The following is a 51,957-nucleotide window of genomic DNA, read 5'->3' on the forward strand; positions in this document are numbered from 1 at the left end:
CTCGCGCACTTCCACAAGGTTGAGCGAAGGCGGGCACCACCAGACGCCCTTGTAGCTCTCGCCCGGCTTGAAGCGGGCCTTCTGCTTGCCAAAGCGCTCGGGGCGATCGATCAGCCGTTCCCAGTAGCCGCCCTTTTCCAGGGGGAAACGAACAGTCGCGCTGCCAGCGTTGACCTCGCGGCTCCAGTAGTTCTCCTGGGTGAACCAGCCTTCAATCAGCTCGATGCGGAAGCCTCGAGCCATTTCCAGATAGGCGCGGGCCGTCGCGGTCGGGTTCTCGGCAGTGGCCGGTGCCTGCTCGCTCCAATCGTTGAACAGGTCGCCGTACAGGTCCTTGACGTGGATGCGGTGGCCACACTTCTCCGGTCGGCCGCAGATCAGCATCCAGGGCGAGTCGTGGAAGGTGTACAGGGTCTTCTTGCCACAGCGAGGCGCAGGGCAGACGCCCTTGCGCATGTAGTTGGTGCCGCGCATGTGCTGGAGTCCGAAGTCGGACTCGATACGGCGGAGCACCTCGCCCCTGAATCTCTCGTGCATCGTCATGGAAGTGCCTTACTGGTTGGCGGCAAGGGCGGCTTTCAGCGCGCCAATGGTGCGTTTGTGTCCGGACAGGGCCGGGTAGTCGTCGAGGATGCGGCGGCTGCGCAGACCGGCCGGAACGGTGCGGTAGCGGTCGTCATACCAGTGCTCGGTAATGGCTCTGTTCAGCTCGGCGCGCAGGCTGGCGAGCCAGGCCTCAGCCACGGGCTTGGGCATGTCCAACTGGATCGCAACGGCGTCTGGCATGGCGGCGTCCTCGAATTGCGGGTGTAACTTCCCCAAACCCACGGCATGGGCTGGGTCAAAGGTTCGGGTTATCGGGCGCCGGCTTGGGCGAGGAAGGCGTCGGAGAGAATCCGGCGCGGAATCAGGGCGCGTTGGCCGCTGTCGGTGTCCACCAGGATCACCAGGTGTTCATCAGGGCCGGCCGCGAGATCCAGGCCGACCCACTCAGCGCCGTTGTGCAACTGGCTGAGGGCCAGATGCACCAAGCGGGACGCCATGAAGGTGGGCACGTCGAGCGCTTCCACCAGGTGGCGGGTGGTGCGCTCGGCCAGTTCCTCTTGGTCAAGGTGCTGGCCCTGGTGGCGCTCCAGGAAGGCCAGAGCAGCGGCCTGCATGGCCACGCGGTACTGCTGCGGGTTTTCCATAACGATCTGGCTCATGCGTAGGCCTCCTCGTGCAGGGTGTCCAACAGGTCGAGTTGATCGGAGGCCTCGCGGTTGTCCCGCAGGGCCTGCATGCGTGCCACGGCTGGGGCCACGGGCAGCACCACACGGGGCTTGTCCAGGCCGGAGGGGCTCAACTGGTAGTCCCAGCTCATGGAGCCGGAGAAGGTGGCTCCGCAGGGGATGTTCAGGCACTGGGCGTACATGGAACGGAACACCGGGGTCTGGCCCTCGCTGTTACGGATACGCATTTTCCCGCCGCAGGCTGGGCAGACGAGCTTGTAGACGCTTCCCTTGCTCATTGCTTGCGCTCCATGTGTAGGGCAATCACCGCGCGTACTTCCTCGGCGATCGCTGCCATGTGTTCGCGGTGCGCCGCGAAGATTTCGTCGGCTTCCACCTGAGATATGCGCTGGTCTGCCAGCGCCTTGGCGATGACTTGGCCGACGCGGCCTTCCTTCACTTCGGTCTTGATCGAGCGGGCGTATAGGTCGACGTTGTCGAGCTCGCCCACTTCCGGCATGGACACAAACACGCCCTGGTACATGCCGCAGATGTAATCGGCGAGGTAGGTGGTGCGCGTGTCCTGCTCGAGCTGGAGCACCTGCTCATCGCTCAGGGGGCGGTGGCCGGCGTTCTCGTAGAGGTGGTTGTCGAACTTCTTCAGGTCCAGGCCCAGGCGGGCTGCGGCGCATTCCCGGCCGCCCGGGTAGGCGGCGATCACGGCGCTGAGGACCTTGCGGCGGGTGTCAAGAATGGGGCGTTTCATCTTCTCGTTCATCCTTGACGGCCAGGGGACTATCGTTGACCACGCCTTCCTTGATGCCGAGCAGGACTGCGGCGCGGTGGGCTTCACCGCGAAGGCATTTCTTCTGGCCGTTGAGCACCGCATAGACGGTGCTGGGGTTCAGGTCGTGCTTCAGGGCGAAGTCCCGAAGGGACATTCCCTGATCCTCGAGGCGCTTGCGGGCAGCCGCGCGGGCTTGCTCGTCGATGCTGGCGTTCGGCATAGTTCAAATTCGTGTGATTTCGTGTGATTGCAGGCACATTCTTTCCCAATGTTTTGGGACTGTCAACGCCTTATGGAGACATTTGTGGGAATTGGGGACCGCCTGAAACAAGAACGTGAACGTCTGGGATCGAACCAGACCGATTTCGCCGCGCAGGCTGGCGTCTCGAAGAACACCCAGTACAACTACGAGAAAGGGGATCGCAGTCCAGATGCCGCGTACCTGGCTGCAATTGCTGATGTAGGGGTGGATATTCTCTACGTGGTGACTGGACAACACGTTCCGCTGCCCGCTGACAGCATCAGCGCAGCAGATTCCCGAATCCTTGAGCAGTACCACTCCTTGAGCGAAAAGGATCAGGAAGCGGTCGCCCACCTAATTTCTGCCCTTGCGGCAACCAGCATGGGACCCACCGCTTAGAAAACCCAAAACCAGAAGGAGTAGTAGGGATGCGTTTCAACAGAGGGAGTGTGTGATGGATGGTGTTGTGGCGTTGCTGGCTTTAGCGGCTGTAGTGGGCGTGTGGTGGTTGCTTGCGAAACGGATGAAAGCCGGTGGCAAGGGGTGGTTTTCCCGACAGCTGGCCGGTAGCACTGCTGGCGTTTTTTCTGGCCTTGTCGTGGTGGCATGCGCGCTTCAGCTGGGCGTGATCAAGTCCGTTGAGGAGACTTCCAGCAAGCCTGCAATTAGCTACACCATTACCCAGGACGAGTTCCGCGAGGGTCGCCCGCGCAAGGTGGAAGCCACCCTGCCACGGCGTTTGACCGATTCAGAGCTAGCCGAAGTGGCCAAGGCTATTCGGGAGGACTCCAAGTTCGATGCCGACAGGACCTTCATCGGTTTCAGAGTCGAGGGCCAGACCGAAAGCACCTACTGGGCCAATGCCAGCTTTGACCCGGACTACGAAAGCACGCTGATCGGCTTGAGTGCGGACGACTACCAGAAGCTATCTGCTGTCGATCTGGCGGGTTACCCGAGCCGAGTCGGCAGTTGGCTGCGTGATGGCGCCCTGGGCCATGTGATGGTGCTCTACACGAAGGACGGGAAGTACTTCATCGACTCCGTGTTTTCCGATGGCGGCAAGAACACCGAAGAGTATCTCGCGCAGAAGCTACCCGATGGAGGACTGCGCCTAGAGCTCCCTGAGAACAATTTCAATGAGCACTACATGATCCTGTCCGACGGTACGCTGCAGGGCTGGGGCGAGAATGGCGTCTACCTGACCTTACCCCCTATGGCCGCGAGCACGAAAGGTGGTGACCAGGTAGGAAATGGCTGACCTCTGCAGCCAGGATGCACAAGAAGCCCGGCCAAGCGCCGGGCTTCTTTTTTGACATGTAAAGTTTTGGACAGTTGGCAAAGCCAGTGCACCCATATACTGTATGGACATACAGTAGTTCGCGTATGGAGTTCGCGCATGTTGTCGCTTCAGCAGGCAGTCAGCTGTACCGCCAAGGATCACCCCCTGCATCCCACCCAGCTCACGCACCAGGAGCTGATTCTGATTCGGTGGTATCGCCAGCTCGATGACAACCGCCAAGAGAACGTGCTGCGATTCGTATCAGCCATGGCGACGCGTACGACGCAACCACCGGCCAACTGATCCAGAATCAAAAAAGGCGCCTTGAGGCGCCTTTTTCATGGACGGAGTGGTCTACGCGCCGTCGTGGCTTTGCCGGGTGGTGTGGTTCAGTCAAAAGATCAAACGACCACCCACAACCCGACAGGCGAGAAACATGGAAACACTACTTGCTCTTACCAAAGGCATAACCTAGAGCCAAGGTTATTATAGGAACAAATATTGACCAAACTGTCTTCATATCATCAACAAAATCTCCACAAGAACGCAAACTTAGAAGAAATACACAACCGCTCACAACTGCGGCAATGATAAAGCTCCAAGTAATTGTCATCCAAACTATGGAATTCTTTGCATTTTCCCCAGTGCCAATGTTCTCGGTAATTTTCCCGGGTATACCTGACCTTGGCTGAGGCGCCTGCTTCCCAACCTCACCAGAATCAATCCTTCCAGCAACTGGCTCAGCCATTCTCGTTGGCCCCCAAGAGGAATGAATAACTCATTACTCTCACATCGCCCTGCCCACCCAAGGTCTCAACATAAAAAGAAAACAGAACAGACCTTCCCTGCGCCTGAGCAATAACAATTGGCTCAACCCTACCTTCGCCAAGGGAGTTCTTAAAATTATAAAGATCGAAATACAAGGTCCTGCCTTCGACCCTCATATCGTAACGAACTGCTCCCAAGTCATTTTTAAACTCCATTTCGATTGGCATACCATCGAACACTATCTTGCATCTTGGCACCCCTAAATGAAGAACCCCAGAGCCAACCACCTCATAACCATCAATAAAGCTTTTTATTTCAAACACAAATACCTCCAACGCTCCATAAAATTTCGCAACGCTATCTAATATAAATCGAATTATCGCGCCAAATCTTCGAACCCTACCCCACTCGATGCCATAGCGCTACTAAGGCATACGAGAATGCCCCATTACGGGACCTTCTGTTTTTCCTGCATCCGCTTCCACTCCCTTTCCGCTGCCCGCTCTGCGTTGGATTTCGACGCATAGAGGTGTACCAGGCGCCGGGGGTTGGTCTGATCGCCCTTGGTGACCTTCTTCTGTTCCCCCGTTTTCTCGTCGCGGTACCAGGCAACGATGCCGGTGTAGTTGCCCTGGCCACCTTCGGCCAGGTCGGCGACTTCCTCGTCCGGCAGCTTGGACTCCAGCTCGAGGCTGGTGGTGAAGGCCTCCGGGCTGAAGCTGTGGCGGATGTTGCCACCCACCCAGATCTGCTCGGTGATCTCCGCCTTGATGCCGGCCAGGGTGTAGGTCTGGTCCGGGATCAGCTCCGGGCGGCCCTTGGCCAGGGTGTAGCTTAGGGTGGCGGTACCGCGCTGCAGGCGGCGCCACTCTGCCCGGGCGGCGCGCAAGGCGCTGGCCTGGTCGGTGTAGCTGTGGCGCAGTTCCTTGAGGTTGTCACCACCGCCGGCAATCGCCTCCTTCTTCTCCGCGCTGTTCACCTCGTAGTAGTACGCCTTCACGCCCGTGTAGCTGTCGCGATCGGCCTGCAGGAAGCGGTGCTGGTCACCGTCCAGGCGGGTCAGGGTCACATGGGGTAGGGCCAGGCCGGTGGCGGTGGTGCTCTTGCCGGCGGGCATGAACAGCAGGTGCCCGGCCTTGATGGTGGCGATGGCGTCGTGCTCCTGGCCCAGGCGGGTGAGCAGGTTGGCGTCCGACTCGTTGGCCTGGTCCAGGTGCCGCACGTCGATGATGCTGAGTGCCGAGCTGACCACGGCGGACAGGCCGTAGGCGGCGGCAATCGCACTCACCACGGCGCCGATGGTGGTGGCGTGCCAGCTGCGCTCGCGCTTGGCCTTGAGCCCGCCGCGCAGGTCGGCGCTGCGGGCACGGATGCTGAGTTGATCGGGTGCGCCGCTGTGCTCGGTTTCGTCCACCGTGAAGCTGCCCTTGTCCACCAGACCGGTATCGCTCCAGCCCAGCCAGAGCCTCAGTACAGCACCACGCGGCGGGATGGCCAGCATCCCGTCGTGGTCGCTGAGTACCACGTCCAACTGGTCCGCTTCCATGCCTCGGTTGTCGGTGAGGTCGAGGCTGACGAGGCGCTGCTCGATCGCCAACGTGATGTCCTGGCCATCCACCACCAGGCGGCAGATAGGGCGGGGGTAGGCGGTAGTTTCGCGGTACAGGCGCTGAGCGCCGTCAATGATGCCACCCACCATCACAACAGCCCCCGCAGGATGTCGCCGGCAGTGCTGGTTGCCGCGCCCAGGATATCCACGCGACCTTCGTCGATCCGCTTGAGGGTGAGGGTGAACTCGATGCGGCGGGCGGCGCCGTCACTGAAGAAGTAGGTGCGCGTTTCGCTCAGGCTCTCGATTACCCAGGCACCGTAGATGCGCCCGGTACCCTCCACCAGGGGCCAGGCCTTTCCGGTGTCGGCCATGTAGGCCAGGGTGTCGAGGCTGATGGCGGCGCCGGCCAGTGCCGGTACCAGCACGCCGGGCAGGGTGATGGTGTCGTCACCCTTACCTAGGAACTGGCGCGCCGGGTTGGTACCGATGCGCGAGGTCGAGCCGTGGCGCCATTCGCGCTGCCGTTGGAACTCCTGGTAGGCGAGCGTCTCCATTCCGAAGACGAACATGCCGAGGGCCATCATCATGGCGGTTACTCCTGGTCGCTGAGCGAACTACGGGCGCGGGCCTGGCTGGCGCGGGATGCTTGGGCCAGTGCTTCGCCGACCTTCTGGCCAACCAACTGGGCAAGCTGCTGCTCGCTCATGCCTGGGGCTGCGTAGACCTGAACGGTGATGGGCGGAAACGCCGGAGCGCTGGCCGGTGCTGCGCGGGCTGCGCCCAGGGGTGCCCGCTTGTCGATATTCAGCGGTTCGACGTTGCTGATCGCCGGGGTGGCGGTGGCCATGCTGGCCGCCGTCAGGCCGATCGAGACGGCGCCGGCCTGTGCGAGGCGCTTGGCCGTGTCGGCCATCTGGCTGAGCGGCCCCTTCTCGCCCCCGGCGAGCCCTTGTTCCAGGCCCTGCATGGTGAAGCCGCCCAATTGAGCGAACACGCGCGACGGGCTGTGGATGCCGAGCTTTTCCTTGAACCAGCCGATGGTGGAGCTGGCTACCTGGTTGATGGCGCCCTTGATCTGGCTAAGGCCTGCCAGCAGACCGTTAACCAGGCCTCGGACGATCATGTTGCCGAACTCAGTGAAGCGCACCGGCAGATCGAGGCCGAGGTAGTTCAACACCTCCGCGAAGGCGCGGTACACCAGGCCGACCGGGTTGAAGTTCATCAGGGTGGTGATGATGCCGCCAAGGCCGCCGTTGAAGCCTGCCTTGATCTCGGCCCACATGCCCTCGAAGTAGGGGCCCAGCTTGTCCCAGTTGGCATAGATCAGGGTGGCCCCGAGCGCGATGCCGGTGATAACTGCCAGGATGGGGTTCGCCAGAGCCAGGGCGCCCAGAAGGCGCAATCCTGTAGCCACCAGGGGCAGCGCTTTTCTTCCGATGTTGAGCAGGACGCCACCCAAGCTGACGCCCCGAATGGTGGTGAGCGCCAGGCCGTAGCGGAACATGGCGAATGGCCCCAGAAATCCAGCCATGGCAAGGGCCACGGCACCGAAGCCGGTCGCCAAGGCGGCAACGCCAGCGACTGTCTTGAGGATCTGTCCAGTAAGTTCTGGGTTGGCTTTCACCCAGGCCGAAATGCGTCCGACGATCGCGCCGAACCCTTCCAGCAGCTCAACGAGTGTGGGCCGGAGGGTTTCGCCCAAGCCGCTGGAGAGATTGAACAGACGGTTCTGCGCCATTTCCAGGCGTGCAGACATCGCATCCGCTCGGATATCGGCCTCGCGTTGCATGGACCCATTGCCGCCGGCCGCGTTGGCCAGCTCCAACTGACGGCGGTATTCCTGGATGTTGTTCGCCAGCTTGGCGGCGTCGTCGCCGTAATCCTTGCCGAACAACTGGGTGGTGACGCTGAGCTGCTGGTCCTGTGGCAGCCTGTTGACGGCTTCCAGCACCTTCTGGATGGTGCCGGTGGCATCTTTGACCATGTCGGACTGTAAGGCCGCCGCGTCCAGGCCTAGAGTCTTCAGGCCGTTCTGAAAGCGCTTGGGCTGATCGGCTGCGATGGAGAGTTCGCGAATCATGGCCTTCGTGGCGGTACCGGCTACCTCCGCTGAGGCCCCCAGACTGAGAAAGGTGGAGCCCAGGGCTGCCGCATCGCGGAAGCTCATGCCCACCGACGCAGTGACGCCGGCCGTGCGCTGCATTACGTCGATGATGTCGGCGCCCTTGGACTGGGCGTTGTCGTCCAGATAGTTGATGGCATCACCAAGCTGACTGATGTTCTTGATCGGCAGCTTGTAGAGGTTGGCGATACGCGCGAGGTTCTCGCCGATCTGGTCGGCCGGCAGCTCGAATGCGGTGGCGGCGTTGGCGGCCACTTCGGCGAACTTCAGCAGGTTGTCCTTGCCCTGGATGCCCATGCGCGCGCCGCCCTCGACCAGGGCGGCGATTTCGGTGGTGGCCATGGGGATGCGCTCGCTCATGGCCTTGATGGCATCGCCCATCTCGTAATAGGTGGCGGTGAGCTTGCCGTTGTCGTCGCGCGCGCCTTCCACCTGCTTGGCCACGCCGAGCATGGCGTCCTCGAAGTCGATGTAGCTCTTGAGGCTACCGATGACAGGCGCGCCCATCGCGGCACCGGTTGCCGCCGAGGCGGCCCCGGCTCCGGCCATGCTGCCGGCGAGCTGCTGGGTGCGGTCGTATTGGGCGCGCACGCGGTTGAGGGCTTCTTGCTTCCGGGTGAGCTCTGCCAGCTTGGCCTGCTGCGCCTGGATGGCCGCGTTGGCCTTTACCATGCCGGCGGCGAGCTGCTGCTCGTGGGTGGCCAGGTTGTCGGTGCTGATGCCGGCGCTTTCCAGCCGGGTACGCAGGTTCGCAAGGCGCTGGCTCTGGTCCTGGTGCCGGCCGTTGAGGGTCTGCACTGCCGCCGTGGTCTTGGCGATGTCGTCCTTGTAGCGTCGCATTTGGCTCTGGGATTGGCGGTAGCCGGTTTCGAGCTGGGTGAGGCGATCGCGGGCCATCAGGTACTGCTGGTTGAGGGCGGCGCTGGGTTCCTTGGCGGAGAGGAGAGCCCTCTGCAGGTTGCTGACGGCGCGGCGGTGGACGTTCACCTCGGCGCCCAGGGCCTGCTGGGTGACCTTGTGAGCTTCCATGGCGCGCTGATAGGCGCCCAGCTTGTCGCGGGCCTGCTGGAGCTCGGTACCGGTGCCCTGCAACTCCTCCTGGTACTTCTTGAAGCCGGTGGCCTGGCGCTGCAGTTGTTCGAGGGACTTCAGGTGCTCGCGGGTTTCCTTGAGCTGGCGACCGAGGCCGCTGCTGCTCTGGGTGATGGCGCGGATGGGCCGCGTGGCGCGGTCAACTGCATCCAGAATGACCTTTAGTTGCAGATCACGCGCCATGTGTTTGCTCCCAGCGAATCCTGGCGTTCTCCCGCCATTCGATCAGATCAGAAAGCGACAGCGGGTCCATATCCGCTGGCGCCCAGTGGAACACCAGGGCGATGTCGCCCATGGCGTCTTCTACGCGACGAGGAAGGCCTCTTTCTCGGCCTTCCTCACCAAAAAACTGGCCACCGCTACGCCGCACTGCATCAGGTCCGCTGGGTCCAGTCGGCCGACTTCGTTGTCGGTGAGGGTGGGGGTGCTGATGCGCGGAATGACCTTGCGCAGGGCCAACACATCCATCTGGGCCAGATCCAGGAGGGTGACGCCGCGCAGCTCGCCGCTCATGGGCTTGCGTAGGGTCACTTCGGTGATGGTGGTGTTGCCGCGCACCAGGGGCACGTCGAGGGTGATGACTTCCTCTCCGGGGTTCTTGGGCTTCTCGTCCAGGGCGATGGCCTGGGTGGTTTCGGTACGTTCCATGGGGTTGCTCCTTTGGGTTGGGGGTGCCGGCGAACGGGCCGGCGGGATGTGTCCGGCGAGCGGCATGGATTACAGGCCGATCGCGGCGCGGTGGGCAGCGAGCAGGTCCTCGCCGTCGACGATGAGGATGAAGTTGAGGAGGTCGATTTCCATGATCACTTCGCCGTCTACGGTGAGCTTGTAGTAGCTGCAGGTGGTGGTGATCTTGTGCTCGGTGTCCTCGCCTGGCTTCGATTCGCCCAGGTCGATTTCTTCGTGCCGGCCGCGCACAACCACCTCCACGGCGCTGGTTTCGGTGGTGTCGTCACGCTGGAAGGAGCCGGCGAAACGCAGCATCACGCCATCGGCACGCACCGCGCCAAACTGGCGCAGGACCAGCAGGTCGATGCCGCCGAGGGTCCACTCGAGCTGGATACCGTCATCGCTGTGGCCGAGGTCGACCTTGACCGGGCCGTCCATGCCGCCGCCGCGCCAGGCCTCGAGCTTACGGCCGAGTTTCGGCAGGGTGACGGAGGCGACGACGCCCACGTAGCTGTTGCCGTCGTTGAACAGGTTCTGGTGTTTGAGCTTCTTGGGCAGGGCCATGGTGGGGCTCTCCTACGGCGCGGCCAGCGGCCGCGCGGGTGAATGGGTCAACCGTTGACGCGGGCGGCGAAGTCGATCAGGTAGCGATCGGTGATGCGCTGCTGGAAGGTGAGGTCCTCGAGCGGCGGCACGGGGGTGTAGTCGTAGTCCAGGAACAACTTGCCCGCCTTGAGGGTGTCCTTGTCGTTGAAGGCCGGGTCGTACCAGCACTCACCTCCGATCAGGTAGCCGCGGCGGGTGAGGTCGCGGAACTTGGCGTTGATGCTCTCGACGATGTCGCGCACCAGGCTGGCGTGCATGGGTTTGTCGACCGCCCAGAAGTGACCTTCGGCCATGGTGTCGGCTAGCACCTGGGCGGTGCGGGTGTAGTTCTCGAAGGCGAAGAGTGGATCTTCCGAGCAGGTGCGGGAGCCCCAGAAGCGGAAGCCGTCGCGACGGACCAGGGTGGTGACCTCGGCCGCGTTGAGCAGGCCGGCGTCGGTGTTGGGGTTTTGCAGGTCCCAGAACACGTCCTTGGACAGACCCGATACGCCATTGACCGGCACGTTGGACAGGGTCTTGTGCCAGCCAACCTGCTCGTCCAGCTTGGCGCGAAGGCCCAGGGCGCGGGCGACGGCAGCCGCCGGGGCGTCGGCGTTGGTGGTGGTGTCCCAGTTCACGAAGTCCGGCCAGATGAGCATGAGCTCGCGGGCGCCGAAGTTCTCGCGGTAGGCGATCGCGTCGCTCACGGTCTCGCACTCCCAGGCGCTGGCATAGGCGAAGCCGCGCAGCTTCTGCGCGATGGTGGCCAGCTCGGTGGAGACGGCCAGGGAATCCAGCCCCGGTACGCCCAGGATGCGCGGGCGCACCCCAAGCTGGGCCTCGGCCGCGAGCAGGGCCTTCATGCCGGTGTATTGGCCGCCGACAGTGACCCCGCCGATGATCTTGGTAGTCTGGTCTGCGGCTTTGGCAGCGGCATCCGCACCTTCGCCATCGGCCACACGCACCACCACGACCACAGGACTGGCCTGGTCGGCGATGGCGTCGAGGCTCTTGGCCAAGGTGCCCAGCTCACCGGCCTTGCCGGAAGCGGTGAGCACGTCGGTGAGCAGGGCGGGCTTGTTCAGAGGGAAAACGGTGGCATCCGCGTCGCTGGCCGTGCAGACCATGCCGACTACACCCGTCGAGATAGTGCGGATGGGGCGGCTGCCCTGGTTGATTTCGACGACTCGGGCGCCGTGATGGTAATCGTTAGGCATGGGAGCTCCTGCAGGGCTGGGTGCCAGATCAGTGAGCCTTGAGGGTGACGCGCGCGCGAGCCCGGCGGTAGCGACGGGCCCTGTAGGAAGGGCCGGTACAGGACGGGCATGAAAAAGCCCCGGCTTGCGGGGCTATTTCATGGGGTCAAAATTGGCAGGGACGGGGTAGCACTGGATGCCATTCGACTTGATGGTGTTCCAGGTCGGATGGAGGGGTTCGTAGGTCTGTGGGTGTGCCTTGATCCAGCCGTCCAGCCATTCGACCCGCCGGGTTAGTTCTTCCACCTGGACTCGCAGCCGGCTTCGATCGTCGTTGACGCGCTGCTGCTGCTCCACCAGGTGACGGATGTTCTGCTTTGCCTTGCGAAGCTGGTTGGCGCATTCCTGGTATTCGCTCTCCAGCAGCAGAACCTGCTGCCGGAGCATCTCTTCGTCGGTCGGAACGCCCAGGCAACCGAAATCGTCCGCGTCTTCCAGGTCGTGCATGGAAAACCTCAAAACAACTGTATATGCAGACAGTATATTCTGAGTTTACTCCTGCTCAATGGTGTGCGGACGAGCGTGGCTTAAATTCGCCCTGGATCAGCTCATCTGGGCAGCGAGAGCGTTCACTGCTGCAAGAATTTCCGCGCAGCGATCGACAGCGGCTTGCCCCTCGAGTCGATTCAGCTCGTACTTGCGCATGCGCAGGCAGCCCAGTTGCTGCTGTGCAGCACGCAGCCCGTCTGCTTGGGCCAGTATCAGGTCAGTGGCTTCGCGATAGATGGCGGCGGCCGCTTCCAGATTGGACGGGTCGAACACATAGGCAGCATCGGCGAATGCCTTCACCCACACGGCCGGAACGCCCTGATAGCCACCATTCTTGTAGGTGCGAGCAGAAGCCTCGCGCTCCAGGTACTCGTTCTCAAAGCGTGTCCAGTTGGCCGTCACTTCAGCAACACGGTTATCAATGAGCGCGCGCAAATCTGCGATTCCCGGGAGTGGGGCATCGCGCAGCACTGGGCGGCCTTCGGCGTCGCTGGCCAAGACCTTGCCGTTGCTCATTCCCTCCAGCAGCGCACGGTACTCGGCAGCCGGTACCTGGACGGCGTCCTCGGGAATCTTGGTGCTGGGGTTGGGGACCTCGATCAGCGTGGGCGTGGCCAGCCAGTCGGGAGCCTGGACGGTGACGGGCTCTTCCGTCGTGTTGGTGTAGATCGTGCCGTCCTGGAGCTCAATCGAATCGCCGGGCTCTACCTCGACGGGGACGTTTGGCCGTACCCAGTCGGGGTGGACGGCCGAGACGCTGCGTGCCCCGTGTACCTCTTCGCAGAAGAAGGCCACGAGCGACGCACTGAAGAACATGGTTTGAATTTGCTGCATAGGTTTCCCCTTACAGCAGGGCGCCAGGCAAGGGCGCCCTGCATGGTGTTAGTTGCCCACTGCCCAGTATTGGTAGGAGTTGCCGACGGCGCTGCCCCGCCAGATGAAGGCGCCCAGGCCGCTTCTGTCTGCACCGGCATAGCCCACGGAGCCGGTGCCGGGGGTATAGCCTTGCGTGACCAAAACCCTGCGGAAGTAGTTCGGAAACGCGATGGGCAACGACTGCGTAAGGTCGCCCGAGGTGGCTGGAGCAGTGAGCCCCCACTGAACAATCAGCCCGGACGGCAACTGCTGCCAGCCGACCTCCCCGAGCGAGGCGCCGAAGTTACCGCCCATCCCCAGAACGCCTGTACCCATCACGAACCACTGGCCGGCAGCCACGCAGATCAGCGTGACCGACTCACCCTGGCGCAGGGTGAAGCTGGTGTACGTCATCCCGTTGGTGTTGAACGTGTCTGCCCCTGAGCGCGCGACGGTGACGTTCACACCCAGATTCATGAGGGTGATTTCGGTGCCGACGTCGGCGCTTGCCGAGGCCAGGCAGGTGATCGTTTGCCCAGCGGTGCTGCCGTAGAAATAGACCATGGCGTTGGCGTGGGCCGTCGTCAGGGTCGTGCTCACGTTGAACGATGTAACCGACCCATGATTGCGCCCGTTTTTACGCACGAAGTCGGTGGTGGCGATCTTGGTGCTCTTGTCGTTCAGGGCGGGGGTTGGCGCAGTCGGCGTCCCGGTAAGGGCAGGGCTTGCCAGGTTGGCCTTGAGTGCCGGGTTGAAGTTGCGGCTGGTGAACAACTCATCCCAGCCCGACCAGGCCGCGTCATGCTTGGCCCGCACGAAGGTCCGCGCCTGGTTGCCGCCGACGCTGTAGGCCTGGGAGGCGATTTGGGTGATGCGCCCGGCCTGTCCGAAGGTAATGACGTTGTAGTGCACCGCGGTTGCACCAGCCACGCTAGTTACGGGCCAGTTCAACGCTGCCGCCTCGCTCTCGGTGCCGTTGACGGTACACATCGAGCCGATCGCCGCGTCGTCCAGATTCAGGGTGTTGGCGTACGCCCTTGCCCCGCCGACACCGAAGAGGGCCATCACCTGCCGAACCCAACTGCTGTTGACCACCTGGGTGGTGCTGTCAGAGAGGACCTGAGTAGGTACCGCTGGCGTGCCGGTGAACACTGGCGAAGCCAGCGGGGCCTTGGCCGCCAGCGCATTGGTCATAGTGGTGGCGAAGTTGGCGTCGTTGCCCAGGGCGGTCGCCAGTTCCTTGAGGGTGTTCAGCGCAGCCGGCGAGGAATCGACCAGGGCGGCAATTGCTGCCTGGACAAAGGCCGTGGTGGCCAACTGGGCGGTATTCGTGCCCACCGGGGCAGTCGGTGCGGCAGGAGTCCCCGTGAAGGTGGGGCTCTCGCCGAAGGCCAGCGAGTACCAGTCGCCCAGTTTCGAGGCGTTGATATGGCGAACGAAGATCGCGGGCGAGTCGGCAATGGCCGAGCCCGAGACCGTCATGGCGATCTGGCGGACGATTCCGCCGCCATAGCGGATGACAAGCACCGTCCCGTTCCAGTTGGCTGTCGTGAACGGCGGCGGCACGGTACCGGTATCGATGCCCTGCTGGAAGCGGTAGAAGCCCGAAACCATCTCGGTGTTGTCGAGATCGCCGATGTTGGGTGGGGTTGCACCGCCCAAGCCAAACAATCGAATGACCGCCTGCACAAATGCCGTGGTGGCGATCTGCGTGGTGCTGGTGGTGCTCGCCGCAGTCGGAGCGGCCGGTGTCCCGCTGAACGTGGGTGAGGCCAGCGGAGCCTTGCCGGCCAGAGCGTTGGTCATCGTGGTGGCGAAGCTTGGGTCGTTCCCCAGGGCGGCAGCCAGTTCATTGAGAGTGTCCAGCGCCCCTGGCGAGGACGCCACCAAAGCCGCGATCGCTGCCTGAACGAAGGCGGTAGTGGCCAACTGGGTGGTGTTGTTGCCGGCCGCCGCTGTCGGCGCCGTGGGCGTCCCGGTAAAGGCCGGAGTGGCCAGTGGCGCGGCGGCCAGGGCGGCTCGAGCACTGGCCTGGTCTGCGGCGGGCAGGAGGTTCGAGCGGATAAAGGCAGACAACGGCGCCATCGCGAATTGGTCAGGTCCGGTGGCATAGATGATCTGGTTTGCCGCAGCCGCGAGCCCGGCCAGCGCTGACAGCGTGGCGTCCAGTGGCTGCTTGTCCAGGCCGAGTTGTTCCAGTTGCGCCTTGAGCCACCCGGTGCGATTGGCGAGTTGCTTGGCCTGTCGGTTGGAGATGCCATCAGAACCGCCGACCACCGGGTCGGTGAGCTCGATCTGATAGACGCCAGGCTCCCAGCTGGGAGATTCAGTCAAGTTGGTCATTATGCGACCCCGTGCGTGTAGGTGTTGTCGTGTCGGATAGCCCCGTTGTAGGCGTTCAGGGCCTGCTTGAAGTTGAGCTCGAGGAGATGGCAGCGGGCTGGCGCCACGGCGGCGAGAATGCGGCGCACGTCCGCGGCCATCTGCTGAGAAATCGGGCGGTTGATGAACACGCTGTACTTGGCCCAGTGCTCGGACTGGCCGTAAAAGGCGGCGCCGTTGTGCTGTTTCGTCCCGTTGTAGAGACCGCCGGCAGCACCCTCCACTAGGGTGAAACCGACATCGCCGAATAGCGCTTCCAGCGCTCGACGAACAGCGCCACGCGTACCTTTGCGACGATGCACGCTGATGCTTTCGGCGATCACCCGACGCTTCACGTCTTCACCCCAAGCCGGGTTCCACTCATCAACGGACAGCTCCCAGGCCAGGAACGGCAACAGCGGGGCGGGGCAGGTGGCCGGATTGCGAATATGGCGGGTGTCCACCGGGAGGCTGCTGAGGTGCTCCTGGGCAGCGGCAATGGCGCGCTCGAGGGCGGTGGCATTGGGTGGCAGCAGGTCAGACATCGTTGCCTCCCGCGATCACGGTGACTGACGTGCAGTAGGCGGCGTGGGTGTCGGCGACAACCAGGTCGGCGGCCGGGGCCGTCAGGGTGACGTTCTGCACGCCGGGCTGGTGGAGCGCAGCAAACAGGCCGGAGCGGGTGATGTTGTGTCCCAGGCGGTGGTGCTCTTCCACATAGCGCCGCACGGCCGCTTCAGCGGCATCGCGTACGAGGGCCATATCCGGGCCGCTGTAGAAGGTCAGGGTGGCGCTGACGGCGTAGTTGGTGATCTGCGCCGCGACGACTTCGACGGTGTCGCAGAGCGGGCGCACGTCTTCATCGTTAAGCGCGGCGACAACGGTGGCAATCAAGCCACCGGAAGGTGTGCCGTTTCCCTCGGTACCGAGCACGATGACGCGAACGAGGCCCGGTGCCGGCGTCGGGAGGGGCACCGCCACATCCTTCACCAGGGGCGAGGCTGACAGGGTGTGGAAGATGTAGCTGCCGGTGGGGCCGGCGGTGCTGACGCCTTCCAGGGCGAGCTGGATGCGTTGGCGGAAGCGATCGTCGGACTCATACACGGCAGCTACTGGCGGGATGGCGCTGGGGTTGCCGGGCGTGACAACCAGGCGCGGTACCTCGAACAGGGCGCCCAAGTGGTCCAGGTCCGGGCCGGCAGCGAAGGCCAGCAGCACAGCGCGGCAGCTGTCGTTGATGCGCTGGCGGAGGATGACTTCGCGGTAGGCGCTTTCCTGGGCGATCTTGTTCAGCGGGTCCGACTCCAGCTCCATGCGCGCGGCGATTTCGGCCTGCTCATCGGCTGGCCAGAGGCTGACCAGGTAGGCCTTGCGCTCAGTAAGGATTTGCTCGAAATCGACGGTTTCGATGACGCCAGGCGCCGGCAGGCGCGACAGGTCGATAGGGCTGGACAGGGTCGTCATGCCGAAGCTCCGAAACGAAGGGGAACCTGCAGGTTGAGCTGCTCGTTGGTGTCGACGCGGGTGCCCTCCAGGGCCAGGGTGACGCTGCCGGGGTTGTTACCCCGGAAGAACTGCACGCGGGTGAGGCGCACGCGCGGCTCCCAGCGCATGAGGGCGATGGCGGTGGCGGCGTAGAGGCGCACGACGGTGTCACCGTTGGTGGGCTGGTCGATCAGGTCCGGGACCTGGCTGCCGTACTCCCGGCGCATGACACGCGAGCCGATCGGGGTGGTGAGGATGTCCGCTACGGACTGCCGGATGTGCTCGAGCAGGCCAATGCCGAGGCCGGTTTCGCGGTTCATACCGGCTCTCCCGTCTGCCCACCGCCGGGCTGGATGCCGGGGTGGCGGTGGTGAATGAGGCTGATGCCGCCGGCTACCACGTCCTCGGTCACCGTCACTTGTCCGGTGATGGCCACGTCGCCCTGAATCTGTACGCCGCCGGGCGCGATGAGGTTCGCGGTACCGCCGTCCGGCAGGGTGGCGCTAAGGGTGTGGCTGGCGTGGTCGTAGTCGATCACGGCGCCGTCCGGGTAGGTGCGACGGCATAGTGTGTCGCTGTTGGACGGGGCCGGATTGGCATCGGAGTAGATGCCGACCAGGACGAAGCCGAGGGCCGGGTTGCCGCTTGGGCTGAACACCGTGCATTGCTCGCCTTCGGTGGGCGGGTCCCAGTCCTTGGTTGCTCCCGCGCGGCTGACGAACCAGGGCAGCCAGCCGGTGAGCAGGCCGCCGGTTTTTACCCGGCAACGGGCGCGGTCCAGATCCACCTGGGCAATGGTGCCGGAGCGGATCAGGTTTTCGAGGCGGCGGGTGAGGTCGGCGATAGTCATAGCGCCGATGCTGAAGCGCGCGCGCGCGTGGCGCACTGCGCGGGTCCTGTAGAAAGGGTTGCTACAGGACGCCGTCAGCCGGCGAGGTGGTCGAGGAGGTGGTCGCGGATCAGCTCGAGGTCGTCGTCGCTGAAGCCGAGCAGTTCGCGGGCGTCGTACTGGACGTCGGGGGTGTCGCGGCCGGGGCGATCGCGCAGGCCGTACTGGTGAATGCGGGCCAGGCGGGCGGCGCGGCCGAGGAAACCGATGGCAATACCGTCGGGATCGTTCTGCAGCTTGAGGTGTTTGGCCTGGCGCAGCTTGGCGAACATCTGCCGCCTGATCCGGCCTTCCTTGTCGCGCAGCTTGCGGGGCTTTCGTGGGGCAAAGGCGGAACCGTCCGGGTTGCGCTGGGCGGCGATGCGCTGCTGCTGACTGCGGCGGAGCTCGCGGGAGATTTCCCCGGTGAGCTTGCGTCGTTCGGCGGCGGAGAGCTTGGCCAGCAGCGCGCCTGCCCAATCCTCCAGCGCCTGTAGTTCGTCAGCCACGGCGCACCGGGTGCGGCATGGCGATGTCCACGCCTTCCTGGTCAACGCTTTCCCATTCGGCCAGCACTTGGTCGTCCGCCATGAGCTTCCAGGTGCCGGCGGGGAGGAACGGCTCGAGCTGGGGCTCGTCCGGGTGGGTGACGAGCAGGGTGCCGTTGTCCTGCCGCTTGACGATGACCGCCTCGGTGATGGGCAACTTGATGGACAGGTCCACCTTGTTGCTGTCGAGGATGTCCGCTTCGAAGGTGATGGCGCCCTTTCGGTCGGGGTTGTCCACCAGGTCGCGCTGGTGGGTCATGACCCAGGCCAGCAGTGGGATGGCCACGGCGTCCGGGTGGCCCGGGAACTCCAGCAGGATCACGTTGAGGGTGTAGCCGTACTCGAAGGACAGGGAGTTGGTCCCCGTCCGGCGCATGGTGCCCGCGTCCAGAAACACCTTCAGACAGTCGGGGTGGTGCCGCAGCTCGCGCACGGACGCCATCAGGTGGTTCTTCAGGGACTCGGCCTTGTTCACGGGTGGAACTCCCAGTGGTTCTCGCCGCCGGCTGCGATGTAGGCGCCTTTGAGGTTTTCGACGACCTCCGGCAGGCCTTCACGCAGCGCCTGGACGTGGAGGTTGGCGGGCATGGGCAGCACCAAGGCCGCGAGCAGGTTGTCGAGCCGGTCGATTTCTTCAGCGATGGCGTCCATGGGGTCGGTCATTGTTTCAGGTCCTTCTGGTTGTGCTCGTAGATGGTGTCGACCTTGGCCGCGCACTCGGCCCAGGCGCCGAGCAGATAGTCGCTGTCGTCGCTGAGGGCGCCGTTACTGGCCGGCGCCGCCGGTTCCAGTTGGCAGCGGGTGACGATCGGACAGCCAGCGACGGTAGCCGTCGGCTCCGGTGATGGCGGGGCGTTGGTGCAGCCGGCGAGCAGCAGCAGGCAAAGGCTGGTCAGCCCAGCCCTGATGGATCGGGTCTTCACGGCGTTGCTCCTTCTTTTTGAGCCTGTCCTCGGCCTGGGCGAGGCGCAGGCCGTCCAGAGTTTCCTGCAGGCTCTGCTGGCCCAGGCGCTGGGTATGCAGCTCACCGCCGAGGCGGATGATGGTGGCGGACTGGCGGGTGCTTCGTTCCTGGACCACCTGCAGGCGTTGCTCTGCCAGGGCGGTGCGGCCTTGCTCGGCCTGGCTACGCTGGTACTGACCCCACAGGAGCAGGGCCAGGGCGCCCAGCAGGGTTAGACCGTAGACGGCCTGGCGCAGGGAGCTCATGCGCGGTACCAGCCGGCGGCGTTCATGTCGGCGGTGCTGAGGCGCTTGAGGTCGCCGCTGATCACCACGCACTTCACGCCCGGCTTGGCCATGTGCAGGGCCTCGGCGAGGTCGCGCGCGTCCTGGTGGTCGGTACCGGCCGGAACGATGAACACGTCGCCGTCCTGGGGGCTGAGCTTGCGGAGCTGGTCGATGTCGATCATGCGGCCTCCTGGGCGCAACCGCAGGCGGCATGCCGCTCATAGGCACGCTCGAGCTTGGTGTCGTAGAGGTTCCGGGCGTAGGCCGGGCCGTTGTAGAGCTTGGCGAACTGGGCCCACTTCTTGCCCTTCAAGGCCTTGAGTAGGGCCGGGTCGGCCTCGATGAAGCGGATGAAGGCCTCGAAGTGTTCGCCTTCGTCCTTGGCCATACGGGTGGTGAAGTCCTCGAGGCTGGCGTAGCCCAGCCGTTCCCAGTGGTAGCCCATCACCTGGAAGGCACCCCAGCTTGCCGACTCTGGCGCGCAGAGGGCGTCCAGCAGGCGGGCCTGTGCCAGGCGCTGATGCTCGGCAGTGCCGCCGGCATAACCGCCCGGGCGTGGGTTCACCAGGTTGGGATATACGCGGGCGAGTTCGTCGGCGTGGGCCTTGAGCGCGATGACGTCGTCGCCTTCGTTACGCGGCAGGGCCAGGCGCTCATGCATGACGTGGCGCTCGAAGAGAATCTTGGGTTTGCCGTTGGCGAGGAAGCCTTCGCCCTGGCTTTCCACCTCGTTGACGGCATAGGCGATGGCCAGCTCTACGCCCAGGCGCTTGGCGGCTTTCACCAGGGCGGTGTTGGTGAGCAGGCGCGAGCAGTCGGCGCCGGCCAGGGCCTGCATGGTTTTGGGCCCGGCGATGCCATCAGCGACCAGGCCCACCTTGAGCTGATAGGCACGGACGGCAGCCTCGGTGGCGTCGCCGAAGTGGCCATCCGCGAACAGGCTGGCGCCGGCCTGATTGAGTTGCTTCTGCAGTTGCAGGACGGCCTGGCTGCGGTCGCCGTGGCGAAGAGTCTGATTCATAGCTGATCTACCTTGCGGTCGAAGGTGCGGCGGGCTTTGGCGCGGACCCACTCGATACCGAGCAGGGCGATCACGCCTCCGAGGAACGGGGCCGCCGTTGCGGGGATGCCGATTAGCGGCAAACCGTAGGTGCCGGCGGTGGTCACCAGGCCGCAAAGCGGAGCCTCCAGACCCAGCTGTCGCAGGGTGCCGCCGCCGTACATGATCCGTAGTACGGCAATGGCGGCCGACAGGAGGCCGGCGTACAGCGCGGGCCAGTTGTGTTCGAGCCAGGCCGAGAGCCAGACCCAGCTTTCCGGTCTATCAGGCATGCGATCCATTCCTTGGGTCCTGTTGAAGGGAGTGGGCGAGCTGGACGAACGGCAGGCGGTTGATGCGGTGCACCACCTCACCGAGCAGCACGGGGCTGAACCGTTGACCGATGCCGTGGAAGCCCAGGGCGGCGGCGCAAAACTCGCTGCAGAACATGCGGAGTTCGCTATGCAGGCCGCTGGAGAGCAGTTGACTGAGGAAGATCCCGGCCCAGTCGTAGCCCTTTCCCTGGTGGTTTTCGAATACGTCCTCGATGACCCTGGGGTTGGCCCAGGGCACCGGGATCAGCTCCCAGTTTTCGGGCTTCTGCTTGATGCGCTTGGCGCGCACACCACCATCCATGGCACTGGCAGAGAGCCAGCGGCCATCCGGCATGACGATTTCGCAGTGGCTGTAGATGGAGCCCGTCCAGAGCCGGATCAGACGGTTGAACAGTTGGCCCCTGCCCTTGTACAGGGCGAGGAAGATGGGGCCGCGGCTGCCCTGATCAGGTGCGGCTGGCGGGGCAGCGGCCTGGAGGTCCTCGGAGGTGGGCAGGTCTTGCTTCAGTCCCATAGGTTCACCACTTGGCGCTGTTCGGCTTGGGGGGCGGCATCTGGCAGCACGATGGTGGTGCCGTGGGGAATCACGGCGCCCAGTTCGGCCAGGCCGGGGTTGGCTTCGAGGACGGCCTCAGTCACGCCAGCAGTGCGCCCGTAGTGCCGCCAGCAGATGGCGTCGACGGTGTCGCCCTGGGTGGCGATGGTGGTGGCCATCACAGCAGCTCCACGGTCGTGCGGCTGACGGCTAGCAGGTCGCGGATGGCAAAGCGGGCATCGCGGCGCAGGTCGTCGACGGTGGGGGCGAGCTGCTCGGCATGCATGGCGCCGTGGCGGGAGGTGTCGGTGTTGGGGAAGCGTTCGGCTACCTCGGCACCCGCGCTGCAGTAGATGGCCCGGCGATAGATGATGACGAGCTCGCTCTCGCCGTTGATCTCGTCGGCCGGGACGTCAGCCAGCTTGGTTTGGCCTTCGGCTTGCCGGGCCAGCTTGTAGGAGCGGAGCTCACGATTGACGTTGACCATGGCGGCGACGACGGCCTCGGTGAGGCGTTCGGGGGTGATGCCGGGCTCCAGACGCATGGCGGCGCGGACGGCCTCGCCCTCGATGTCGGGCCAGAATCCATCGTTGGTCAGGGTGACGGGCACAACAGTGCCGCTCGCGACGAATCCGCTCATGGTCGGGCCTTGTATAAGTCGGCGGTGGTCGGGGCTTCACAGCCAGGGAAAGGAGGAACCCTGCTGATCCGCCCCGAGCCGCCGGGGTTGCGGGGGACCGCTCGGTTAGCTGGCGGGGCCAGCGTGTTTCTTGAGGAGGCGCTCGGCGCGCTCCAGGTCTTTCTTGCCGCCGCAGCTGGGGTGCAGGGTGATCGCCTGCTTGAGTAGGTCGATCCCGGCTTGCAGCTGTCCCGGTTGGCCGGGAATCTCGTCGGTGATGCCGTGCAGGGTGGCTTTGCCCAGGGCGAGCATGAGCTTGGCGCGGGCCTCGTCCGGCATGTCCTGCTCGTCGGTGAGCAGCGCGGCGCGGGTGAGGATCTCGACCGGGAAGGTGCCACCGGCTTTCTGGGCCTTGAGCGCGGCTTCCGCCACGTCCTCTGCTACCAGACAGCCCGTGGTGCGCTTGAACCGGTCGTTCATCTTCAGACCGTGCTGAAGGACGTACTCCGCGATGTCCAGGCCGCCAGTGAAGTCACCGGCATCGAAGCGCCAGACCATCACGGTGGTGAGCACGTCGTCCTGGGCGCCCTTGCCCGCCTCGATCACGCCAGCCACATAGGGGACGTACTCCGGCAGCAGCTTTTCCTTGAGCACGGCCTTGCCCTGGGTGGACTGCACCTGTTTCAGGCGCAGTCCGTCCTGGTGGAGCTTGGCGAGCATCAGCTCGTAGCTGGTGGCGCCTTCCATGGACTGTGCAGGGGCGGCTGCGGCCGCCTCCTGAGCTGCGCGCTTACGCAACTGGTTCTGTTGGGCAAGGGACAGGGCCATGGCTTACACCCGCTCGATGTTTTCGACCAGGGCCACCAGGCCGAAGTCCTCGATGACGTAGGCATCGTTGGAGGACTGGTAGTCGGCGATGCGGTCGTACTCCGGCTCGTCCTTCAGGTGGCGACGGCGGGCACCTTCCTGCCAGTAGATGGACAGGTTGCTCAGGGTGGTGACCAGCACGGTTCCATCCGGGAAGTAGGGCACGTCGACGATTGGCAGACCGCCCAGGCGTGCACGGTTGACGACTTCCTGGGCCGCGTTTTCCTCTTGGTTGGAGGCGGCGCCTTTCTCGACAGCGGCGAGCAGCTTTTCGTGCAGCAGGTCGCGGGAAACGATGACGACCAGGTCTGGGTGGCTGCGGTGCCACGGGTCCAGCATCTGGACGGCGTCGAATACCAGGCCGTCGAGGGTCTTGTAGTCGCCGGTCGCGCCGACGGTGACCTTGCCGGCGGTACCGCCTTCGTCAAGTACTCGGTCTGGGGCCCCGTCGCGGACCTTCTGCAGCCAGCCGATGTTCACGTCCTGGCGCAGCGGGTTGGTGGCCGGGTTCGAGGCGGCAGCCGCTGCCACGCCGTGCCAGCCGATCATGATGCGGTCCAGGCCCTGGCGCTGGGCGATCGAGCCGGTGAGGCGCACTTGGAAGTCCGGGAACTTGGCCCAGGCATCGAGCAGTGCGTAGGGGAAAGCACTGTCGAAGTTGGTTTGCTTGCAGGTGTAGCTGTCCTTGCTCAGGGACTGGCGTTCACCCGGGTTGCGGCGGTTGCCGGCGGCGGTGTTGGTGCGGCTGGCGATCGGGCCGTTGACGCCCAGCAGCAGGGCTTCGCCGGTCTGATCGTTCACACCAATGACGTTGATGCGGCCGAGCAGGGTGGTGGCTTCCTGGATGGCGGTTTCCAGCTTCTGCTGGACGCTGGGCTCGACGCTGAACTTGACGGCGGCGCTCTCGACGCCGTTGAGCTTGGCCACATGAGCCATGTAGCCGTTGTAGGCGATTCGGGTTTCTTTACGCATGGTGTGCTCCGAGTGGGCGACGGTAGGGGTCAGAACGCGGCCAGGTTTTTGCCATCACCACCGGTCGACAGCGGGCGCTTCTGCTGGCTGTGGTCCTCGGTCTGGCCCAGGCTCTTGACCAGGTCGTTGAGCTCGGTTTCGAGCTTGGTGAACTTGGCTTCCAGTGCCTGGCGGGCTTTCTGTTCGGTGGTGAAGGCCTCGCCCTGTTCCTTGGCATGGGTGGCGAGTTCCTCAATAGCGCTGGCCAGCTCGGAGAATTGGGCGGCGTCCTTGCCCTCTTTGTCCTTGCTCTTGCCGATGAGGTCGGAGACACGCTTGAACAGGCCAGTGACCTTGCTCTCACTGTCGGTGACCTCGTCGAATTCCAGGGTGGTTTCTAAGGCCTCGGTGAACATCGACGTTTCCGAGTAGTGGCGATCCTTGAACGGGCTGGAGTCCGGCTTCTGTGCGGAAAATGCCAGGACCTCGGTACCCAGGCTTGCCGGTGAGTCGGTCACAGCCAGGCCGACGAGGTAGGCCTCGCCAGTGTCGGAGAAGCTGTCGTCGATCTCGATGGAGGTGTAGATCTTTTGCTTCGCCTTGTTCATGGCGACCAGGTCGGCAGTCGGCTCGATCTGGGCGAACAGGGCCAGCTTCTTCTGGCCGTTGATTTCGACCTCTTCAGCCTTAACCGCAGTGACGTCGCCATAAGCCTTGAACGGACTGTCGGGCAGTACGCTACGGAAGTGCTCGAGCCAGATGCGGGCGCCATAGGTGGTCTGGTTAAAGTTCTTAGCGGCCTGCTCCAGCCAGGAGCGTTCGATCTTGCGCTTGTCGGTGGTGGCGCCTTCAACGGCTACCCGGAACCACTTGGAACGGAATTTCTTCATGGGGGGCTGTCCTCAATGCATGTCGGCGGTCGCCGTTGCGTTGAGGGCATGGTCGGCAGCTGGCGTTGCTGCGGCAACGCGCTGTGCCTGTAGGAGGGGCTGCTACAGGGTGCGGGGGTAGGGGCTCGCGCGCGCGACCGGCAGCATCGGCGCCATGAACGATATCGTCCAGCTGCCCACCGACCCCCGCCGACACGCCAAACACCTGTATTGGATGGGTTGGCGCGTCACCGATATCGCCGACTTCCTGGGCGAGAAGGAAAAGACCCTGCACAGCTGGAAGGCCCGCGATGAGTGGGACCGGGCCAGCGCCCTAGAACGGATTGAGGCGGCGACCGAGGCGCGGCTCGTCCAGTTGATCCTGAAGGACCCGAAGACAGGGGCCGACTACAAGGAAATCGACCTGCTGCACCGGCAGATGGAGCGGCAGGCCAGAATCAAGCGCTACCAGGAAGGTGGTACCGAGACTGACCTCAATCCGAACCTGGCCGCGCGCAATGCCGAACCGAAGCGTAAGCCCAAGCGCAACGAGATCACAGAGGACATGGTCGAGAAGCTCACCGAGGCGTTTCTCGACGAGTGTTTTGACTACCAGAAGGACTGGTACCGCGCCGGCAACCAGCGCACCCGGGCGATTCTCAAGAGCCGGCAGATCGGCGCCACCTTCTACTTCGCCCGCGAGGCACTGATCGACGCCCTGACCACGGGGCGCAACCAGATCTTCCTGTCGGCCTCGAAGAACCAGGCGCACATTTTCAAGGCGTACATTCAGGCCTTCGCCCGCGACGTGGTGGGTGTAGAGCTCACGGGCGACCCGATCCAGTTGCCCAACGGCGCCGAGCTGCACTTCCTGGGCACTAACGCGCGCACCGCCCAGGGCTACCACGGCAACTTCTACTTCGACGAATTCTTCTGGACCTACAAGTTCAACGAGCTGAACAAGGTCGCGTCCGGCATGGCGATGCAGAAGCAATACCGCCGGACCTACTTCTCGACGCCCAGCTCGATGGCCCATGAGGCCTACACCTTCTGGACGGGCGAGCGCTTCAACAAGGGCAAACCCACGGCCAAGCGCATCGAGATCGACGTCAGCCACGACGCCCTGCAGATGGGGCGCCTGTGTGAGGACCGGATCTGGCGGCAGATCGTCACAATCCTGGATGCCGAGGGCCGAGGCTGCGATCTGTTCGACCTGGACGAGCTGCGCCTCGAGTACGACGCCGAGGCCTTCCAGAACCTGCTGATGTGCCAGTTCGTCGACGACGGGGCGAGCATCTTCCCGCTGGCGATGCTGCAGCCCTGCATGGTGGACAGCTGGGAACTGTGGGGCGAGGACTACAAGCCCTTCGCGCTGAGGCCGTTTGGCGATCGCCAGGTGTGGCTGGGCTATGACCCAGCCGAGAGCGGCGACAGCGCCGGCCTGGTTGTCCTGGCGCCGCCGATGGTGCCGGGTGGGCAGTTCCGGGTCTTGGAGCGGTTTCAGTTCCGGGGCATGGACTTCACTGCCCAGGCCGAAACCATCAAGAAGGTGACCCAGCGCTACTGGGTCACCTATATCGGCATCGACGTCACCGGCATCGGCTCTGCCGTGGCCCAGCTGGTGAAGCAGTTCTTCCCGAACTTGACCACCTTCAGCTACTCGCCGGAGGTAAAGACCCGACTGGTGATGAAGGCCTGGGACGTGATCCGCAACGGGCGCCTGGAGTTCGACGCCGGGCACGTCGATATCGCGCAGTCGCTGATGGCCATCCGCAAGACCGTCACCCCCGGCGGCCGGCAGTTCACTTACACCGCCGGCCGCACCGATTCCACCGGCCATGCCGACCTGGCCTGGGCCCTATTCCACGCACTGCACAACGAGCCGCTGGAGGGCCAAACCGTGGCCAACACCGGCTTCATGGAGATTTACACATGAGCAAGGGCAATCAACGCAATCGCGCCGCTGTTCAGCACAGTAATCAGTCCGCCGCGCTCGAGGGCGAGGTGCTGGCCAAGTCGGCAGCCGGCGCCGAGGCCTTCACCTTCGGCGATCCGGTGCCCGTGCTCGATGGTCGCGAAATCCTGGACTACGTGGAGTGTTGGGCCAATGGCCGCTGGTACGAACCGCCGCTCTCCCTAGACGGACTGGCCAAGGCCACGCGGGCCAGCGTCTACCTGCAGTCCGGGCTCAACTTCAAACGCAACATGCTGGCGAAGACCTTCATCCCGCATCGGCTGCTATCGCGCCAGGCCTTCGAGCAATTCGCCCTGGACTGGCTGACCTTCGGCAACACGTACCTGGAGAAGCGCGACAACATGCTTCGCCAGGCCCTGGGGCTAAAGCCGACCCTGGCCAAGTACATGCGGCGAGGTGTTGAGCCGGAGACCTATTTCCAGGTGCGGGGCTGGAAGGACGAGCACGAGTTCAAGGCGAGAAGCATCTGCCACCTGCGTGAGGCGGATATCAACCAGGAGGTCTACGGCTTGCCGGAATGGCTGTCAGCGCTGCAGAGCGCGCTATTGAACGAGAGCGCCACCCTGTTCCGGCGCAAGTATTACCAGAACGGCAGCCATGCCGGCTTCATCCTGTACATGACCGACGCCGTGCAGAACGAGGACTTCGTCAACGACCTACGTGACGCCATGAAGAACAGCAAGGGGCCCGGCAACTTCCGCAACCTGTTCATGTACGCCCCAGGGGGCAAGAAGGAAGGCCTGCAACTGATCCCCATCAGCGAGGTGGCGGCCAAGGACGACTTCGGCGCCATCAAGAACATCAGCCGCGACGACCTGCTCGCGTCCCTCCGCATCCCGCCCCAGCTCATGGGCATCGTGCCGCAGAACGCGGGCGGCTTCGGCTCCCTCCGCGAGGCGGCCGAGATCTGGACGCTCAACGAGCTGGAACCGATCCAGGCCAGGCTGGCCCAGGTGAACGAGTGGTTGGGGGAGGAGGTGGTGCGCTTCCAACCATTCGAGCTGGGAGCAGCAAAGGAATAAGTCCCCGCGCAGGGGATTGAACGAGGCGTCGGGCAGGTGTTGGAGCACTTGCCCGACGTCGAAACACTCGAGCTAGCCGAGTGATCCAACCAAGGCCTCGCCCCTCTGCGCAGGGGGGGCGGAGCCTAAGCGAAACCGAGAATTCAGACAAGGATCACTTATGTCGCAACCTATTTTCCCGTGGATGGGCGGTAAGCGCCGCATGGCAAAACACATTCTTCCGGAGTTCCCGGACCACGAGTGCTACGTCGAGCCGTTCTGTGGCGGCGCCGCGTTGTTCTTCATGAAGGAGCCCAGCCGTGTGGAAGTCATCAACGACTTCAACGGGGAGGTGGTGAATCTCTACCGGGTGGTCGCCCATCACCTTGAGGAACTAGTGCGCCAGTTCCGCTGGTCCCTGGTAAGCCGCAAGATGTTTGAATGGGCCAACCAGCAGGTCCCGGAGACCCTGACCGACATTCAGCGCGCGGCCAGGTTCTTCTACCTGCAGCAGCTCTGCTTTGGCGCCAAACCAACCGGTCGGACCTACGGTACCGCCACTACTGCGCCGCCAAAGCTGAATCTGCTGCGTATCGAGGAAAAACTCAGCGAGGCGCACCTTCGCCTGGCGCGGACCAACATCGAGCACTTGGACTGGAAGGAGTGCATCCGCCGGTACGACCGAGAGCACACGCTGTTCTACCTTGACCCCCCATATTGGGAGACGGCGGGATACGAGACGGGTGTTTTCCCGTTTGAGGAATACCAGGCTATGGCCCAACTGGCGGAGTCGATCAAGGGGCGGATGGTCATCTCGATCAACGACCACCCGCAGATCCGGGAGGTGTTCGCCCGTCTGCGCCTCAAAGAGGTGCCGTTCCGCCACATGGTGGGCGGGGGCGAAGGTAAGCAGACGAATGAGCTGATCTATTTCAACTGGTGAAGCAAAAGAAAAGCCGCCTGGTGGCGGCTTTTCTAGTTCTATTCGTTCTTTCTATTTTCAGATTGGCGGTTTAGTAACCACCCGCCGACCAATCCAACTACAGCCCCGGATACTGCAAATGCAGGAACGGCAGGTGCAGCGATCGCTGCTGCAAGTCCGAGGGCCGCTGACCCCCCTATCGACGACGCCACTGTGCCGGTTATTTTTGCTGCCTTGGCTTTAGCTTGCTTCTTCTTCAGCCTATTACGGCGTGCCATACGGTAACGTACGTACCCCAAGCCTTTGCGATTCAAAAGCTTCTGAACTATCGCGTCCTTCTCGTCTTTCGTGAGGGTCTTTTCTTTCGCCTGCAATACGTCATCCACCAGCATCTCAATGACGTCAGCTGAAATCGCCAATTGTTCGTCGCTGGTGTTGACGGTTGTTTTCTCAGTCATAGAACCCTCCACTAGTGAACGAGCTGTTGGGTACGGAATCCGGCCAACAGAACCAACACTGTGATCAATGTAGCACTCCATCTCATGCGCTGTCCGGGCTGCCAATTGCTATCCGCTGCCTTGGCAAAAATTGCAGCGATCAGCATGAAGAAGCATGCCAAGGCGATGAGAGCGCAGAAGTAGGGAATGTAGCCCGTTTTGGGGGCCGTCCATCCTTTAAAAGCTGCCTGGATTGCAAGCACCGACGCGCCGTACAACCAACCCATCGAGTCAATGGCCTCATGCCATTTGAAATTGAATGAGCTGGTCTGCGCCACCACGATGCCGGCAAGAATTGACCAGTACAAAAGCGCGGTCCCAATGAGGGGTAGTAGTCCCTCGAAAAGCAGCCATTTTACTGAGGCGTCCATCACTCACTCCAAGTTCTGCCGTGGCGAAGTTTATGCGTCGGCATCTGCTCGTCAACTCTCTTTCAACCTGGCGCGCGCAGTCGTCCCCCCGCCACGCCTGCGGGCTAAATGTGTCGATTTCACTGCGCCCCTGCAGGGGCCTCCGCGCGGCCCAGGCAGGGCGCTGGCTGGGTGAATACGGTGGAGGGTAATCCCTGCGAATCCCTGCGAAGGTGGGGTCATCTGGGGGCCACTTAGGGTCCACTCCATGCCGGGGTATGGGGGGGCATCGCCAAAAGAGTAATTTCCGCAACCTGCCGCGACGCCTCGCCTGGAGGCCGCGTCGTTCGGGGTTTTACGGGTTACAAAATGGAGTAACAAGGGAGTAACTAGAAATGTAATTTTTCTATAAATGCTTGATTTATAAGGCTTTCGCCAAATCGAAAAATCACATGAAGAAGGAGTAACCAGATTACTTCTATGTTACTTGGAAATTACTTTTTTGCTTGGCTGAAAAAGCTTGGATTTTCAATAGGTTGGAGAGTTTTTGCCGCAGAGGTTACAAAAATTACTCTTTTTGCGGCCCCCCCCAGTACCTGAAAACCGAGGCTCCTATACAGGGGCGCACGCTCGCGCGTTCCATCCCAGGAACCACGCAAGGCAGCAGCTTGCTACTCCCGACCCTGCTCTACACGAGCAGGCAACACGAACAGAAACTGGGCTAGGGCCTGGGCAAAGGCAATTGCCTTTCGGGCGTCGGCCTCATTCGGCAGAGCAGCCTCTTCGTCCGCGTGACGCTGGTCGTTTGCTTCGAGTCGCACCTCATGGGCCCATAGAGCCATCTCAGCCGTGATGAGGTGTTCAGCGGCTGCCGTTTCGATCCGCCTGTAGAGGGAACCATCCCGAAGACCCTTTTCTTTCAGCATCGAATCAACGGCCGAGGCGGTAAGCATGACGGCACCCGCAGGCGCATGAATGCTCACTATGGCTTGTTGGAGAAACGATCTGGCGCGCTCAGGGACGGCATCATCTACTGCTTGTGGCTTGGGCCAGCACTCCTTGATGGCGCGGAGTTCACCGCGTGCATCGTAAAAGGCAACTGTCATGACAACGCCCCCGCAGGTGGCGCATGCATACATTTGCCATTGTCGCGGCCAATCCCCATTACTGTTTGCCGTGCGGAAGTTCACCTGAGAGGTCAGGTTCGGTCTGGCGACCTGGCAGTGAGGGCAGCGATCAAGAGGAAGGTTAGTTCCCTGCATCATGGGGGCGATTGCTCCAACGCACGTCAACTGGGGTCATTGCTAGGAGATTGGCGCGCTTATCCTGGTAGACCTCTGACGTTTGCCCTCTCATCGAGGTTCAAACGGCCCCCAAAACGGCCCCCAACTCTTTTCGGTTGGACCGGTGGGCGGCAGGAAGGCCCGTGGATTCTGGAGCGGGCGAAGGGAATCGAACCCTCGTCATGAGCTTGGGAAGCTCAGGTAATGCCATTATACGACGCCCGCGAAGGGTGCTCTTTTTACCAGAAGAGGCGGGCGAGGTGAAGCCCGGTGCAGCCACAAGTTACTGAAAGATACTTGCACCTGCCCGGGCGGCCGCGCGTTCAAACGGCAACTGCCTGGTAGTCGGCGACCTGCGGGCGAGCCATGCCCTTGGTGGCCGGAGTCTTGAGGAAGCCCAGCATGGCTTGCTGGGTCTGCAGCCAGGCGGCCTTGGTTTCGACGTCGACGAAGTGGCCGGCGTTGTCGATGACCTCGAACTGGCAATCACGCACGTGCTTGGCGAAGTGGCGGGCGTCCTCGGCCGAGGTGTATTCGTCGCGGTCGCCGTTGATGAACAGCAGCGGGATGTCGACGTTGGCCAGGCAATCCACGTAGCAGCGCGAATCCATGTTCAGGACCTGGCACACGTGGTGGTGCATCTGCAGGTACTCGTGATCGTCGAGGCTGCTGCAGTGCTTGTGGTTGAAGCGCTGGTACAGGCTCGGCAGGTGTTTGCCGATGGTGTTGTTCACCAGGTGGCCGACGTTGTCGCGGTCGATGGCCGAGAGGTAGTCCATGCCGCGGGTGAGGTAGTCCATCATCGGCGCGTTGAGGATGGGTGAGAAGGAGGTGACGACGGCCTTCTTGATTCGCGCCGGGCATTGGGCCAGGGCGAGCAGGGCGGAGACGCTGCCCCAGGAGAAGGACATCAGGTAGTCCACCCGGAAGTGCTCGATCAGGTGGAGGAGGATGTCGGCCTCGGTCTCCTTGCCGATGAAGCGGGTGTTGTCGTTATGCGGCTTGGACTGGCCGGCATAGGGCTCGTCGAAGAGCACCACGTTGAAGTGCGGTTGCAGGTATTTCACCGTCTGCGCGAACGAGGCGGTCGTCGACAAGGAGCCGTTGACCAGGATGATGGTCTCCTTGGCTTCTGGGTTGCCGTAGAACTCCGTGTGAACCTTGTACTGGCTGTGAATCTCGACGATGGCAGTTTCCGGCCTCATGTCGTTTCCTCCTGGCGCAGATGGGTCGTGCGAGCCCTCTCAACGGCTTGGCTCGCGCTTAAGTCTTGGCAGTAGGAAAACGCCTTTCGATGACAATCGGATGTCAGGCGTAAATTTTTAAAATTCTTTATTTATCAAACGGATAGGTCGAAAAAAGACGGCGGGCTCCAGCGCTTTCAAGGGCGCCAGAGGAGTCTTCTAACCAGGCAGGGAACCTACGAGTGCAGAGCACAGGGTACCGCAGGGAACGCTTAGATGGTCGACGTGACTCTTTGGTCACGCTTAGACCTTGTGTCCGATTTAAGCAGGGCATCATGTCACTCGCAAGCTCATTGAAAGGAAAAATTCTTGCAGTTCGTCGGGTTATTCGATCCCGATGTGACTCGCAGATGATCTAGCTAAAAGCAGGCCACTTCTGCGTCGGTGAGTGACCGGTAGTCGCCTGGCTGCATCTGAGGGTCCAGTTTCAGCGGGCCGATGCTTTCGCGGTGCAGGCGCACGACGCGGTTCTGGAAGTGGCCGAACATGCGCTTGACCTGGTGGTAGCGGCCCTCGTGGAGGGTCAGGCGGGCGGCGCGGGTGTCGAGGATGTCCAGCTGGGCGGGGAGGGTGGTCAGGTCCTCGAAGGCGAAATAGAGCCCTCGGGCGAAGGTGTCGATGTATTCGGTGCCGATGGGCTGCTCGGTTTCCACGTAGTAGACCTTGGGCTGCTTGCTGCCGGGCAGCGTCAGGCGGCGCGACCAGTGCCCGTCGTTGGTGATCAGCAGCAGGCCGGTGGTGGTGAGGTCGAGGCGCCCGCCTAGATGCAGCTCGTGCTTGTCAGGCTCGTCGAGCAGGTCGAGCACAGTGGGATGCTCCGGGTGCTCAGTGGCGCTGACGTGGCCGGAAGGCTTGTAGAGCATGTAGTAGCGCGCTGGCTTGCCGGCCTGGAGCAGCCGCTCGTCCAGCTCTACGCGGTTGAACTCGCGGACCTCGAAGCGGCCATCGACGACCGTTTGTCCATCCACCTTTACCCGACCAGCGGCTAGCAGCAGACGCGCGTCGAGGCGGCTGAACTCAGCAAGGTTGCTCAAAAATCGATCAAGGCGCATCAGCTTGGTGCATCGAGTGGCAGCGACTGTGCGCAACGGGGGCAGAGGCAGGCGCGGTCGATGTCCTGCGGCGGGATGCGCTCAAGCGCGGTGGGGTCGAACTTTGCCGTGAAGCACCAGCAGTCCTGACCGGCACGCGCAGGATCGGCCTGGGTGCACTGATTGCTCTGGCCGCAGAGTGGGCAGCGGGTCGGGTCGGACGGGGCGCTCATGAAGGGAGTTCACGGTGGAAAGGGCGCAAGGGTGCAGCCTTGTGGGCTGGGCTGCAAGTGCGTGCCGATGGGCGCCGTTTCCCGATGGTCGCGCAGCGGCGGACGTTGCCGTCTGGCACGGATGGCCTAGGCTCGAATATGCAAGGTGAAGATGTCTGAAAGCGACATGGCCGGATTCACAAATGTCTGAAGGCCTTTGAGAAGCTGACGCATAATCGCGGTCTATCGATTCTGTCGCCCACAATTTAGAGCAGAGCTGCCTCGTGTCCACCAACATTAGTGTCGTCAATAAAGCCAAGGCCTGGTCCGCTCACGGTGTCACGGCCACCGGCGTCGTGCTGGCCCTGATGGCCATCCTCGCCTTGTTCGACAATCAGCCCCGTGACTGCCTCCTGTGGCTGGGGGCTGCGTTGCTGGTAGATGGCCTCGATGGCACCCTCGCCCGACGCGTGCAGACCAGCACCATGCTGCCGAACTTCGATGGTTCGACCCTGGACCTGGTGATCGACTACCTCACCTACGTGTTCATCCCCGCGATCTTCATCTATCGCTACATCGACCTGCCCGAGCATACGGCGCTGGTGGCGGTGAGCCTGATCCTGGTGTCGTCGCTGTTCTGCTTCTGCAACCTGAACATGAAGAGCAGCGACAACTATTTCGTCGGCTTCCCCGCAGCCTGGAACGTGGTGGCGCTGTACATCTGGATCATCGATCCGCTGCCCGTGGTCAGCCTGTTGCTGATCTGCTTCCTTGCGGCCCTGACGCTGACCAAATTGAAGTTCCTGCACCCGTTCCGCGTGCGCAAGCTGATGCCGCTCAACATCGTGGTCACCTTCGTGTGGATGATCAGCAGCATGTTCCTGATCCTTCAGCATCCCTTCTACAAGTCGCTGGTTCTGGGCATCTGGTGGCTGTCCTCGGCCTACTTCGTGGGCATCTGCCTGTGGCGCAGCCTGCTGGACTGGACCCACAAGCTGAAGGCTTGATCGCTGGTCCTTGTGGGCGAATTCGTTCGCGGTCACCCAGTGCCGATTTCCTTGTAAGGGCGAATGAATTCGCCCTTACAGTCGCAGCCTTTCCTCGGTCGTTTCAGCGGATTGGCCACCCTGTGATCACGCCAGTTGGCCGTAGGTCGCAAGCCCCGCCGGCATTGGTTTTGAGGTATCCCTTCCCCCACGAGGATGCCTTGATGACTCCACGCCTGGACTATTGCGCCGCCTCTCCCGATAGCCATTCGGGGTCGGTGTTCGCCTACGTGACCGAGGGCGAGGTGATCTCTCAGTTCAAGGGGCAGGCGCCCAAGCGCTACAAAGCTGGGCGTATCTGGCGATTCGGGGAAATGTCCAACACCGATCCCGGAGTCCATCCGGGCTACGCGCTGCCCCTCCCGGATGGATCGGCGCTGGGTATCTCCGAAATGCGGGGCTGGGCCCTTGCTACCAAAGCGGCAGCGTGTAGCTGAGGATCAGGCGGTTCTCGTCGAGGTCGCTGCCGAAGTTGGTGGAGCGCACGGTCGCGTTGCGCCACTTCAGCCCGAGGTTCTTCAGCGGCCCGCTCTGCACCACGTAGGCGATGTCGGTGTCGCGCTCCCATTCCTTGCCGTCCTCGCGGCCGGCTCCCAGCTCGACGTCGTCGCCCGAGAGGTAGCGGGTCATGAAGGTCAGGCCGGGAATTCCGACGGCGGCGAAGTTGTAGTCGTAGCGCGCCTGCCAGGAGCGTTCCTCGCGGTTGGCGAAGTCGCTGATCTGTACGAAGTTCACCAGGTAGGCGTCGCTGCCGTTGACGTAGGCGAAGCCGGTGTCGCCACTCATGCGCTGGTAGCCCAGGCCCAGGGCGTGGCCGCCGATGCCATAGGTGAACATGGCGCCAAAGGCCTTGTTATCCACATTGCTGCTACCTTCGTCGGTGGAGCGGGCGAAGCGCAAGTCACTCTTCAGCGTCTGGCCTTCGCCCAGCGGCAGCAGGTGGTTCAGCGTCAGCATGTGTTGGCGGTAGAAGTCTTCCAGGCGGCCGAAGCCATAGCCGGTGCTGAGGGTGTCGTTCCACTTGTAGCTGAGGTTGGCGAAGTCGAAGGCGTCGCTGGTGGCCTGGCGGGCGCGGACGTTCTTCGCCCCGACGGTGGTGATGCTCATGTCCTCGTAGTCGGAGGAGTCGCGCTGGTTGACCTGGCGCAGGTGCCCGGCATCGAAGGTCAGACCGTCGATCTCCAGGGAGTTGAGCTGGCCGCCTTCGAAGGTTTGCGGCAACAGGCGCGAGTCGTTGGCCAGCAGCACGGGGACTTTGGGCATCAGCGTGCCGAGCTTGAGGGTGCTCTTCGAGGCGCGCAGCTTGGCGGTCAGGCCCAGTTCGCCGTATTCGTCCTGGGCGCGCTTGGGCGCTTCGCGGTCGCGCTTGAGCAGGCCGGAGCCGGCACGGTCGGGGCTGGAGTCCAGTTTCACGCCGAGCAGGCCGATGGTGTCCAGGCCGACGCCGATCTGACCTTCGGTGAAGCCCGATTCATAACGCAGCAGGAAGCCCTGGGCCCATTCCTCGGCCTTGGCCTGGGGCGCGGCGTGTTGGCGGAAGTCGCGGTTGAAGTAGAAGTTGCGCAGCTCCAGGCTGGCCTTGCTGTCCTTGACGAAGTCCGCCAGGGCGGGCGTGGACATGCCGAGGGCGCCGCCGGCCAGCAACAGGCCGGTGGTGAGGGTGTTGCGATGCATGGTGAGTCCTCTTGTTTTTGTTGTCGGGGTACAGGGGGAATAAAAAGGGCGCGGCCCAAAGGAGCCGAGACCGCGCCACGGCTCAACAGGCGGGATCGTTCAGCCAGTTCGAAGCGGGGAGGGCACGGCGGCAGGCCGTGCCCCATCGGTCAATGGCTGCTGGCCGCTGCCGCCCCCAGGCCGGTCTGGGCACGCACGAACTGGTCGTCGTAGGCGGCCCGTTCGCGGTTGGCGCGGGCGCTGCGGTCGAGGTTGGAGACGACGACTATCACCAGGAAGGCCAGCGGCATGGAGAACAGCGCCGGGTGGTCGTAGGGGAAGATCGCCTTGGCGTGACCCAGCACGGTCACCCACACCGCAGGGGAGAGGATCACCAGCACCAGCGCCGAGGCCAGGCCGATGAAACCGCCCCAGAGCGCACCACGGGTAGTCAGGCCCCTCCAGTACATGGCCATGATCAGTACCGGGAAGTTGGCCGAGGCGGCGACGCCGAAGGTCAGGCCCACCAGGAAGGCGATGTTCATCTGCTCGAACAGCAGGCCCAGGCCGATGGCGACCAGGCCGAGGCAAACGGTGGCGATGCGGCTGACACGCATCTCGTCGCGCTCGCTGGCGCGGCCTTTTTTCAGCACGGTGGCGTAGAGGTCGTGGGAGATGGCCGAGGCACCGGCCAGGGCGAGGCCCGCGACCACGGCGAGGATGGTGGCAAAGGCTACGGCGGAGAGGAAACCGAGGAATAGGTTGCCACCCACCGCCTGGGCCAGGTGCATGGCGACCATGTTGCCGCCGCCGACCAGGGTGCCGCCCAGCTTGCCGTCGACGAAGTACTGCGGATCGGTGCCGACGATGACGATGGCGGTGTAGCCGAGCACGCAGACCACCAGGAAGAAGAAGCCGATGAAGCCGGTGGCGAACAGCACCGAACGGCGCGCTTCCCTGGCGTTGGGCACGGTGAAGAAGCGCATCAGGATATGCGGCAGGCCGGCGATGCCGAACACCAGGCCAAGGGACAACGACACGGCGTTGATCGGATCTGCCAGCATGGAGCCGGGGCCCATGATGCCGTTGCCGATGGCGTGAGCTTCCACGGCGCGGCCGGCGAGGTTCTCGAAGCTGAAGCCGAACTCGCTCATGGCCATCAGTACCAGCGTGGTACCGCCGGCCAGCAGCAGGACGGCCTTGACGATCTGTACCCAGGTGGTGGCGATCATGCCGCCGAAAATCACGTAGACCAGCATCAGCAGGCCAACCACCACTACGGCCATCTGGTAGTCGAGGCCGAACAGCAACTTGATCAGTTGGCCGGCGCCGACCATCTGCACGATCAGGTAGCAGCACACCACGGTCAGCGAGCCGATGGCGGCGAAGCTGCGCACGCGGGTCTGGTCCAGGCGGTAGGACACGATATCGGCGAAGGTGTAGCGCCCCAGGTTGCGCAGGCGCTCAGCCATCAGGAAGGTGATGACCGGCCAGCCGACGAAGAAGCCGATGATGTAGACGAAACCGTCGTAGCCCTTGGTGAATACCAGGCTGGTGAGGCCCAGCAGGGTGGCTGCCGACATGTAGTCGCCGGCGATTGCCAGGCCGTTCTGGAAGCCGGAGATACCGCCACCGGCGGTGTAGAAGTCGGCGGTGGAGCGGGTGCGCCGGGCGGCCCACCAGGTGATCGCCAGGGTGCCGAGGACGAACACGAAGAACATGCCGATGGCGTTGAGATTGAGCGCCTGTTTCTCCGCCACCAGGGGCGCGGCGAAGCTGGTCAGGGGCGCCAGGGCGAGCAGACTGAGTAGGGCTTTCATGCCTGGGCCTCCTTGATGATTTCCGCGCTGAGGCTGTCGAAGCGGGTGTTGGCGCTGCGCACGTACCAGGCGGTCAGCAGCCAGGAAAGGACGATGATGGCGGCGCCCACCGGGATGCCGCGGCTGAGGTTGCTGCCGTCGTAGAGCGGCAGGTGCAGCCAGCCGGGCACGAAGGCCACCAGCATGATGAACAGGTAGTAGACCCCCAGCACGATGGCGCTGAGGGACCAGGCGAGTACGGCTCGCTGGCGTGCCAGGTTCTGGAACTTGGGGTTGGACCGGATACGGTCGAAGCTTTGGGTGAGGGCTGGGTTCTGGGTACTCATGACGGCTCCGCTTGTTGTTGTTGTCGATGCCTGTTGCCAGCCGCCACAGCTTTTTCGGGCATGCAGCGGCCTATCCCGGCAGCCATGGGGCTGCCGGCCTGTTTGCTCAGTCCGGCTCTTAGAGGTTCTTCGCCATGTCGCGCAGGACGTATTTCTGGATCTTGCCGGTGGAGGTCTTCGGCAACTGGGTGAAGACCACGGTCTTGGGTACCTTGAAGCCCGCCAGGTGCTCGCGGCAGAAGGCGATGATCTCCGCCTCGCGGGTCTCCTGCTGGTCGGCCTTGAGGGTGATGAAGGCGCAGGGGGTTTCGCCCCACTTCTCGTCCGGGCGCGCCACCACGGCGGCTTCCAGTACCGCCGGGTGGCGATAGAGCACGCCCTCAAGCTCGATGGTAGAGATGTTCTCGCCGCCGGAGATGATGATGTCCTTCAGCCGGTCGCGGATTTCCACGTAGCCGTCCGGGTGCCACACGGCCAGGTCGCCGGTGTGGAACCAGCCGCCCTCGAAGGCTTCGCTGGTGGCACTGGGGTTCTTCAGGTAGCCCTTCATCACGGTGTTGCCGCGCATGAAGATCTCGCCGATGGTCTGGCCGTCCAGGGGGACCGGCTCCAGGGTCTTCGGGTCCGCCACCATGACCCCTTCAAGGGTGGGGTAGCGCACGCCCTGGCGGGATTTGATGCGGGCGCGTTCCTCCAGGGGCAGTTCGTCCCATTCGTCATGCCAGGCGCACACGGTAACCGGGCCATAGACCTCGGTCAGGCCGTAGACATGGGTGACGCGGATGCCCATCTCTTCCACTGCGCCGATCACCTTGGCCGGCGGAGCTGCACCTGCGACCATCGCGTTTACCGGGTGGTCGATGGCGGCCTTGGCTGATTCGGGCATGTTCACCAGGGCGTTGAGCACGATGGGTGCGCCGCACAGGTGGCTGACCTGGTGCTCGCGGATCAGGGTGAGGATCTTCTGCGGGTCCACCCGGCGCAGGAACACATGTACGCCGGCCAGGGCCGTGACCGTCCAGGGATAGCACCAGCCATTGCAGTGGAACATCGGCAGGGTCCAGAGGTAGACCGGGTGGTTACCCATGTTCCAGGTCATCTGGTTGCCCAGGGCGTTCAGGTAGGCACCGCGATGGTGATAGACCACGCCCTTGGGATTGCCCGTGGTGCCGGAGGTGTAGTTCAGGGAAATGGCCTGCCACTCGTCCGCCGGCCACTGCCAGGCGAAGTCCGGGTCGCCTTCGGCCAGCAGCGCTTCATAGTCGAGGTCGCTCGCCGCCTGTCCTTCGCCGTATTCCGGGTCGTCGACGTCGATCACCAGTGGCGGGTGGTCGAGCATGCCGATGGCAGCGTGGATCACCTCATGGAATTCACGGTCGGTGATCAGCACCCTGGCTTCGCCATGCTGCAGCATGAAGGCGATGGCTTCGGCATCGAGGCGCACGTTCAAGGTATTCAGCACCGCGCCGATCATCGGCACGCCGAAGTGCGCCTCCAGCATCTGCGGAATGTTCGGCAACATCACCGCCACCGTGTCGCCCTTACCGATGCCACGACCGGCCAGGGCCGAGGCCAGGCGCCGGCAGCGCGCGTAAGTTTCGGCCCAGTTGCGGCGGATGGAACCGTGGATGACGGCGGGGTAGTGGGGATAAACGGCGGCAGTTCGCTCGATAAAGCTGAGGGGAGAGAGGGCGATGTGGTTGACGGCGGCGGGGGCGAGGCCCTGATCGTAGATCGACATGCTGGATACCCGGCGGCTGATTATTAGCTCTTCTTCACCGGCTCATCGGGGCGTGGCCGGTAGATTTCTGGGGTGATTTATATACCAATACCGGATTCATATGGAAGTAGTTCTAGAGTCGTATAGTAAAACTACTATATTCTGAGGATGTAGGAACGAGCGTGCTCGCGAATGCCCCGGGGCGAGAGGTCAGGCCCTGATTCACATGGGGCGGTCAATTCGCCAGCCAGCTGGCTCCTACAGCGATTTGGCGCACCTCCGCGAACATTTCGGCCCCACGTTAGCCACGCTATCCTTGCCCACCCCCAGCCGCTGGACTCGCCATGACCCAGACTCCGGTTCGACTTCACACCTGGCTGCGCCTGCAGCGCGAGGGCGTTTCCCTGGCCGCCCGCGTCGATGCCCTGTGCCGGGCGCTGCGGGGTTGTCCCGAGGTGCGCCAGGCCTACTACCTGAGCTGGCTGCCCGGTGCGCGTATCTACAGCCATGAAGGCAGCGGCCAGCAGCTACCGCCGGGGCAGGGCGACCCGCTGCAGGCCAGCGACGAAGTCCTTGCCGCACGCCTGGCGGAAGTGGGTCGGCTGGGGGTGGACCAGTTGCGTCAGCTCGACTGTTGGCTGGCCGGGCGCTTGCGTCGCGCCGCCATCAGCCACGGCCAGGCCTTTGACCTCGCGCTGGAAAGCGGGCAACAGGGGCTGCTGCTGGTGGAGGTGCGCGAGGGGGTGAGCCTGGATTGGCTGGGCTGGGTCCATGAACTGCTCACGACCCTGCTCGGCAGCGCCAGTGGCTTGCTACGTGCGTCGCCACTGCTCGGTCATGATCCGCAGCCGAGCCTGCTGGTGGACGCCGAGGCCCGGCCATTGGAGTTGAATGCCGCGCTGCTGGCGATGCTCGGGGAAATGCCCCTGGTCGAGGTGCTGCGCTTCCTGCCGGTGAACCACGCCTCGCTGGTGCGCGCCTGCCTCGCCCAGACACGCGCCATCGAAGGCGTGGAGGCCCAGTGTGGCGAGCGCATGCTGATCTGGACCTATATCCCTGACCCACAGGAACGGCGCGTGCTGGCGCGTTGCCGTGAGGCGACCGCGCAGATTCTCACCGAGCGTGAGGCGGCGCGAGCACGGCGGCTGTACCGGCTGATCACCGAGAACACCACCGACCTGATTTCCCGTCACACACCTGAAGGCCGCTTTCTCGATGCTTCACCGGCCTCCTGGACACTGCTTGGCTACTGGCCGGAAGAGCTGCGCGGGCAACTCGCCCAGTGCCTGTTCCATCCCCAGGAACTCGCCCAACTGGTGCAACGCGCCCGCGACGCACTGGAGCAGGACGGCTACCACACCATGACCTACCGCATCCGCCATCGCGCGGGGCACTACCTTTGGTTCGAAACCGCCAGCCGTGCCATCCGCGAGACGTACACCGGAGCCGTGGTGGAGGTGGTGAGCGTATCCCGCGATATCACTGCGCGGGTGCAGGCCGAGGAGAACAAGCGGCGTTTGGCCGAGGTGGTGGAAGCCAATACCGACCCGGTGCTTTTCGTCGATCCGGACGGGCACATCACCTACCTCAACCCGGCGGCACGTCGTGCCCTTGGCTTGGGAGGCAAGCAGCCCATGCCGGCGCTGGCCGAGGTCATTGCCGCTGACGACTTGGCGCGTCTGCACCGCGAGGGCTGGAGCATCGCCGAGCGCAAGGGCGTGTGGAGCCTCGATTCGCGGCTGCTGCCACCGGGCGGCGGCGCCTCGGTGCCGGTGTCCATGGTGTTGCTGGCCCATTCCAGCGCGGGTGGCGAACGCTACTACTCGCTGGTCGCCCGCGACATGACCGAACGCGAACTGCGCGAGGCCCAGCAGCGCCGACACCAGGACGAACTGGCGCACACCGCGCGCCTGGTGACGTTGGGCGAGCTGGCCTCCGGCATCGCCCACGAGATCAACCAGCCCCTGGCGGCGGTGGTCAACTACGCCAGCGCCAGCCAGCGCTACCTACAGTCGCTGGGCTCCAACCCGAAGGCGGCAGAGCGAGTGGCCCAAGGCCTGGAGCGCATCACGGAACACGCCAACCACGCCTCGGAAGTGATCAAGCGGCTGCGTGCCTTCCTGCGCAAGGGCCAGCGCAAGATGCAGGCGCTGGACCTGGCGGAAGTCGCCCACGAGGCGGTGCGCCTCTGTGCCTGGGAAGCCAGCGCCAGCCAGGTGGCGATCGAGGAGCAATTACCGGACAATCTGCCGCCGGTCTACGCCGACCGCGTGCTGTTGGAGCAGGTGCTGCTCAATCTGCTGCGCAACGCCATCGACGCCAACCGCGAAGCCCATCCGGGCCAGGGTTCGGTGATTCGCCTGGCCGCGCACGCGGGCAACGGCCACCTGGCCATCGAGGTTCGTGACCAGGGGCCCGGCCTCGATGACGAGGCGCTGTCGCGTATCTTCACCCCGTTTTACACCAGCAAGCCGGACGGTCTGGGCCTGGGGTTGTCGATGAGTCGCAGCATCATCGAAGGGTTCGGGGGTTCACTCGACGGGATGCCAGGCGAGGAGGGCGGGTTACTGATGCGCTGCCGCCTGCCCCTGCAATAACAAGAACAGGAAAGGAGAGGGATTGATGTCCAACGCTGGCGAACAGGTGGTCTACGTGGTGGATGACGACCAGGGCATGCTCGACTCCACCGTCTGGTTGCTGGAGTCGGTAGGCCTCAAGGCGCTGCCGTTCACCAGCGGCCGGGCTTTCCTCGATGCCTGCGATGCCAGCCTGGACGCCTGTGTCTTGCTGGATGTGCGTATGCCCGGCATGGGCGGCCTCAATGTGCAGGAAGAAATGCGCAGCCGCGGCCTCGAGCTGCCGATCATCTTCGTCAGCGGCCACGCTGATGTGCCCATCGTCGTGCGCGCCTTCAAGGCCGGCGCCCGCGACTTCATCGAGAAGCCCTACAACGAACAGTTGCTGCTGGACAGCGTGCAACAGGCCCTCGGCAGCTGCGACCAGCGCCGCACCGGCAGCGGCGGCCAGGGCCAGTTGCAGGAGCGCCTCGGCAGCCTAACGCCCCGCGAGCGCGATGTGCTGTTGCCGCTGGTGCAGGGGTACACCAATCGCGAGATTGCCGAGCAGCTGGATATCAGCGTGAAGACGGTCGACCTCTATCGAGCCCGGGTGATGAAGCGCATGCAGGCCGAGCGCCTGCCGGACCTGGTGGGCATGGCGGTGGTGGCGGGGCTGGTGGACCCTCTGAAACTGCGCTAGGCAGAACTTGTGTGCCGTAGGGTGGACCACGCTTCACCGGTCCACCATTCGAAGCCCCGCAGAGTGCCGCTGGTGGATGCTAAAGCGCCATCCACCCTACGGCATGGGATATCCCTCAGACAGGCTTAATGTTTAGTCGTTGATTAACCAAAGATAGGAAAACCTGAATTTTATTGACCCTTGGTGCCGTGCGAGCCTGCGACCCATTCCAATAACACGATGCTTCCTCATGGGTTGTCCGGCTCCGCACACATCGCCGCTCCGCGCTCTGACCCTCGGTCAGGTCCGCGCCGCCCGCCGTGCCCCTGGAGTCGCTCCCTCGGTCCTGTTCTCCCGCAAGTGGGCCGTCAATCTCCTCATCTCCCTGCCGCTCGACCTTGCCTTCTGGGCGCTCTGGCATTGCCGCCACGCCCGTCCACCGGATAGCGCACTCGCCTGACTCAAGGCCGCCAGCGTCGCGGCCAACCTCACCCAGTACGAGAAAGTCGTCCCTTGATCCAAGCGACAAGGGCAGAGTGCGTGCCCACGGGCACTAAAGAGAGCGCCATGAATTTTGCCAGCGTGCAGGAAGCCCGGGATTTCCTCGAGCAGAACCCGGATATCGATGCCTTCGAACTTTTCATTCTCGACGCCAATGGCGTGCCGCGCGGCAAGTTGCTGCACCGCGACGAGCTGCTGGCGGTGTACGAAACTGGCCGTCCGTTGCCGAGCACCATCCTCGGCCTGACCCTGCACGGCGAGGATGTGGAGAATTCCGGTCTGGTCTGGGAGGTGGGCGACATCGACTGCCGCGCTTACCCGCTGGCGGGCAGCCTGGTGCGTCTGCCGTGGCGCAAGATGCCCACCGCCGCCCTGCAGGTCTGCATGCATCCGCAGGAGGGCATGCCCGCGGCCATCGCTGATCCGCGCCAGGTGCTGGTGGAAGTGATCGATCGTCTCAAGGCCGACGGCTTCTACCCGGTCATGGCCTGCGAACTGGAGTTCTATCTGCTGGACCAGAAACGCGATGCCGACGGTCGCCCGCAGCCGGCGCTGGATGCCGATGGCCACCGCCCGCGCGGTACCCAGGTATACGGCTTGCGTGAGCTGGAACAGATCGAACCCTTCCTGGCTGACCTCTACGCCGCCTGCAAGGCCCAGGGCATTCCGGCGCGCACCGCGATCTCCGAGTACGCCCCTGGGCAGGTGGAAATCACCCTGGAGCACGGCGATGCCCTGGAAGCCATGGATCAGGCCGTGCGCTACAAGCGCCTGGTCAAGGGCGTGGCCCATGCCCACGGCATGCAGGCTTGCTTCATGGCCAAGCCTTTCTCCGAGATCGCCGGCACCGGCATGCACATGCACGTGAGCCTGGCCGATGCCGAAGGGCGCAACCTGTTCGCCAGCGAAGACCCGGCCGGCACCCCGCTATTGCGCCAGTCGGTGGCCGGCATGCTCAAGAGCCTGCTGGATTCGTTGCTGCTGTTCTGCCCCAACGCCAACTCCTATCGCCGCTTCCAGGCCAACAGCTATGCACCGCTGGCGCCGACCTGGGGTGTGGATAACCGCACCGTGAGCCTGCGCGTTCCCGGTGGTCCGGCCAACAGCCGGCATATCGAACACCGCATCTGCGGCGCCGACGCCAACCCCTATCTGGCGGCGGCCGCCATCCTCGCCGGTATCCACCGCGGCATTCGCGAGAACCTCGATCCGGGTAACCCGGTAGAGGGCAATGGCTACGCCCAGGCCAAGGACCTGCTGCCCACTGACTGGCTCACCTCGCTGCGCGCCCTGGAGCAATCCAGCTGGGCCCGCGATGCCTTTGGTACCGCCTTCCTCGGCGTCTACCTGGCGGTGAAACGCGCCGAATACCGCCAGTTCATGTCGGAAGTCGGCGAGCAGGACTGGCGCTGGTACCTGAACCAGGCTTGAACCGGATATCACGTATCGATCCGACGCCGTTCCTGTAGGCGAATTCATTCGCCAAGCAGGCCAAGGGCCTGCCCTGACGGCCCCGGACATTTTTCCAAAGGATCTACCATGACCGCTGCAATCAAACACCCGCTGCCTGCCGCCGAGCGCGCGCCTTCCTATTACTCCGCGAGCCTCAACGAGGAGACTGCCTATCCCACACTCGAAGGGGAGGTGAACGTTGACGTCGCCATCATCGGCGGTGGCTTCACCGGGGTTGCCACCGCAGTGGAGATGGCCGAGCGCGGCTACAAGGTGGCCCTGGTGGAAACCCACAAGATCGGTTGGGGCGCCACCGGCCGCAACGGCGGCCAGGTCACCGGCAGCCTGTCGGGCGACGCGGCCATGCGTAAACAGATGAGCGGCTTCCTCGGCAAGGATGTGGACGACTTCATCTGGTACCTGCGCTGGCGCGGCCACGAGATCATCAAGAACCGCGTGGCCAAGTACGGCATTCAGTGCGACCTCAAGCACGGCCACCTGCACGCGGCGATGAAACCTTCACACATGGCCGAACTGAAGGCCTCCTACGAAGAAGCGGTGCGCCGTGGCATGGGCGACGACGTCACCCTGCTGGACGCCGCCGGCGTGCGCGAGCACCTGGATTCCGACCTCTATGTCGGCGCCATCAAGAACACCCGCAACATGCACCTGCACCCGCTCAACCTGTGCATTGGCGAGGCCAAGGCCGCCGCCAGCCTGGGGGCGCTGATCTTCGAACACTCCGAGGTGCAGGACATCATCCACGGCGATCGCCCGGCGGTGATCACCAGTCGCGGTCGGATCAATGCCCAGCAGGTGCTGCTGGCCGGCGACGTCTACCACAAGCTGGAGCGCAAGAAGCTCAAGGGCATGATCTTCCCGGCCATGGGCGGCATCGTCACCACCAAGCCCCTGGGCGACCTGGCGAAAGAACTCAACCCGCAGGACCTGGCCGTCTACGACTGCCGCTTCGTGCTCGATTACTACCGCATGACCGGCGATGGCCGTCTGCTGTTCGGCGGCGGTGCCAACTATTCAGGGCGCGACTCCCGTGACATCGAGGCGGAGCTGCGGCCCTGCATCGAGCGCACCTTCCCGAAACTCAAGGGCGTGGAGATCGACTTCAAGTGGAGCTGCGCCATGGGCATCGTGATCAACCGCATCCCGCAGCTCGGCAAACTGTCGAAGAACGTCTGGTACTGCCAGGGTTACTCCGGCCACGGCGTGGCGACCACCCACATCATGGGCGAGGTCATGGCCAACGCCATGAGCGGCAGCCTGGAGAAGTTCGACACCTTCGCCCAGTGCCAGCACATCCGCGTGCCGCTGAGCGAGCGCCTGGGCAACCATATGCTGGCGGTAGGCATGTGGTACTACCAGATGCTGGAAAAGCTGCGCTGATCGATTTGTTGTGCGTCCTTATATAGCCGGCCTCGCGCCGGCTTCTTTTTGTCCGCTGTTTGTGGGGGGATTTCAATCGTCCAGCAGGCCGAAGGTCTGACACTCCGGATACCTGGGGCCGCTGCGCGCCCCTTGGCGAATGAATTCGCCCCTACAAAGATGCCTGTGCGTACAAACAAAAAGCCCCGCGTCGGCGGGGCTTTGGAGGTAGCCGATTACAGGTCGAAGTCGTAATCGGATAGTTGCTTCTGCAAACGTCGTTCTTCGAGGTAGTTATCGATGATGCGGCGCTTGGTCAGGTTGGTTTTCGCGGTTTCTGCCGGGGTTTCCGAGTCTTCGGCATCCTCGGAAACGAAATCTTCTTCGAGCTCGATATCGTCTTTGGCTGTGCTCATAAGGTCACTCCACAAAGCGGGGCGCTATTGGCGCACCTTATAAACGCAAAGCAGAGGCCGGTAAAAAAGATTTTTTCAATCGGATACTTGAGTGAATCAATAGGTTTTCAATCGTCAGAGGTCTTCGCCTTGTACTCGCACAGATCTTCGATGCGACACGCGCCACAGCGGGGTTTGCGGGCCACGCACACATAGCGCCCGTGCAGGATCAGCCAGTGGTGGGCGTCCAGCAGGAATTCTTTTGGAACGAATTTCACCAGTTTCTTCTCCACCTCCAGCACGTTCTTGCCGGGGGCGATGCCGGTGCGGTTGCTGACCCGGAAGATGTGCGTATCCACCGCCATGGTTGGCTGGCGGAAGGCCGTGTTGAGCACCACGTTGGCTGTCTTGCGGCCGACGCCGGGCAGGGCTTCGAGGTCTTCGCGGTTGTCCGGGACGACGCTGCCGTGCTTCTCGATGAGGATGCGGCAGGTTTCGATGACGTTCTTCGCCTTGCTGTTGTAGAGGCCAATGGTCTTGATGTACTCGGACAGGCCTTCGACACCCAGGGCATGGATGGCTTCCGGGGTGTTGGCCACCGGGTAGAGCTTGGCCGTGGCCTTGTTCACGCCGACATCGGTGGCCTGGGCGGAGAGGATGACCGCGATCAGTAGCTCGAAGGGCGTGCTGTAGGCCAGCTCGGTGGTGGGGTTGGGGTCGTCGTCGTGAAGGCGGCGGAAGATTTCGTAGCGTTTTGCGGCGTTCATCAGGAATCAGCGGTCCGGTTGGTCAGGCGGCGCGACAGTGCCAGTAGCGTACCGAGCAGGATAAAGGCTCCGGGCGCGAGGGCGAACAGGGGAATGCCATCGGCGCCGAACTGCAGGCGCCAGCCCAGGGCGGTGGGGCCCAGCAGCCAGTCGAAGTGGGCGAACAGGCTGGCGTGGCCCAGGATTTCCCGCAGCGTGCCCAGCAACAGGGCGAGCAGGCTGAACGCCAGCCCGATGCGCAGGCCGTCGAGGGCGCCTGTGGATTCTTTTGCCGCAAGCTGCAGGCAGGGCAGTACCAACAGGTAGACGTAAGGGCCGAGGGCGCGGTGCAGTTCATAGGCGCCGGCTTGCAGCAACAGGTTGGCCAGGCTGGCCAGCAGGGCGGCCAGCAGGAGGGCGCCGAGCCAGTAAGCGGCACCGCCCAGCTGCCGCCGCAACGTCGGTAGCGCCAGGCCGAAGAGCAGCAACATGGGCAGGCTGGCGAGTGCCAGGCCAACACCCTTGATCAACAGGTCGGTGGCACCCACCAGCAGGGCAACGCCCATCAGGCCAATGTGGCTGGCTTTCATGGCAACTTGCCTCCGAGCAGCAACGGACGATGGCCGTCGAAGAACTGCAAGGCGTGCTGGGTGGCGCTGACCACCGCGCGGGAGGTGATGGTGGCACCGGCGACCTGGTCGAACTGCCCCTTGTCGGCCTTCACTCGCCATTCCGCTTCCGGATGGTTGGCGAGCGAGGCGTCGGTGAACACCTGCAACCAGGCACTGCGGGATGGCTCGATGCGGTCACCAATGCCCGGCGTTTCGCGGTGGCCGAGTACCTTGGTGGCCAGCAGGCGGCCGTCCGGGCGGATGGCCAGCAAGAGGCGGATCGGTCCTTCGTAGCCCTTGGCGGTGGCCGGTAGCAACACCGCGACCGGGGTCCCTTCGCGGGTGGCCAGCCAGGCTTGCGCGGGGGCTGGAATGCCCAGCAACTCACTGGCGGGCAGGGCGATGGGGTGGGCAAGGGGATGGTTGTCATAGCTGCCGGGGGGCAGCAGATCGAGCAGGGCGCGCTCGTCGGCGGCCTGGCGCTCGGCGTCGATGCGGCCGGCCAGCAGCCGGTCGGTAGCGATCAACACGACCAGGCCCGTCACGGTCAGCAGGAGCAGGAGCGCCAGGCTGCGGCCGTTCATGACTGCGCTCCCTGGCAGCGCGGAGCGTAGCGGTCGAGGATGGGGACTAGCAGGTTCATCAGCAGGATGGCGAAGGCCATGCCGTCTGCGTAGCCGCCCCAGGTGCGGATCACATAGACCAGCAGGCCGGCACCGACGCCGAACAGCAGGCGGCCGCGGTCGCTGCCAGCGCCGGAGACCGGCTCGGTGGCGATGAAGAAGGCGGCGAGCATGGTGGCGCCGCTGAACAGGTGGAACAGCGGCGAGCCATTGGAGTCCGAGCCGGAACCGTTCCAGCACAGCAGGCTGGCGATGAAGAGCCCCGCCAGCAAACCGACGGGGGCGTGCCAGCGGATGACCTTGCGTTGCAGCAGGAACAGGCCACCCAGCAGGAACGCCAGGTTGACCCACTCCGCGCCGCGCCCGCCAAAGCCGCCGAAGGCGGAGTGGCTGGCGAACAGTTCATCGATGGTCAGGCGATCGTTGTGCTTGAGGCTATCCAGGGCGGTGGCCTGGCTCCAGCCATCCACCAGCCCGCCGCCAAGGCCCAGCACCTGTTGCAGGGACTCACCCAGGCCGGGGTGCTGACCGGGTGTGGGCCACTGGTTGAGGTGGGCGGGGAAGGCCACCAGTACCAGAGCGTAGCCGAGCATGGCTGGGTTGAAGGGGTTTTGCCCGAAGCCGCCGAACAGCGCTTTGCCGAACAGCAGGGCGAAGGCGCAGGCGCTGGCGGTCAGCCACCAGGGCGAGTAGGGCGGCAGGGCCAGGGCCAGCAGGGTAGCGCTGACCAGTGCGCTGCCTTCACCCAGCAGCGGCAGGTTGAACAGGGAAGCGTCGGCAGTGACGGCCTGCCCCAGTTGGCGGCGCACCAGGACCTCGCACACCAGAGCGACGGAAACAGCCACCAGCAGTTGCAGCACACTGCCCCAGCCGTATTGCCAGAACAGTGCGAGCAGGCCCGGCAGGCAGGCGACCAGCACCAGCTGCATGCTGGGGCGCGGGTCGAAGGCCGGGCGCGTGGTCATGGCGACGGCGACTGTTCGGCGAGCGCCCGTTCAGCCGCAGCCAGGCGCTCGCGGGCCTGGGCCAGTGCCGCCGGATCGGCTTCGACCTGGCGCTCCAGCTTGCTGACGTCGGCGCGGGCATAGGCCAGTTCGGTCTTCATGGCACGCACGGCCGGGTCCACCGGGCGCTTGTCGATGCGCTGGAGGTTGGGCGGCTGCTTGCCGGAGGCGTCTTCGGCGGCATGCAGGGCCGCTTCGGCGTCAGCCAGGGCCTGGCGCAACGGCGCCAGTTCGGCCGCATCGGCGCCGCGCAGCTCGGCGCTTTTCAGTTCGGCGCGACGGTTGGCGAGGGCGATCTTGGCCTGCTTGAGACGGGCCTCGCCTTCGCTGGCGGCAGACGCGGTAGGGGTGCCCTGGAGGCCATCCAGGCGCTGCTGGGCCTGGTCCACGGCACCGCGCAGTTCGGCCAGTTGGGCTTGCTGTTCCGCTGTGGGGGATTCACCGAAGGCTTTTTCGGCCTTGCTCAGTTGGGCCCGACTCATGGCCGCGGCGATCTTCGCTTGCTTGAGGGCCGCTTCGTCCACCTGTGGAGTCGGTGCGTCCATGGCGGCTTTGAGGGCAGCCTGGGCCTGGTCATTGGCGGCGCGCAACTCGGTGACCTGGTCCAGCAAGTCGGAGGTGCCATAGACCTCGTACTGCGACTCGGCCTTCTTCAATGCCACCTGGGCCATGGCTGCTTCGATCTTCAGGCGCTTCTGCTGGTCGCTCAGGCTTGGGGTAGTGGCTTTCTGCGCCTTCACCCGTTCGATGGCGGCCTGCACCGCGTCCGTTGGAGCAGCGGCGGTGCTTTGCTGGGCCTGCACGGCGCGGGCCGCTCGGGCTTCGCGTTCGGCCTGGCGGCGTGCTTCTTCCCGGGCCAGACGGGTATTGCGGAACTCGAAGCGCTGACGGAACTGGTCGGCGCGATGGCGCTGGGCGCTGGCGGCCGGTTCAGCCAGTGGCAGGATATCGATGCAATCGACCGGGCAGGGCACGACGCAAAGCTCGCAGCCGGTGCACTCATCGGTGATCACGGTGTGCATCTGCTTGGCGGCACCGACGATGGCGTCCACCGGGCAGGCCTGGATGCATTTGGTGCAGCCGATGCATTCGGCCTCTCGGATGAAGGCGATCTGCGGCGGCACCGGGCCATTGGGGGCCTCCAGGGGCAGCGGCTGAACGCTGAGCAGGTCAGCCAGCGCGATGATGGTCGCGGTGCCGCCGGGTGGGCACTTGTTGATCGCTTCGCCCTGGGCGATGCCTTCGGCGTAGGGCTTGCAGCCGGGGTGGCCGCACTTGCCACATTGGGTTTGCGGTAGCAGGGCGTCGATGCGCTGGATCAGGCTGACCTGGTTCATTGCGCCCCCATGCCGTTGAAACCGAGGAAGGCCAGGCCCATCAGGCCGGCGCAGACCAGCAGCATGGGTGTGCCGCGAAAGGCGACCGGCACCCTGGATTCATCCACTTGCCCGAGCAGGTCGTCGAACAGGGTCAACACCAGCCAGAAGCCCAGGCCACCGCCAATGCCCAGGCCGAGGGCCGCGCTGAAGCTGCCAGCGCTGCCGATCAGCATGGCACCCAGCGCCGCACCGTTGGCCAGCAGCAGGGGCCAGAGGCCTTCCTGGGAGAGCGCTGGGCGCAGGCGCGCGAGCAGGCGCAGGCAAAGCCAGGCGAGCGGTGCCGCCAATGGCAGGAAGAGGAACAGTCGCAACGAATCGAGGCCCAGCGGCGCCAGCATGAGCTGGTCAAGCAGCCAGGCAAGCGGCGTGGCAAGGGCGATCAGCGCACCACCAGCGAGGGCCAGTGCCCGGCTGCGCGGCTGGCGCAGACTGTCGGCACCCAGGGGCAGGCCGAGAATGAGGTTGTTGACCAGCGCTGCACCGAGCAGGGCAAAGATGAAGTCGGTCATAAGGCGTGGCGTCGCCGGGCTGAAAAAGGGCCGCGTATTATCCGGAATGCTGCCGCAGCGGTACAGGGGCGCGGCCGCGTTGGCCAGTGTCCTGATACAAGGCTAGCTCAGGTCCATGCAGATTCGGTTGGCGGGCTTATGCCAGCGATGGGGCTCGCTTCGCTCCAGCGGAGCGCCGCCCGCCACCTCCTGCGTATCCGGTGCTCCTGAATAAAAAGGCTATGTCTGCGTTAAGTGTTGCTAGAACGTCCTGAGCCAGGCTGCTTGCCGAGTTTTGCGGATGCTTCTGGTTTCGTCCCCCCGGACGAGTCCCTTTCTCAAGCGCCGAAAGGAACCAAAGGGCTTGCCCCTGCATCCGGGTTTGGCTCCGCCAAACTACCCTCCCTCCATCCTTGCTCCAGGGGCACGGCGAGAGGGGCCATCCATG

Annotated in this window: 63 protein-coding genes, 1 tRNA gene and 1 pseudogene (1 of these 65 running past the window's edge); 13 read left to right on the forward strand and 52 right to left on the reverse strand. The window is 63.9% G+C overall.

Annotation, left to right across the window (positions count from 1 at the left end; translation table 11 throughout):
- The 6 genes from E8F20_RS27725 to E8F20_RS27750 all read right to left on the reverse strand — a co-directional run.
- Nucleotides 1–537: the 5' end (the start) of a toprim domain-containing protein gene (locus E8F20_RS27725; protein ID WP_280286680.1), read on the reverse strand. The gene continues 2,181 nt to the left of window position 1, outside the view; 537 of the gene's 2,718 nt are visible here — the first part of the coding sequence; it begins with the start codon at nt 535–537; the stop codon falls past the left edge of the window.
- A gap of 15 nt (nt 538–552) precedes the next feature.
- Nucleotides 553–786 (reverse strand): hypothetical protein, encoded by a 234-nt coding sequence (locus tag E8F20_RS27730; RefSeq protein ID WP_280286617.1) that lies wholly within the window; start codon nt 784–786, stop codon nt 553–555.
- Between the two features lie 68 nt (nt 787–854).
- Nucleotides 855–1,205, reverse strand: coding sequence for a hypothetical protein (locus E8F20_RS27735; protein ID WP_280286618.1), 351 nt, complete (start codon nt 1,203–1,205; stop codon nt 855–857).
- Nucleotides 1,202–1,510, reverse strand: a complete 309-nt coding sequence (locus tag E8F20_RS27740; protein ID WP_280286619.1) for an ogr/Delta-like zinc finger family protein — start codon at nt 1,508–1,510, stop codon at nt 1,202–1,204. Before E8F20_RS27740 ends, E8F20_RS27735 begins: the two co-directional genes overlap by 4 nt.
- Complete coding sequence (locus tag E8F20_RS27745) at nt 1,507–1,977, reverse strand: YmfL family putative regulatory protein (RefSeq protein ID WP_280286620.1); 471 nt, start codon at nt 1,975–1,977, stop codon at nt 1,507–1,509. The genes E8F20_RS27740 and E8F20_RS27745 overlap by 4 nt, the downstream gene beginning before the upstream one ends.
- Nucleotides 1,958–2,218, reverse strand: a complete 261-nt coding sequence (locus E8F20_RS27750) for a DNA-binding protein (protein ID WP_280286621.1) — start codon at nt 2,216–2,218, stop codon at nt 1,958–1,960. Before E8F20_RS27750 ends, E8F20_RS27745 begins: the two co-directional genes overlap by 20 nt.
- An 84-nt stretch (nt 2,219–2,302) precedes the next feature.
- Here E8F20_RS27750 and E8F20_RS27755 point away from each other — a divergent pair, with 84 nt between their 5' ends.
- The 3 genes from E8F20_RS27755 to E8F20_RS27765 all read left to right on the forward strand — a co-directional run bounded on the left by E8F20_RS27755 (nt 2,303) and on the right by E8F20_RS27765 (nt 3,821).
- On the forward strand, nt 2,303–2,638 hold the full coding sequence (locus E8F20_RS27755; protein ID WP_280286622.1) for a helix-turn-helix transcriptional regulator: 336 nt from the start codon (nt 2,303–2,305) through the stop codon (nt 2,636–2,638).
- Between the two features lie 55 nt (nt 2,639–2,693).
- A complete protein-coding gene (locus E8F20_RS27760) occupies nt 2,694–3,497 on the forward strand; it encodes a zinc ribbon domain-containing protein (RefSeq protein ID WP_280286623.1) in 804 nt (267 codons plus the stop codon).
- Nucleotides 3,498–3,635: 138 nt separating this feature from the next.
- Nucleotides 3,636–3,821, forward strand: coding sequence for a hypothetical protein (locus E8F20_RS27765; protein ID WP_280286624.1), 186 nt, complete (start codon nt 3,636–3,638; stop codon nt 3,819–3,821).
- 437 nt (nt 3,822–4,258) lie between these two features.
- On the opposite strand, the gene E8F20_RS27770 is transcribed toward E8F20_RS27765, so the two are convergent.
- The 19 genes and pseudogenes from E8F20_RS27770 to lysC form a co-directional block, all read right to left on the reverse strand.
- Entirely contained in the window at nt 4,259–4,609 is a 351-nt protein-coding gene (locus E8F20_RS27770; RefSeq protein ID WP_280286625.1) for a DUF6864 domain-containing function, read from the reverse strand.
- A gap of 125 nt (nt 4,610–4,734) precedes the next feature.
- A complete protein-coding gene (locus tag E8F20_RS27775) occupies nt 4,735–5,985 on the reverse strand; it encodes a phage late control D family protein (RefSeq protein ID WP_280286626.1) in 1,251 nt (416 codons plus the stop codon).
- Complete coding sequence (locus tag E8F20_RS27780; protein WP_280286627.1) at nt 5,985–6,425, reverse strand: phage tail protein; 441 nt, start codon at nt 6,423–6,425, stop codon at nt 5,985–5,987. Before E8F20_RS27780 ends, E8F20_RS27775 begins: the two co-directional genes overlap by 1 nt.
- Before the next feature lie 5 nt (nt 6,426–6,430).
- A complete protein-coding gene (locus tag E8F20_RS27785; protein WP_280286628.1) occupies nt 6,431–9,235 on the reverse strand; it encodes a phage tail tape measure protein in 2,805 nt (934 codons plus the stop codon).
- On the reverse strand, nt 9,225–9,347 hold the full coding sequence (locus E8F20_RS27790) for a GpE family phage tail protein (protein WP_280286629.1): 123 nt from the start codon (nt 9,345–9,347) through the stop codon (nt 9,225–9,227). Before E8F20_RS27790 ends, E8F20_RS27785 begins: the two co-directional genes overlap by 11 nt.
- Nucleotides 9,348–9,355: 8 nt before the next feature.
- A complete protein-coding gene (locus E8F20_RS27795; RefSeq protein ID WP_280286630.1) occupies nt 9,356–9,700 on the reverse strand; it encodes a phage tail assembly protein in 345 nt (114 codons plus the stop codon).
- 69 nt (nt 9,701–9,769) lie between these two features.
- Nucleotides 9,770–10,285, reverse strand: coding sequence for a phage major tail tube protein (locus tag E8F20_RS27800; RefSeq protein ID WP_280286631.1), 516 nt, complete (start codon nt 10,283–10,285; stop codon nt 9,770–9,772).
- Between the two features lie 47 nt (nt 10,286–10,332).
- Entirely contained in the window at nt 10,333–11,523 is a 1,191-nt protein-coding gene (locus E8F20_RS27805) for a phage tail sheath protein (RefSeq protein ID WP_280286632.1), read from the reverse strand.
- A gap of 132 nt (nt 11,524–11,655) precedes the next feature.
- On the reverse strand, nt 11,656–12,009 hold the full coding sequence (locus E8F20_RS27810) for a hypothetical protein (protein ID WP_280286633.1): 354 nt from the start codon (nt 12,007–12,009) through the stop codon (nt 11,656–11,658).
- A gap of 96 nt (nt 12,010–12,105) precedes the next feature.
- Nucleotides 12,106–12,885 (reverse strand): hypothetical protein, encoded by a 780-nt coding sequence (locus tag E8F20_RS27815; RefSeq protein WP_280286634.1) that lies wholly within the window; start codon nt 12,883–12,885, stop codon nt 12,106–12,108.
- A gap of 1,191 nt (nt 12,886–14,076) precedes the next feature.
- Nucleotides 14,077–14,910, reverse strand: a pseudogene (locus tag E8F20_RS28425) (hypothetical protein); the annotation flags it as partial.
- Nucleotides 14,911–15,248: 338 nt separating this feature from the next.
- A complete protein-coding gene (locus tag E8F20_RS27825; RefSeq protein WP_280286636.1) occupies nt 15,249–15,812 on the reverse strand; it encodes a phage tail protein I in 564 nt (187 codons plus the stop codon).
- The gene (locus E8F20_RS27830; RefSeq protein WP_280286637.1) at nt 15,805–16,731 is read right to left on the reverse strand and encodes a baseplate J/gp47 family protein; all 927 of its coding nucleotides are present in this window, start codon (nt 16,729–16,731) and stop codon (nt 15,805–15,807) included. The genes E8F20_RS27825 and E8F20_RS27830 overlap by 8 nt, the downstream gene beginning before the upstream one ends.
- The gene (locus tag E8F20_RS27835) at nt 16,728–17,072 is read right to left on the reverse strand and encodes a GPW/gp25 family protein (protein ID WP_280286638.1); all 345 of its coding nucleotides are present in this window, start codon (nt 17,070–17,072) and stop codon (nt 16,728–16,730) included. The genes E8F20_RS27830 and E8F20_RS27835 overlap by 4 nt, the downstream gene beginning before the upstream one ends.
- Nucleotides 17,069–17,602, reverse strand: a complete 534-nt coding sequence (locus tag E8F20_RS27840; protein ID WP_280286681.1) for a phage baseplate assembly protein V — start codon at nt 17,600–17,602, stop codon at nt 17,069–17,071. The genes E8F20_RS27835 and E8F20_RS27840 overlap by 4 nt, the downstream gene beginning before the upstream one ends.
- 74 nt (nt 17,603–17,676) lie before the next feature.
- Nucleotides 17,677–18,129, reverse strand: coding sequence for a phage virion morphogenesis protein (locus E8F20_RS27845; protein ID WP_280286639.1), 453 nt, complete (start codon nt 18,127–18,129; stop codon nt 17,677–17,679).
- Nucleotides 18,122–18,643, reverse strand: a complete 522-nt coding sequence (locus tag E8F20_RS27850; protein ID WP_280286640.1) for a phage tail protein — start codon at nt 18,641–18,643, stop codon at nt 18,122–18,124. Before E8F20_RS27850 ends, E8F20_RS27845 begins: the two co-directional genes overlap by 8 nt.
- The gene (locus tag E8F20_RS27855; protein WP_280286641.1) at nt 18,640–18,831 is read right to left on the reverse strand and encodes a hypothetical protein; all 192 of its coding nucleotides are present in this window, start codon (nt 18,829–18,831) and stop codon (nt 18,640–18,642) included. Before E8F20_RS27855 ends, E8F20_RS27850 begins: the two co-directional genes overlap by 4 nt.
- Nucleotides 18,828–19,091 (reverse strand): Rz1-like lysis system protein LysC, encoded by a 264-nt coding sequence (gene lysC / locus E8F20_RS27860; protein WP_280286642.1) that lies wholly within the window; start codon nt 19,089–19,091, stop codon nt 18,828–18,830. Before lysC ends, E8F20_RS27855 begins: the two co-directional genes overlap by 4 nt.
- Nucleotides 19,092–19,095: 4 nt before the next feature.
- On the opposite strand from lysC, the gene E8F20_RS27865 reads away from it, so the two are divergent.
- Entirely contained in the window at nt 19,096–19,347 is a 252-nt protein-coding gene (locus E8F20_RS27865; protein ID WP_280286643.1) for a hypothetical protein, read from the forward strand.
- A gap of 26 nt (nt 19,348–19,373) precedes the next feature.
- Here the strand turns inward: E8F20_RS27865 and E8F20_RS27870 are convergent, their stop codons facing one another.
- The 9 genes from E8F20_RS27870 to E8F20_RS27910 form a co-directional block, all read right to left on the reverse strand.
- Nucleotides 19,374–19,580: a hypothetical protein gene (locus E8F20_RS27870; RefSeq protein WP_280286644.1), complete on the reverse strand. Its 207-nt coding sequence runs from the start codon at nt 19,578–19,580 to the stop codon at nt 19,374–19,376.
- Complete coding sequence (locus E8F20_RS27875; protein ID WP_280286645.1) at nt 19,577–20,419, reverse strand: N-acetylmuramidase family protein; 843 nt, start codon at nt 20,417–20,419, stop codon at nt 19,577–19,579. The genes E8F20_RS27870 and E8F20_RS27875 overlap by 4 nt, the downstream gene beginning before the upstream one ends.
- Nucleotides 20,416–20,739 (reverse strand): phage holin, lambda family, encoded by a 324-nt coding sequence (locus tag E8F20_RS27880; protein ID WP_280286646.1) that lies wholly within the window; start codon nt 20,737–20,739, stop codon nt 20,416–20,418. The genes E8F20_RS27875 and E8F20_RS27880 overlap by 4 nt, the downstream gene beginning before the upstream one ends.
- Nucleotides 20,723–21,286 (reverse strand): hypothetical protein, encoded by a 564-nt coding sequence (locus E8F20_RS27885; RefSeq protein WP_280286647.1) that lies wholly within the window; start codon nt 21,284–21,286, stop codon nt 20,723–20,725. The genes E8F20_RS27880 and E8F20_RS27885 overlap by 17 nt, the downstream gene beginning before the upstream one ends.
- Nucleotides 21,277–21,486 (reverse strand): tail protein X, encoded by a 210-nt coding sequence (locus E8F20_RS27890; RefSeq protein ID WP_280286648.1) that lies wholly within the window; start codon nt 21,484–21,486, stop codon nt 21,277–21,279. Before E8F20_RS27890 ends, E8F20_RS27885 begins: the two co-directional genes overlap by 10 nt.
- Nucleotides 21,486–21,947, reverse strand: a complete 462-nt coding sequence (locus tag E8F20_RS27895) for a head completion/stabilization protein (protein ID WP_280286649.1) — start codon at nt 21,945–21,947, stop codon at nt 21,486–21,488. Before E8F20_RS27895 ends, E8F20_RS27890 begins: the two co-directional genes overlap by 1 nt.
- A gap of 105 nt (nt 21,948–22,052) precedes the next feature.
- Nucleotides 22,053–22,754, reverse strand: coding sequence for a phage terminase small subunit (gene gpM, locus E8F20_RS27900; RefSeq protein ID WP_280286650.1), 702 nt, complete (start codon nt 22,752–22,754; stop codon nt 22,053–22,055).
- Nucleotides 22,755–22,757: 3 nt separating this feature from the next.
- Nucleotides 22,758–23,765 carry a phage major capsid protein, P2 family gene (locus E8F20_RS27905; RefSeq protein WP_280286651.1) on the reverse strand — a complete coding sequence of 336 codons (1,008 nt, stop codon included), beginning with the start codon at nt 23,763–23,765 and terminating at the stop codon, nt 22,758–22,760.
- Nucleotides 23,766–23,794: 29 nt separating this feature from the next.
- Nucleotides 23,795–24,634, reverse strand: a complete 840-nt coding sequence (locus E8F20_RS27910) for a GPO family capsid scaffolding protein (RefSeq protein ID WP_280286652.1) — start codon at nt 24,632–24,634, stop codon at nt 23,795–23,797.
- A gap of 154 nt (nt 24,635–24,788) precedes the next feature.
- Between E8F20_RS27910 and E8F20_RS27915 the strand changes: the two genes are divergently transcribed.
- The 3 genes from E8F20_RS27915 (at nt 24,789) to E8F20_RS27925 (ending at nt 28,532) form a co-directional block, all read left to right on the forward strand.
- Nucleotides 24,789–26,549 carry a terminase ATPase subunit family protein gene (locus E8F20_RS27915; protein ID WP_280286653.1) on the forward strand — a complete coding sequence of 587 codons (1,761 nt, stop codon included), beginning with the start codon at nt 24,789–24,791 and terminating at the stop codon, nt 26,547–26,549.
- The gene (locus E8F20_RS27920) at nt 26,546–27,610 is read left to right on the forward strand and encodes a phage portal protein (protein ID WP_280286654.1); all 1,065 of its coding nucleotides are present in this window, start codon (nt 26,546–26,548) and stop codon (nt 27,608–27,610) included. Before E8F20_RS27915 ends, E8F20_RS27920 begins: the two co-directional genes overlap by 4 nt.
- Before the next feature lie 160 nt (nt 27,611–27,770).
- Complete coding sequence (locus tag E8F20_RS27925; RefSeq protein WP_280286655.1) at nt 27,771–28,532, forward strand: DNA adenine methylase; 762 nt, start codon at nt 27,771–27,773, stop codon at nt 28,530–28,532.
- 38 nt (nt 28,533–28,570) lie between these two features.
- On the opposite strand, the gene E8F20_RS27930 is transcribed toward E8F20_RS27925, so the two are convergent.
- The 7 genes from E8F20_RS27930 to E8F20_RS27960 all read right to left on the reverse strand — a co-directional run bounded on the left by E8F20_RS27930 (nt 28,571) and on the right by E8F20_RS27960 (nt 33,149).
- Complete coding sequence (locus E8F20_RS27930) at nt 28,571–28,969, reverse strand: hypothetical protein (protein ID WP_280286656.1); 399 nt, start codon at nt 28,967–28,969, stop codon at nt 28,571–28,573.
- A gap of 11 nt (nt 28,970–28,980) precedes the next feature.
- On the reverse strand, nt 28,981–29,379 hold the full coding sequence (locus tag E8F20_RS27935; protein WP_280286657.1) for a hypothetical protein: 399 nt from the start codon (nt 29,377–29,379) through the stop codon (nt 28,981–28,983).
- A gap of 650 nt (nt 29,380–30,029) precedes the next feature.
- Nucleotides 30,030–30,464: a DUF4145 domain-containing protein gene (locus E8F20_RS27940; protein ID WP_280286658.1), complete on the reverse strand. Its 435-nt coding sequence runs from the start codon at nt 30,462–30,464 to the stop codon at nt 30,030–30,032.
- Between the two features lie 328 nt (nt 30,465–30,792).
- A tRNA-Gly gene (locus E8F20_RS27945) sits at nt 30,793–30,866 on the reverse strand.
- A 98-nt stretch (nt 30,867–30,964) separates the two neighbouring features.
- Nucleotides 30,965–31,846: an alpha/beta hydrolase gene (locus tag E8F20_RS27950; RefSeq protein WP_280286660.1), complete on the reverse strand. Its 882-nt coding sequence runs from the start codon at nt 31,844–31,846 to the stop codon at nt 30,965–30,967.
- A 398-nt stretch (nt 31,847–32,244) separates the two neighbouring features.
- Nucleotides 32,245–32,937, reverse strand: a complete 693-nt coding sequence (locus E8F20_RS27955; protein ID WP_280286661.1) for a pseudouridine synthase — start codon at nt 32,935–32,937, stop codon at nt 32,245–32,247.
- On the reverse strand, nt 32,937–33,149 hold the full coding sequence (locus tag E8F20_RS27960; RefSeq protein WP_280286662.1) for a cysteine-rich CWC family protein: 213 nt from the start codon (nt 33,147–33,149) through the stop codon (nt 32,937–32,939). The genes E8F20_RS27955 and E8F20_RS27960 overlap by 1 nt, the downstream gene beginning before the upstream one ends.
- A 263-nt stretch (nt 33,150–33,412) precedes the next feature.
- Between E8F20_RS27960 and pcsA the strand changes: the two genes are divergently transcribed.
- Together pcsA and E8F20_RS27970 are read left to right on the forward strand one after the other, a co-directional pair.
- Nucleotides 33,413–34,135: a phosphatidylcholine synthase gene (gene pcsA / locus E8F20_RS27965; RefSeq protein WP_028628849.1), complete on the forward strand. Its 723-nt coding sequence runs from the start codon at nt 33,413–33,415 to the stop codon at nt 34,133–34,135.
- 203 nt (nt 34,136–34,338) lie between these two features.
- A complete protein-coding gene (locus tag E8F20_RS27970) occupies nt 34,339–34,611 on the forward strand; it encodes a hypothetical protein (protein ID WP_280286663.1) in 273 nt (90 codons plus the stop codon).
- Here the strand turns inward: E8F20_RS27970 and E8F20_RS27975 are convergent.
- The 4 genes from E8F20_RS27975 to E8F20_RS27990 all read right to left on the reverse strand — a co-directional run bounded on the left by E8F20_RS27975 (nt 34,586) and on the right by E8F20_RS27990 (nt 39,714).
- Nucleotides 34,586–35,848 (reverse strand): OprD family porin, encoded by a 1,263-nt coding sequence (locus E8F20_RS27975; protein ID WP_280286664.1) that lies wholly within the window; start codon nt 35,846–35,848, stop codon nt 34,586–34,588. The genes E8F20_RS27970 and E8F20_RS27975 overlap by 26 nt on opposite strands.
- A gap of 149 nt (nt 35,849–35,997) precedes the next feature.
- Nucleotides 35,998–37,647 carry a cation acetate symporter gene (locus E8F20_RS27980; RefSeq protein ID WP_028628851.1) on the reverse strand — a complete coding sequence of 550 codons (1,650 nt, stop codon included), beginning with the start codon at nt 37,645–37,647 and terminating at the stop codon, nt 35,998–36,000.
- On the reverse strand, nt 37,644–37,973 hold the full coding sequence (locus E8F20_RS27985; protein ID WP_280286665.1) for a DUF485 domain-containing protein: 330 nt from the start codon (nt 37,971–37,973) through the stop codon (nt 37,644–37,646). Before E8F20_RS27985 ends, E8F20_RS27980 begins: the two co-directional genes overlap by 4 nt.
- A gap of 118 nt (nt 37,974–38,091) precedes the next feature.
- The gene (locus E8F20_RS27990; RefSeq protein WP_280286666.1) at nt 38,092–39,714 is read right to left on the reverse strand and encodes an acyl-CoA synthetase; all 1,623 of its coding nucleotides are present in this window, start codon (nt 39,712–39,714) and stop codon (nt 38,092–38,094) included.
- A gap of 323 nt (nt 39,715–40,037) precedes the next feature.
- Between E8F20_RS27990 and E8F20_RS27995 the strand changes: the two genes are divergently transcribed.
- The 4 genes from E8F20_RS27995 (at nt 40,038) to E8F20_RS28010 (ending at nt 46,284) form a co-directional block, all read left to right on the forward strand.
- Complete coding sequence (locus E8F20_RS27995) at nt 40,038–42,290, forward strand: PAS domain S-box protein (RefSeq protein ID WP_280286667.1); 2,253 nt, start codon at nt 40,038–40,040, stop codon at nt 42,288–42,290.
- Nucleotides 42,291–42,315: 25 nt separating this feature from the next.
- Nucleotides 42,316–42,951: a response regulator transcription factor gene (locus E8F20_RS28000; RefSeq protein ID WP_280286668.1), complete on the forward strand. Its 636-nt coding sequence runs from the start codon at nt 42,316–42,318 to the stop codon at nt 42,949–42,951.
- 546 nt (nt 42,952–43,497) lie between these two features.
- Complete coding sequence (locus tag E8F20_RS28005; protein WP_280286669.1) at nt 43,498–44,862, forward strand: glutamine synthetase family protein; 1,365 nt, start codon at nt 43,498–43,500, stop codon at nt 44,860–44,862.
- Nucleotides 44,863–44,970: 108 nt separating this feature from the next.
- On the forward strand, nt 44,971–46,284 hold the full coding sequence (locus E8F20_RS28010; RefSeq protein ID WP_280286670.1) for an FAD-binding oxidoreductase: 1,314 nt from the start codon (nt 44,971–44,973) through the stop codon (nt 46,282–46,284).
- 215 nt (nt 46,285–46,499) lie between these two features.
- Here E8F20_RS28010 and E8F20_RS28015 read toward each other — a convergent pair whose 3' ends face one another.
- The 7 genes from E8F20_RS28015 to E8F20_RS28045 form a co-directional block, all read right to left on the reverse strand.
- Entirely contained in the window at nt 46,500–46,679 is a 180-nt protein-coding gene (locus tag E8F20_RS28015) for a hypothetical protein (protein ID WP_280286671.1), read from the reverse strand.
- 107 nt (nt 46,680–46,786) lie between these two features.
- The gene (gene nth / locus E8F20_RS28020) at nt 46,787–47,425 is read right to left on the reverse strand and encodes an endonuclease III (RefSeq protein WP_028631042.1); all 639 of its coding nucleotides are present in this window, start codon (nt 47,423–47,425) and stop codon (nt 46,787–46,789) included.
- Entirely contained in the window at nt 47,425–47,994 is a 570-nt protein-coding gene (locus E8F20_RS28025) for an Rnf-Nqr domain containing protein (protein ID WP_280286672.1), read from the reverse strand. The genes nth and E8F20_RS28025 overlap by 1 nt, the downstream gene beginning before the upstream one ends.
- Nucleotides 47,991–48,599, reverse strand: a complete 609-nt coding sequence (locus E8F20_RS28030) for an RnfABCDGE type electron transport complex subunit G (RefSeq protein ID WP_280286673.1) — start codon at nt 48,597–48,599, stop codon at nt 47,991–47,993. Before E8F20_RS28030 ends, E8F20_RS28025 begins: the two co-directional genes overlap by 4 nt.
- On the reverse strand, nt 48,596–49,603 hold the full coding sequence (locus E8F20_RS28035; protein ID WP_280286674.1) for an RnfABCDGE type electron transport complex subunit D: 1,008 nt from the start codon (nt 49,601–49,603) through the stop codon (nt 48,596–48,598). Before E8F20_RS28035 ends, E8F20_RS28030 begins: the two co-directional genes overlap by 4 nt.
- Nucleotides 49,600–50,979 (reverse strand): electron transport complex subunit RsxB, encoded by a 1,380-nt coding sequence (rsxB, locus tag E8F20_RS28040; RefSeq protein ID WP_280286675.1) that lies wholly within the window; start codon nt 50,977–50,979, stop codon nt 49,600–49,602. Before rsxB ends, E8F20_RS28035 begins: the two co-directional genes overlap by 4 nt.
- Nucleotides 50,976–51,530, reverse strand: a complete 555-nt coding sequence (locus E8F20_RS28045; RefSeq protein WP_280286676.1) for an Rnf-Nqr domain containing protein — start codon at nt 51,528–51,530, stop codon at nt 50,976–50,978. Before E8F20_RS28045 ends, rsxB begins: the two co-directional genes overlap by 4 nt.
- Nucleotides 51,531–51,957: the final 427 nt, after the last annotated feature.

The sequence above is a fragment of the Pseudomonas sp. BN415 genome (assembly GCF_029871195.1).
Classification (GTDB): domain Bacteria; phylum Pseudomonadota; class Gammaproteobacteria; order Pseudomonadales; family Pseudomonadaceae; genus Metapseudomonas; species Metapseudomonas resinovorans.

Bases quoted from the DNA above. Each gene is read 5' to 3' on its own strand.
- E8F20_RS27975 (WP_280286664.1), bottom strand. From the start codon at position 35,848: ATGCATCGCAACACCCTCACCACCGGCCTGTTGCTGGCCGGCGGCGCC.
- rsxB (WP_280286675.1), bottom strand. From the start codon at position 50,979: ATGAACCAGGTCAGCCTGATCCAGCGCATCGACGCCCTGCTACCGCAA.
- E8F20_RS27910 (WP_280286652.1), bottom strand. From the start codon at position 24,634: ATGAAGAAATTCCGTTCCAAGTGGTTCCGGGTAGCCGTTGAAGGCGCC.
- E8F20_RS27970 (WP_280286663.1), top strand. From the start codon at position 34,339: ATGACTCCACGCCTGGACTATTGCGCCGCCTCTCCCGATAGCCATTCG.
- E8F20_RS27785 (WP_280286628.1), bottom strand. From the start codon at position 9,235: ATGGCGCGTGATCTGCAACTAAAGGTCATTCTGGATGCAGTTGACCGC.
- E8F20_RS28015 (WP_280286671.1), bottom strand. From the start codon at position 46,679: ATGAGCACAGCCAAAGACGATATCGAGCTCGAAGAAGATTTCGTTTCC.
- E8F20_RS27735 (WP_280286618.1), bottom strand. From the start codon at position 1,205: ATGAGCCAGATCGTTATGGAAAACCCGCAGCAGTACCGCGTGGCCATG.
- E8F20_RS27840 (WP_280286681.1), bottom strand. From the start codon at position 17,602: ATGACTATCGCCGACCTCACCCGCCGCCTCGAAAACCTGATCCGCTCC.
- E8F20_RS27870 (WP_280286644.1), bottom strand. From the start codon at position 19,580: ATGATCGACATCGACCAGCTCCGCAAGCTCAGCCCCCAGGACGGCGAC.
- E8F20_RS27980 (WP_028628851.1), bottom strand. From the start codon at position 37,647: ATGAAAGCCCTACTCAGTCTGCTCGCCCTGGCGCCCCTGACCAGCTTC.
- E8F20_RS27885 (WP_280286647.1), bottom strand. From the start codon at position 21,286: ATGGGACTGAAGCAAGACCTGCCCACCTCCGAGGACCTCCAGGCCGCT.
- E8F20_RS28010 (WP_280286670.1), top strand. From the start codon at position 44,971: ATGACCGCTGCAATCAAACACCCGCTGCCTGCCGCCGAGCGCGCGCCT.
- E8F20_RS27935 (WP_280286657.1), bottom strand. From the start codon at position 29,379: ATGGACGCCTCAGTAAAATGGCTGCTTTTCGAGGGACTACTACCCCTC.
- E8F20_RS27805 (WP_280286632.1), bottom strand. From the start codon at position 11,523: ATGCCTAACGATTACCATCACGGCGCCCGAGTCGTCGAAATCAACCAG.
- E8F20_RS27760 (WP_280286623.1), top strand. From the start codon at position 2,694: ATGGATGGTGTTGTGGCGTTGCTGGCTTTAGCGGCTGTAGTGGGCGTG.
- E8F20_RS27745 (WP_280286620.1), bottom strand. From the start codon at position 1,977: ATGAAACGCCCCATTCTTGACACCCGCCGCAAGGTCCTCAGCGCCGTG.
- E8F20_RS27950 (WP_280286660.1), bottom strand. From the start codon at position 31,846: ATGAGGCCGGAAACTGCCATCGTCGAGATTCACAGCCAGTACAAGGTT.
- E8F20_RS27740 (WP_280286619.1), bottom strand. From the start codon at position 1,510: ATGAGCAAGGGAAGCGTCTACAAGCTCGTCTGCCCAGCCTGCGGCGGG.
- E8F20_RS27825 (WP_280286636.1), bottom strand. From the start codon at position 15,812: ATGTCTGACCTGCTGCCACCCAATGCCACCGCCCTCGAGCGCGCCATT.
- E8F20_RS28045 (WP_280286676.1), bottom strand. From the start codon at position 51,530: ATGACCGACTTCATCTTTGCCCTGCTCGGTGCAGCGCTGGTCAACAAC.
- E8F20_RS27775 (WP_280286626.1), bottom strand. From the start codon at position 5,985: ATGGTGGGTGGCATCATTGACGGCGCTCAGCGCCTGTACCGCGAAACT.
- E8F20_RS27895 (WP_280286649.1), bottom strand. From the start codon at position 21,947: ATGAGCGGATTCGTCGCGAGCGGCACTGTTGTGCCCGTCACCCTGACC.
- E8F20_RS27765 (WP_280286624.1), top strand. From the start codon at position 3,636: ATGTTGTCGCTTCAGCAGGCAGTCAGCTGTACCGCCAAGGATCACCCC.
- E8F20_RS27815 (WP_280286634.1), bottom strand. From the start codon at position 12,885: ATGCAGCAAATTCAAACCATGTTCTTCAGTGCGTCGCTCGTGGCCTTC.
- E8F20_RS27800 (WP_280286631.1), bottom strand. From the start codon at position 10,285: ATGGCCCTGCCCAAGAAGCTCAAACACCAGAACCTGTTCAACGACGGC.
- E8F20_RS27835 (WP_280286638.1), bottom strand. From the start codon at position 17,072: ATGAACCGCGAAACCGGCCTCGGCATTGGCCTGCTCGAGCACATCCGG.
- E8F20_RS27730 (WP_280286617.1), bottom strand. From the start codon at position 786: ATGCCAGACGCCGTTGCGATCCAGTTGGACATGCCCAAGCCCGTGGCT.
- E8F20_RS27810 (WP_280286633.1), bottom strand. From the start codon at position 12,009: ATGCACGACCTGGAAGACGCGGACGATTTCGGTTGCCTGGGCGTTCCG.
- E8F20_RS28000 (WP_280286668.1), top strand. From the start codon at position 42,316: ATGTCCAACGCTGGCGAACAGGTGGTCTACGTGGTGGATGACGACCAG.
- E8F20_RS27925 (WP_280286655.1), top strand. From the start codon at position 27,771: ATGTCGCAACCTATTTTCCCGTGGATGGGCGGTAAGCGCCGCATGGCA.
- E8F20_RS27955 (WP_280286661.1), bottom strand. From the start codon at position 32,937: ATGCGCCTTGATCGATTTTTGAGCAACCTTGCTGAGTTCAGCCGCCTC.
- E8F20_RS27780 (WP_280286627.1), bottom strand. From the start codon at position 6,425: ATGATGATGGCCCTCGGCATGTTCGTCTTCGGAATGGAGACGCTCGCC.
- nth (WP_028631042.1), bottom strand. From the start codon at position 47,425: ATGAACGCCGCAAAACGCTACGAAATCTTCCGCCGCCTTCACGACGAC.
- E8F20_RS27830 (WP_280286637.1), bottom strand. From the start codon at position 16,731: ATGACGACCCTGTCCAGCCCTATCGACCTGTCGCGCCTGCCGGCGCCT.
- E8F20_RS27855 (WP_280286641.1), bottom strand. From the start codon at position 18,831: ATGACCGACCCCATGGACGCCATCGCTGAAGAAATCGACCGGCTCGAC.
- E8F20_RS28030 (WP_280286673.1), bottom strand. From the start codon at position 48,599: ATGAACGGCCGCAGCCTGGCGCTCCTGCTCCTGCTGACCGTGACGGGC.
- E8F20_RS27915 (WP_280286653.1), top strand. From the start codon at position 24,789: ATGAACGATATCGTCCAGCTGCCCACCGACCCCCGCCGACACGCCAAA.
- E8F20_RS27790 (WP_280286629.1), bottom strand. From the start codon at position 9,347: ATGGGCGACATCGCCCTGGTGTTCCACTGGGCGCCAGCGGATATGGAC.
- E8F20_RS27930 (WP_280286656.1), bottom strand. From the start codon at position 28,969: ATGACTGAGAAAACAACCGTCAACACCAGCGACGAACAATTGGCGATT.
- E8F20_RS28005 (WP_280286669.1), top strand. From the start codon at position 43,498: ATGAATTTTGCCAGCGTGCAGGAAGCCCGGGATTTCCTCGAGCAGAAC.
- E8F20_RS27920 (WP_280286654.1), top strand. From the start codon at position 26,546: ATGAGCAAGGGCAATCAACGCAATCGCGCCGCTGTTCAGCACAGTAAT.
- E8F20_RS27880 (WP_280286646.1), bottom strand. From the start codon at position 20,739: ATGGATCGCATGCCTGATAGACCGGAAAGCTGGGTCTGGCTCTCGGCC.
- E8F20_RS27940 (WP_280286658.1), bottom strand. From the start codon at position 30,464: ATGACAGTTGCCTTTTACGATGCACGCGGTGAACTCCGCGCCATCAAG.
- E8F20_RS27890 (WP_280286648.1), bottom strand. From the start codon at position 21,486: ATGGCCACCACCATCGCCACCCAGGGCGACACCGTCGACGCCATCTGC.
- E8F20_RS27905 (WP_280286651.1), bottom strand. From the start codon at position 23,765: ATGCGTAAAGAAACCCGAATCGCCTACAACGGCTACATGGCTCATGTG.
- gpM (WP_280286650.1), bottom strand. From the start codon at position 22,754: ATGGCCCTGTCCCTTGCCCAACAGAACCAGTTGCGTAAGCGCGCAGCT.
- E8F20_RS27960 (WP_280286662.1), bottom strand. From the start codon at position 33,149: ATGAGCGCCCCGTCCGACCCGACCCGCTGCCCACTCTGCGGCCAGAGC.
- E8F20_RS27750 (WP_280286621.1), bottom strand. From the start codon at position 2,218: ATGCCGAACGCCAGCATCGACGAGCAAGCCCGCGCGGCTGCCCGCAAG.
- E8F20_RS28035 (WP_280286674.1), bottom strand. From the start codon at position 49,603: ATGACCACGCGCCCGGCCTTCGACCCGCGCCCCAGCATGCAGCTGGTG.
- E8F20_RS27995 (WP_280286667.1), top strand. From the start codon at position 40,038: ATGACCCAGACTCCGGTTCGACTTCACACCTGGCTGCGCCTGCAGCGC.
- E8F20_RS27990 (WP_280286666.1), bottom strand. From the start codon at position 39,714: ATGTCGATCTACGATCAGGGCCTCGCCCCCGCCGCCGTCAACCACATC.
- E8F20_RS27795 (WP_280286630.1), bottom strand. From the start codon at position 9,700: ATGGAACGTACCGAAACCACCCAGGCCATCGCCCTGGACGAGAAGCCC.
- E8F20_RS27875 (WP_280286645.1), bottom strand. From the start codon at position 20,419: ATGAATCAGACTCTTCGCCACGGCGACCGCAGCCAGGCCGTCCTGCAA.
- E8F20_RS28025 (WP_280286672.1), bottom strand. From the start codon at position 47,994: ATGAAAGCCAGCCACATTGGCCTGATGGGCGTTGCCCTGCTGGTGGGT.
- E8F20_RS27985 (WP_280286665.1), bottom strand. From the start codon at position 37,973: ATGAGTACCCAGAACCCAGCCCTCACCCAAAGCTTCGACCGTATCCGG.